Source organism: Nostoc sp. DedQUE07 (assembly GCF_034530975.2).
Classification (GTDB): Bacteria; Cyanobacteriota; Cyanobacteriia; order Cyanobacteriales; family Nostocaceae; genus Nostoc.
The window spans coordinates 1-57,671 of the sequence record NZ_JAVRCC020000041.1 but is presented as its reverse complement, the minus strand read 5'-3'; the positions used below and the strand labels follow the sequence as shown (position 1 = coordinate 57,671).

General features: G+C 41.7%; 49 protein-coding genes, 1 tRNA gene and 1 pseudogene (1 of these 51 running past the window's edge). 31 read left to right on the top strand and 20 right to left on the bottom strand.

Features of this window, described 5'->3' with window-relative positions:
• The 10 genes from RMZ95_RS25365 to RMZ95_RS25320 form a co-directional block, all read left to right on the top strand.
• Positions 1-2,548, top strand: partial view of a DUF1574 family protein gene (locus RMZ95_RS25365; protein WP_322682204.1) — the 3' portion only. Its footprint begins 467 nt before the window's first position; the window shows 2,548 of its 3,015 coding nt (coding positions 468-3,015); its start codon lies off the left edge, out of view; the stop codon is at positions 2,546-2,548.
• Between the two features lie 90 nt (positions 2,549-2,638).
• Complete coding sequence (locus tag RMZ95_RS25360) at positions 2,639-4,138, top strand: MBOAT family protein (RefSeq protein ID WP_322682205.1); 1,500 nt, start codon at positions 2,639-2,641, stop codon at positions 4,136-4,138.
• A gap of 352 nt (positions 4,139-4,490) precedes the next feature.
• Entirely contained in the window at positions 4,491-5,573 is a 1,083-nt protein-coding gene (gene psbA / locus RMZ95_RS25355; RefSeq protein ID WP_409883758.1) for a photosystem II q(b) protein, read from the top strand.
• 336 nt (positions 5,574-5,909) lie between these two features.
• Positions 5,910-7,013: a photosystem II q(b) protein gene (gene psbA, locus RMZ95_RS25350; protein WP_322682207.1), complete on the top strand. Its 1,104-nt coding sequence runs from the start codon at positions 5,910-5,912 to the stop codon at positions 7,011-7,013.
• A 326-nt stretch (positions 7,014-7,339) separates the two neighbouring features.
• The gene (locus tag RMZ95_RS25345; protein ID WP_322673243.1) at positions 7,340-8,731 is read left to right on the top strand and encodes a malic enzyme-like NAD(P)-binding protein; all 1,392 of its coding nucleotides are present in this window, start codon (positions 7,340-7,342) and stop codon (positions 8,729-8,731) included.
• Positions 8,732-9,047: 316 nt separating this feature from the next.
• On the top strand, positions 9,048-11,333 hold the full coding sequence (locus tag RMZ95_RS25340; protein ID WP_322682208.1) for a PhoD-like phosphatase: 2,286 nt from the start codon (positions 9,048-9,050) through the stop codon (positions 11,331-11,333).
• An 81-nt stretch (positions 11,334-11,414) separates the two neighbouring features.
• Positions 11,415-11,888, top strand: coding sequence for a hypothetical protein (locus RMZ95_RS25335; RefSeq protein ID WP_322682209.1), 474 nt, complete (start codon positions 11,415-11,417; stop codon positions 11,886-11,888).
• Positions 11,889-12,169: 281 nt separating this feature from the next.
• A complete protein-coding gene (locus tag RMZ95_RS25330) occupies positions 12,170-12,556 on the top strand; it encodes an endonuclease domain-containing protein (RefSeq protein WP_322682210.1) in 387 nt (128 codons plus the stop codon).
• 166 nt (positions 12,557-12,722) lie between these two features.
• Positions 12,723-13,373, top strand: coding sequence for a Uma2 family endonuclease (locus RMZ95_RS25325; RefSeq protein WP_322682211.1), 651 nt, complete (start codon positions 12,723-12,725; stop codon positions 13,371-13,373).
• A 205-nt stretch (positions 13,374-13,578) separates the two neighbouring features.
• Positions 13,579-15,117, top strand: coding sequence for a glycosyltransferase family 39 protein (locus RMZ95_RS25320; RefSeq protein ID WP_322682221.1), 1,539 nt, complete (start codon positions 13,579-13,581; stop codon positions 15,115-15,117).
• 75 nt (positions 15,118-15,192) lie between these two features.
• On the opposite strand, the gene RMZ95_RS25315 is transcribed toward RMZ95_RS25320, so the two are convergent.
• Together RMZ95_RS25315 and RMZ95_RS25310 are read right to left on the bottom strand one after the other, a co-directional pair.
• Positions 15,193-17,178: a DMT family transporter gene (locus tag RMZ95_RS25315; protein WP_322682212.1), complete on the bottom strand. Its 1,986-nt coding sequence runs from the start codon at positions 17,176-17,178 to the stop codon at positions 15,193-15,195.
• 45 nt (positions 17,179-17,223) lie between these two features.
• Positions 17,224-18,531 (bottom strand): mannosyltransferase family protein, encoded by a 1,308-nt coding sequence (locus tag RMZ95_RS25310; RefSeq protein WP_322682213.1) that lies wholly within the window; start codon positions 18,529-18,531, stop codon positions 17,224-17,226.
• 275 nt (positions 18,532-18,806) lie between these two features.
• Here RMZ95_RS25310 and RMZ95_RS25305 point away from each other — a divergent pair, with 275 nt between their 5' ends.
• The 3 genes from RMZ95_RS25305 (at position 18,807) to RMZ95_RS25295 (ending at position 20,848) form a co-directional block, all read left to right on the top strand.
• Positions 18,807-18,947 (top strand): hypothetical protein, encoded by a 141-nt coding sequence (locus tag RMZ95_RS25305; protein WP_322682214.1) that lies wholly within the window; start codon positions 18,807-18,809, stop codon positions 18,945-18,947.
• A gap of 51 nt (positions 18,948-18,998) precedes the next feature.
• Entirely contained in the window at positions 18,999-20,195 is a 1,197-nt protein-coding gene (locus RMZ95_RS25300) for a 1-deoxy-D-xylulose-5-phosphate reductoisomerase (RefSeq protein WP_322682215.1), read from the top strand.
• A 455-nt stretch (positions 20,196-20,650) separates the two neighbouring features.
• Positions 20,651-20,848 carry a hypothetical protein gene (locus RMZ95_RS25295; RefSeq protein ID WP_118162507.1) on the top strand — a complete coding sequence of 66 codons (198 nt, stop codon included), beginning with the start codon at positions 20,651-20,653 and terminating at the stop codon, positions 20,846-20,848.
• A 66-nt stretch (positions 20,849-20,914) separates the two neighbouring features.
• Here RMZ95_RS25295 and RMZ95_RS25290 read toward each other — a convergent pair whose 3' ends face one another.
• Complete coding sequence (locus RMZ95_RS25290; protein WP_322673232.1) at positions 20,915-21,415, bottom strand: thioesterase family protein; 501 nt, start codon at positions 21,413-21,415, stop codon at positions 20,915-20,917.
• Positions 21,416-21,531: 116 nt separating this feature from the next.
• On the opposite strand from RMZ95_RS25290, the gene RMZ95_RS25285 reads away from it, so the two are divergent.
• Complete coding sequence (locus RMZ95_RS25285) at positions 21,532-23,601, top strand: CHAT domain-containing protein (RefSeq protein ID WP_322682216.1); 2,070 nt, start codon at positions 21,532-21,534, stop codon at positions 23,599-23,601.
• 292 nt (positions 23,602-23,893) lie between these two features.
• Here RMZ95_RS25285 and RMZ95_RS25280 read toward each other — a convergent pair whose 3' ends face one another.
• The 3 genes from RMZ95_RS25280 to RMZ95_RS25270 all read right to left on the bottom strand — a co-directional run bounded on the left by RMZ95_RS25280 (position 23,894) and on the right by RMZ95_RS25270 (position 27,492).
• The gene (locus RMZ95_RS25280; protein WP_094350113.1) at positions 23,894-24,238 is read right to left on the bottom strand and encodes a DUF1815 family protein; all 345 of its coding nucleotides are present in this window, start codon (positions 24,236-24,238) and stop codon (positions 23,894-23,896) included.
• 1,026 nt (positions 24,239-25,264) lie between these two features.
• Entirely contained in the window at positions 25,265-25,480 is a 216-nt protein-coding gene (locus tag RMZ95_RS25275; protein ID WP_322682217.1) for a DUF2839 domain-containing protein, read from the bottom strand.
• Between the two features lie 461 nt (positions 25,481-25,941).
• Positions 25,942-27,492, bottom strand: coding sequence for an ATP-dependent DNA helicase (locus RMZ95_RS25270; RefSeq protein WP_322673962.1), 1,551 nt, complete (start codon positions 27,490-27,492; stop codon positions 25,942-25,944).
• A gap of 160 nt (positions 27,493-27,652) precedes the next feature.
• Here RMZ95_RS25270 and RMZ95_RS25265 point away from each other — a divergent pair, with 160 nt between their 5' ends.
• Positions 27,653-28,615 (top strand): M48 family metallopeptidase, encoded by a 963-nt coding sequence (locus RMZ95_RS25265; protein WP_322682218.1) that lies wholly within the window; start codon positions 27,653-27,655, stop codon positions 28,613-28,615.
• Between the two features lie 129 nt (positions 28,616-28,744).
• Here RMZ95_RS25265 and RMZ95_RS25260 read toward each other — a convergent pair whose 3' ends face one another.
• Together RMZ95_RS25260 and RMZ95_RS25255 are read right to left on the bottom strand one after the other, a co-directional pair.
• Positions 28,745-29,620 carry a type II CAAX endopeptidase family protein gene (locus RMZ95_RS25260; protein WP_322682219.1) on the bottom strand — a complete coding sequence of 292 codons (876 nt, stop codon included), beginning with the start codon at positions 29,618-29,620 and terminating at the stop codon, positions 28,745-28,747.
• Between the two features lie 148 nt (positions 29,621-29,768).
• Positions 29,769-30,206: an AbrB family transcriptional regulator gene (locus RMZ95_RS25255; protein ID WP_094350106.1), complete on the bottom strand. Its 438-nt coding sequence runs from the start codon at positions 30,204-30,206 to the stop codon at positions 29,769-29,771.
• 1,472 nt (positions 30,207-31,678) lie between these two features.
• Between RMZ95_RS25255 and RMZ95_RS25250 the strand changes: the two genes are divergently transcribed.
• The gene (locus RMZ95_RS25250; protein ID WP_322682222.1) at positions 31,679-32,686 is read left to right on the top strand and encodes a succinate dehydrogenase/fumarate reductase iron-sulfur subunit; all 1,008 of its coding nucleotides are present in this window, start codon (positions 31,679-31,681) and stop codon (positions 32,684-32,686) included.
• Positions 32,687-32,774: 88 nt separating this feature from the next.
• On the opposite strand, the gene RMZ95_RS25245 is transcribed toward RMZ95_RS25250, so the two are convergent.
• From RMZ95_RS25245 to psbX, 4 genes are all read right to left on the bottom strand, one after another.
• Positions 32,775-33,299 carry a Tol biopolymer transporter periplasmic protein gene (locus RMZ95_RS25245; protein ID WP_322673965.1) on the bottom strand — a complete coding sequence of 175 codons (525 nt, stop codon included), beginning with the start codon at positions 33,297-33,299 and terminating at the stop codon, positions 32,775-32,777.
• 110 nt (positions 33,300-33,409) lie between these two features.
• Positions 33,410-33,970: a hypothetical protein gene (locus RMZ95_RS25240; protein ID WP_322673966.1), complete on the bottom strand. Its 561-nt coding sequence runs from the start codon at positions 33,968-33,970 to the stop codon at positions 33,410-33,412.
• A gap of 47 nt (positions 33,971-34,017) precedes the next feature.
• Positions 34,018-34,935 (bottom strand): Ycf66 family protein, encoded by a 918-nt coding sequence (locus RMZ95_RS25235; RefSeq protein WP_322673967.1) that lies wholly within the window; start codon positions 34,933-34,935, stop codon positions 34,018-34,020.
• A 248-nt stretch (positions 34,936-35,183) separates the two neighbouring features.
• The gene (psbX, locus tag RMZ95_RS25230) at positions 35,184-35,303 is read right to left on the bottom strand and encodes a photosystem II reaction center X protein (RefSeq protein WP_174709687.1); all 120 of its coding nucleotides are present in this window, start codon (positions 35,301-35,303) and stop codon (positions 35,184-35,186) included.
• A gap of 288 nt (positions 35,304-35,591) precedes the next feature.
• Here psbX and RMZ95_RS25225 point away from each other — a divergent pair, with 288 nt between their 5' ends.
• Positions 35,592-35,885 carry a YggT family protein gene (locus RMZ95_RS25225; RefSeq protein ID WP_094350101.1) on the top strand — a complete coding sequence of 98 codons (294 nt, stop codon included), beginning with the start codon at positions 35,592-35,594 and terminating at the stop codon, positions 35,883-35,885.
• A gap of 64 nt (positions 35,886-35,949) precedes the next feature.
• Here RMZ95_RS25225 and accC read toward each other — a convergent pair whose 3' ends face one another.
• Positions 35,950-37,293 carry an acetyl-CoA carboxylase biotin carboxylase subunit gene (accC, locus tag RMZ95_RS25220; protein ID WP_322673968.1) on the bottom strand — a complete coding sequence of 448 codons (1,344 nt, stop codon included), beginning with the start codon at positions 37,291-37,293 and terminating at the stop codon, positions 35,950-35,952.
• A 457-nt stretch (positions 37,294-37,750) separates the two neighbouring features.
• Between accC and RMZ95_RS25215 the strand changes: the two genes are divergently transcribed.
• The 8 genes and pseudogenes from RMZ95_RS25215 to RMZ95_RS25180 all read left to right on the top strand — a co-directional run bounded on the left by RMZ95_RS25215 (position 37,751) and on the right by RMZ95_RS25180 (position 43,935).
• Positions 37,751-37,831, top strand: a tRNA-Leu gene (locus RMZ95_RS25215).
• A 181-nt stretch (positions 37,832-38,012) separates the two neighbouring features.
• Complete coding sequence (locus RMZ95_RS25210; protein WP_322682220.1) at positions 38,013-38,636, top strand: chorismate lyase; 624 nt, start codon at positions 38,013-38,015, stop codon at positions 38,634-38,636.
• Between the two features lie 204 nt (positions 38,637-38,840).
• Entirely contained in the window at positions 38,841-38,993 is a 153-nt protein-coding gene (locus tag RMZ95_RS25205; RefSeq protein WP_409883748.1) for a hypothetical protein, read from the top strand.
• Between the two features lie 42 nt (positions 38,994-39,035).
• A complete protein-coding gene (locus RMZ95_RS25200) occupies positions 39,036-39,599 on the top strand; it encodes a Uma2 family endonuclease (RefSeq protein WP_409883746.1) in 564 nt (187 codons plus the stop codon).
• Between the two features lie 59 nt (positions 39,600-39,658).
• A pseudogene (locus tag RMZ95_RS25195) lies at positions 39,659-39,766 on the top strand (IS5/IS1182 family transposase); the annotation flags it as partial.
• Positions 39,767-40,200: 434 nt separating this feature from the next.
• On the top strand, positions 40,201-41,970 hold the full coding sequence (locus RMZ95_RS25190; RefSeq protein ID WP_322682490.1) for a DUF3352 domain-containing protein: 1,770 nt from the start codon (positions 40,201-40,203) through the stop codon (positions 41,968-41,970).
• A 219-nt stretch (positions 41,971-42,189) separates the two neighbouring features.
• Positions 42,190-43,251, top strand: coding sequence for a c-type cytochrome biogenesis protein CcsB (gene ccsB, locus RMZ95_RS25185; RefSeq protein WP_322682489.1), 1,062 nt, complete (start codon positions 42,190-42,192; stop codon positions 43,249-43,251).
• 375 nt (positions 43,252-43,626) lie between these two features.
• The gene (locus RMZ95_RS25180) at positions 43,627-43,935 is read left to right on the top strand and encodes a KGK domain-containing protein (RefSeq protein ID WP_322673975.1); all 309 of its coding nucleotides are present in this window, start codon (positions 43,627-43,629) and stop codon (positions 43,933-43,935) included.
• Positions 43,936-44,020: 85 nt separating this feature from the next.
• On the opposite strand, the gene RMZ95_RS25175 is transcribed toward RMZ95_RS25180, so the two are convergent.
• The 4 genes from RMZ95_RS25175 to RMZ95_RS25160 all read right to left on the bottom strand — a co-directional run bounded on the left by RMZ95_RS25175 (position 44,021) and on the right by RMZ95_RS25160 (position 48,610).
• Complete coding sequence (locus RMZ95_RS25175; protein WP_322682488.1) at positions 44,021-45,364, bottom strand: TMEM143 family protein; 1,344 nt, start codon at positions 45,362-45,364, stop codon at positions 44,021-44,023.
• Positions 45,365-45,405: 41 nt separating this feature from the next.
• Positions 45,406-45,606: a hypothetical protein gene (locus tag RMZ95_RS25170; RefSeq protein ID WP_322682487.1), complete on the bottom strand. Its 201-nt coding sequence runs from the start codon at positions 45,604-45,606 to the stop codon at positions 45,406-45,408.
• Between the two features lie 492 nt (positions 45,607-46,098).
• Complete coding sequence (locus RMZ95_RS25165) at positions 46,099-47,301, bottom strand: tetratricopeptide repeat protein (RefSeq protein ID WP_322682486.1); 1,203 nt, start codon at positions 47,299-47,301, stop codon at positions 46,099-46,101.
• A 4-nt stretch (positions 47,302-47,305) separates the two neighbouring features.
• Positions 47,306-48,610: an AAA family ATPase gene (locus RMZ95_RS25160; protein WP_322682485.1), complete on the bottom strand. Its 1,305-nt coding sequence runs from the start codon at positions 48,608-48,610 to the stop codon at positions 47,306-47,308.
• 162 nt (positions 48,611-48,772) lie between these two features.
• Between RMZ95_RS25160 and RMZ95_RS25155 the strand changes: the two genes are divergently transcribed.
• Positions 48,773-49,357, top strand: a complete 585-nt coding sequence (locus tag RMZ95_RS25155; RefSeq protein ID WP_322682484.1) for an Npun_F5749 family FMN-dependent PPOX-type flavoprotein — start codon at positions 48,773-48,775, stop codon at positions 49,355-49,357.
• Positions 49,358-49,471: 114 nt separating this feature from the next.
• Here the strand turns inward: RMZ95_RS25155 and cysE are convergent, their stop codons facing one another.
• From cysE to RMZ95_RS25140, 3 genes are all read right to left on the bottom strand, one after another.
• The gene (gene cysE, locus RMZ95_RS25150) at positions 49,472-50,236 is read right to left on the bottom strand and encodes a serine O-acetyltransferase (protein WP_322682483.1); all 765 of its coding nucleotides are present in this window, start codon (positions 50,234-50,236) and stop codon (positions 49,472-49,474) included.
• Positions 50,237-50,395: 159 nt separating this feature from the next.
• The gene (locus RMZ95_RS25145) at positions 50,396-50,884 is read right to left on the bottom strand and encodes a hypothetical protein (RefSeq protein ID WP_322682482.1); all 489 of its coding nucleotides are present in this window, start codon (positions 50,882-50,884) and stop codon (positions 50,396-50,398) included.
• A 321-nt stretch (positions 50,885-51,205) separates the two neighbouring features.
• Positions 51,206-52,867 carry a DUF3352 domain-containing protein gene (locus RMZ95_RS25140; protein ID WP_322682481.1) on the bottom strand — a complete coding sequence of 554 codons (1,662 nt, stop codon included), beginning with the start codon at positions 52,865-52,867 and terminating at the stop codon, positions 51,206-51,208.
• Between the two features lie 158 nt (positions 52,868-53,025).
• Here RMZ95_RS25140 and RMZ95_RS25135 point away from each other — a divergent pair, with 158 nt between their 5' ends.
• The 5 genes from RMZ95_RS25135 to RMZ95_RS25115 form a co-directional block, all read left to right on the top strand.
• Positions 53,026-53,358 carry a rhodanese-like domain-containing protein gene (locus tag RMZ95_RS25135; RefSeq protein WP_322682480.1) on the top strand — a complete coding sequence of 111 codons (333 nt, stop codon included), beginning with the start codon at positions 53,026-53,028 and terminating at the stop codon, positions 53,356-53,358.
• 466 nt (positions 53,359-53,824) lie between these two features.
• Complete coding sequence (locus RMZ95_RS25130) at positions 53,825-54,976, top strand: heat-inducible transcriptional repressor HrcA (protein WP_322682479.1); 1,152 nt, start codon at positions 53,825-53,827, stop codon at positions 54,974-54,976.
• Positions 54,977-55,097: 121 nt separating this feature from the next.
• Positions 55,098-55,775 (top strand): DUF2834 domain-containing protein, encoded by a 678-nt coding sequence (locus tag RMZ95_RS25125; RefSeq protein WP_322682478.1) that lies wholly within the window; start codon positions 55,098-55,100, stop codon positions 55,773-55,775.
• 191 nt (positions 55,776-55,966) lie between these two features.
• A complete protein-coding gene (locus RMZ95_RS25120) occupies positions 55,967-56,638 on the top strand; it encodes a hypothetical protein (RefSeq protein ID WP_322682492.1) in 672 nt (223 codons plus the stop codon).
• Between the two features lie 255 nt (positions 56,639-56,893).
• A partial coding sequence (locus RMZ95_RS25115) for a photosystem II q(b) protein (protein WP_409883762.1) occupies positions 56,894-57,671 on the top strand: 778 nt, incomplete at its 3' end.

Here is a 57,671-nt window from a genome sequence, read left to right as displayed (position 1 = left end):
AGTACAGGTAAAGATTAAGCCATATAAGCCCAAGAATTCTCAGCCAGAAGAAAATCGCCTGTGGATATTTTGCCAGTCGAGCTATAGCCCTGATGCATCGTTGCTTGCCGAACCCATAGCACAAAAGTTACGTTATCTCAAGCTTTCCGGGTACCAAGATGCCGTAATTGTTTCTCAGGTGAGCGGCGAAACTGTCCCTGATTGGCTGCTGCGGGTGGATTTGACGCCACCAGAGGTGATGCTGAAAGAGTGGGCGCGTTGGGGAGATGTGCAAGCGATCGCTCGATTATTAGCTGAACTACTATCAGGGTTAAAAGTTGGTGTCCAAGTTTCTTTGAAAGAATCAACGCTACATATTTTTTGTATCCCAGCTTTCGATCCTTTAGGAACAGCCCCGATCCCAGACAAGGTAGCGTGCTTAGAGGCGATTTTACCGCAACTAGAAGCGATCGCTCCTCAAGCCATTCTCGCCGCCACCGTATACGGACAAAAAGCAGGCGACAAAGAACCCACTTGGATTGATTGGTTGAGTTTACCCGCAGCAAACTATCCCGCTTTTGCCATATCACCACTTGATTTGGCAAATACTGGTGATGAACCAGCGATGGTATTTTTACTAGAGCGCTTACTCAATCCTGATTTGGATTGGCGACTATTGACAGGTGGAATTCGCGTACTTCTACTGAACAAAAATGGTTTATTGCACATTATGTGTGATGCACCTGTTTGTCCACAGCGACAACAAGTAGCAAGTAAAATTACGCAGTTTATCCGCCAGTTAAAAATTTCCGGTATTATGGGAGTACGTATCTACGGTCGCCGTGCTGGGAATAAAGAACCTTTTTGGCATTATGGCGTCGATCTTGAACATCGCCAACGTTTAGTACCAGAAGCAACCCCAGAATTTGCTGCTACTTCTATATACATTGACGATTTAGTAACATCTGAGACTAGTGAACCAATTTTGCGCCCAGACTTAACGACAGAAGAAGTTCAAAATTTTGTAACCGAAGTAGCGCGAGATTGGATAGCAACGGCGAGTTCAACTGCGAGAAAATTCTTGTTGAAAAGCCAGTTATTTACCGAAAGCAGCGATTCAGCAGAACGTAACCATGATGTTCAAGGAATTAAAATTGCTCTAGTTTGGGGAACACTGGGATTATTGCTCACCCTGCAAACTGATTGGGTATTGGGTCGAATTATTGCACGTACTACGCCCACGCCAAAAGTAGCTAGTGCCACCCTCCCATCTCCATCTTCCGAGCAACAGGCATCTTTGACATCTGGAAAAAATCAGAGTGAGAAAACGACATTTTTTAGCAGCACTTCCAAGACAAAATCTCCTCCAAATCAGAGTTCTGTATTTAATGCTTCGGAATTTACCCAGACTGATGATACCCCAAAAAATAATTTGGCAGCCGCACCACTGAAGGAAAAAGCAACCGCAACAGCTATTCTTTTAGCAGCGCGATCGCAGATGCCAAGTTTTAATGTTAGGCAGTTAGACGAGCAACTAGCACTGTATAAACAGCGTTTAGCTAGAACTGGTACTCCACCAGATGTATTGATTATTGGCTCCTCCCGCGCTCTCAGGGGAGTAGATCCGGCAGCACTTTCTAAAGCTTTAGCAACTCAAGGCTATCCAAATCTTGACGTGTTTAACTTCGGGATCAACGGTGCTACGGCACAAGTTGTAGACTTTGTGATTCGTCACGTTCTAGAACCATCAGAGCTACCCAAAATAATTATCTGGGCAGATGGGGCGCGTGCTTTCAACGGTGGACGCGAGGATATTACCTTTAAATCGCTTGCGGCATCCGTTGGTTATAAGCAAGCATTCCAAAAAACAGCAACCACTGCAAATAGCAATGATTTACCAGAGAATACAGTAAATTCGGAAGAACAAAAAACAAACGAAGAAAAACAAGAGATTAGTACTTATGAAGCCGTCAATCAGTCATTAAATCAGGCTCTAGCCTCTGTTTCTGCTAGCTATCAAAACCGCGACCAAATTAAAAGTTTACTGCAAAAACAACTGCTCTTATTTGGTAAGAATCAAACAGTTGCATCACAAAAACAGTTGACAGACGGTACTTCAGATGAAAGTATTTCCCAACAAGCTGTTGACTTTGATGGCTTTCTACCTTTGTCGATTCGCTTTAATCCCGCGAGATACTATCAAAAACATTCCAGAGTTCCCGGAAATTATGACAACGACTATAAATCTTTCCAAGTAGAAGGACAGCAAGATACTGCTTTTCAAGAAGTGCTTCAGTTTACCCAGTCTCAGAAAATCTCTTTAGTGTTTGTCAATATGCCTCTGACGGCAGATTATTTAGATCCAGTGCGTAAACAATATGAGCAACAATTTCAGCAATATATGTTGCGTTTGGCTACTAATCCTAACTTTATTTATCGTGATTTGAGTCAACAGTGGCCAAAAGTAAATGATTTCTTTTCCGATCCTAGCCACCTCAATCGGTTTGGTGCATACGAAGTCTCGAAAAAGCTAGCTAACGATCCGATGATTCCTTGGCCAGTGAAGTAGGGAGTAGGGGAGCAGGGGAGCAGCGAGACAAGGGGACGAGGTGAGAAGGGGGATTACTAAAGCCAATGACAAATGACAAATGACTAAAAAATGAACTTTATCTCAATTTTCTATGGGCTGTTCTTATTGAGTGTGTTAGGGATTTACTGGTCTTTAGCACAACATAAATTGCGATTGTGGACGCTGCTAATTGCCAGTCTGGTTTTTTATTCCTCTTTGCACATCCAATACATACCATTACTATTAGCATTGACGTTTATCAATTTCCGTATCGGGCTGGCAATTGGTAATAACACATCACCAGGGAAACATTCTCTTGACTGGCAAATTTCTAATGAAGAGTGGCAATTTGCTCAAGTTGATTGGAATCGTCGCCGTCTAAAGGTTTTGTGGGTGGGGATAATTTTAAATGTTTTACTATTGTTAGCTTTTAAATATCTAACCCCTTTATTTAAGTTTGTTTTTCATATACAAACAAACTCACCAGATAACTCTTTTAAATTAATTGCACCCTTAGGAATTTCATTTTTCACCTTTGAATGTATTGCTTATTTAATAGATGTCTATCGCGGTGCGCCTGCTACCGATCAGTTTCTCAAATTTGCTACGTACAAATTATTCTTTGCAAAACTGATTTCAGGGCCGATTACGCGCTACCACAACTTAGCAAATCAATTTAATACACTAGAATTACCCAATACTAATAGAGTAGCCCAAGCGCTGTGGTTGATTGCTAGGGGCGCAGTCAAAAAAGGTATTTTTGCAGATCACTTGGGAATTTTTGTAGATTTATGTTTCGGTAATTTGCAACGGGCCGGTAGTACGGATCTCTGGTTAGCTACATTTGCTTATGGGTTGCAGTTATATCTAGATTTCAACGGTTACGTAGACATTGCCCGTGGTAGTGCTATGCTTTTCGGTTTAGTTCTACCTGAAAATTTCGACTTTCCTTATTTCAGCACCAATATTTCTGAATTTTGGCGGCGCTGGCACATGACTCTGGGTGATTGGTTACGTAACTATGTCTACTTTCCGTTGGGTGGTTCCCGTCGCGGTTTAGTCCGTACCTGCTGGAATTTATTTATTGTGATGCTAATTGCTGGTATCTGGCACGGTGCTGCTTTGGGTTATGTCGTTTGGGGTATACTCCACGGATTAGCTTTGGTGGTTCATCGACTTACAGATTCTATAAGCGATCGCTTTGAAACTTTAGAACAATTCTGGCAAAATCCTCTGGGTATCTTTGTCGCTTGGTTCTTAACTCAAATGATGGTTTTTACCTCTTGGATTTGGTTCCGTCTACCTAATCTCCAAGACTCTTCTTTGGTAATTCGGCATCTTTGGGGTTATCCGGCTGACGCCCAGTTTGCTGAAAAGGTCTATGTGGAAGCCTTAAATATGAACCAATCCCAACTCGCTTGGGTACTTCTAGGTTTAGCTGCGCTTATGGCTGTGGTCTATGCATTTAATCGAATGCTGAAGTTAGAGTTTAACTGGCCCCTTAAGCTTGTCTTCGTCCCCCTATGTTTTTACGCTGTTTGGTTATTAGCTCCTGAAGGCAGTTTGCCCTACATCTACTTCGATTTTTAACTGAACCATCAGACAATATAGAACTTAATATCTTGTTACAAATTGACAAGACTTAAAATGTTTTTCATGACCTAGTTGTAAAGAAGTGTAAAGGTAGATAACTAGGCGATCGCTTCATTGAAAGTGGTAGCTAGTTGATTGTTGAAATGGCTGAAAAAGCCTGAATCTATTACTTTTATTTTGATTATTTCATAGAAGGAAAACTTTACAGATCGATGAGCTTGTTAAAGAATTACGTTACAGAATATTAAGCCAAAGATCGCGTCAAAGTAAATTCATGTAGACTGTATTTCAACAGGCGAAAATAAATCCGCTTGTTCCATATTTAACAACCCATAGCACTTATAAAACCATGACCACAACCTTACAACGGCGCTCCGACGCTAATGTATGGGATCGCTTCTGCGAGTGGATCACCAGCACTGACAACCGTATATATATCGGTTGGTTTGGTGTACTCATGATCCCAACCCTGCTAGCTGCTACAACCTGCTTCGTAATTGCCTTCATCGCTGCTCCTCCTGTGGACATCGACGGCATCCGCGAACCAGTTGCAGGTTCTTTGATCTACGGAAACAACATCATCTCTGGTGCAGTTGTTCCTTCTTCAAACGCAATCGGCTTGCACTTCTACCCAATCTGGGAAGCAGCTTCTCTTGATGAGTGGTTGTACAACGGTGGTCCTTACCAGTTGGTAATTTTACACTTCTTGATCGGTTGCGCTGCCTACCTTGGTCGTCAGTGGGAACTTTCTTACCGCTTAGGTATGCGTCCTTGGATCTGCGTAGCTTACAGCGCACCTCTGGCTTCTGCTACCGCAGTATTCTTGATCTACCCAATTGGTCAAGGTTCATTCTCTGATGGTATGCCTTTAGGTATCTCTGGAACCTTCAACTTCATGATTGTGTTCCAAGCAGAACACAACATCTTGATGCACCCCTTCCACATGTTAGGTGTGGCTGGTGTATTCGGCGGTTCATTGTTCTCAGCAATGCACGGTTCTCTAGTAACTTCTTCCTTGGTTCGTGAAACCACCGAAACCGAGTCCCTTAACTACGGTTACAAATTCGGTCAAGAAGAAGAAACCTACAACATCGTTGCAGCCCACGGCTACTTCGGTCGTTTAATCTTCCAATACGCTTCTTTCAACAACAGCCGTTCACTGCACTTCTTCCTCGCAGCATGGCCTGTAATCGGAATCTGGTTCACCGCCTTGGGTGTAAGCACAATGGCGTTCAACTTGAACGGTTTCAACTTCAACCAATCAATCATTGACTCTGAAGGTCGTGTGATTTCAACTTGGGCGGATGTAATCAACCGCGCTAACCTGGGTATGGAAGTAATGCACGAGCGTAACGCTCACAACTTCCCCCTAGACTTAGCTGCTGGTGAAGTTACACCTGTCGCTCTGACTGCTCCTGCTATCAACGGTTAATTCTGAAGATTTAGCTAAATAAAAAGCGCCTCCATAAATGGGGGCGCTTTTTAGTTGTAATTATTTTAAAGATTAAAGCTTAATAAAATTTAAAAATAATGTCTTGAAAAATAAAAATTACTAATGTAAAACGTGATATTAGGAGCCGGGAAATTTTTCCCTTTTTTCAGACAGTCTCCCTTGGGAAATTAGTTAACAGCATTTTTGGTGTGAGGTAATTCCAGAGAGTCCCGGCTATTAGGGAGAAGGTATTTGGCGAAGTCTTTGAAAACAGCTTAATTCTCAATTCTTAAAATTGGGAAAGTTTGTTGTCACCGATTTATCAATAACACAGTTATGACCACAACTTTAGGAAGAAGCGAAAGCGGCAACCTGTGGGATCGTTTCTGTCAATGGATTACTAGCACCGACAATCGGCTTTATATTGGCTGGTTCGGCGTTTTAATGATTCCTACCCTATTAACCGCTACCATCTGTTTCATTATTGCCTTTATTGCTGCACCACCCGTTGATATTGACGGCATTCGGGAGCCAGTTTCTGGTTCTTTATTATACGGCAATAACATCATCACTGGTGCTGTTGTACCTACATCTAATGCAATTGGTTTGCACTTCTACCCAATTTGGGAAGCTGCTTCAATGGATGAATGGCTCTACAACGGCGGCCCTTATCAACTCATTGTCTTGCACTTCTTGATTGGTATCTTTTGCTGGCTCGGTCGGCAATGGGAGTTAAGCTATCGTTTGGGGATGCGTCCCTGGATTTGCGTTGCTTACTCTGCGCCTGTAGCTGCTGCGACTTCGGTTTTCTTAATTTATCCAATTGGTCAAGGTAGCTTTTCTGACGGGATGCCTCTGGGCATTAGCGGCACGTTTAACTTCATGTTCGTATTCCAAGCCGAGCATAACATCCTCATGCACCCATTTCATCAACTGGGTGTAGCGGCGGTGTTCGGTGGTTCCCTGTTTTGCGCGATGCACGGTTCTTTGGTGTCTTCCTCTTTAGTTAGAGAAACGACTGAAAGTGAATCTCAAAACTACGGATACAAGTTTGGACAAGAACAAGAAACTTATAGCATCGTAGCGGCTCACGGCTACTTTGGGCGCTTAATCTGGCAATATGCCAGCTTTAACAACTCGCGTTCCTTGCACTTTTTCTTGGCTGCTTGGCCTGTAGTTGGGATCTGGTTAACGGCATTGGGCATCAGTACGATGGCGTTCAACCTCAACGGGTTTAACTTTAACCAGTCAGTTCTTGACTCCAAAGGTCATGTAGTTAATACATGGGCAGATGTGCTAAACCGCGCCAATTTGGGTATAGAAGTGATGCACGAGCGCAATGCTCACAACTTCCCCCTGGATTTAGCGGCTGGTGAGGCAGTACCTCTGGCAACGATGTCTACGACGGGCGTAGATGCAGCACCTATAATTCACGGTTAATTGTAAGTTAAAATTCACTGCGCTCTCTGTATGGAGGGCGCTTTTTTCGTGCATGAAGCTATAGTTATACAAATATTTACACAGATAAAATATAAAAAAAATATCTGGTGTATTTGGGTACAATTACTAAATTGTTACTCATTTATATTAGTAAATGCATTGGTATAAATAAAAATAATTATCAAAACTGTAAGCAGTGGATAAACTAACTACTGATGATTATCCCAAAAGTTTACATACATTGTGTTTTCACAAACTACAAATCTTAAATTTTAGTTTTTGTCTCAATTCAATATAAAATCTAAAACTTAAAATCCAAAATCAACATGGCAGACCTAACTCCTAATTCTAGTTTTAGTTTGACACTGCGCTTGCAGATTCCCAATCGTGTAGGGATGTTGGCGTCAGTAACACATGCGATCGCAACCTGTGGCGGTAATCTCGGTCAAATCGATTTAATCGAGCAAACCCGCAAAGAGTCCACCCGCGATCTGACTGTGGATGCTGCTAGTACTGAACACGCTGAAACCATTGTGCAAGCAATCAAGGTGTTGCCAGATATCAAATTACTCAGTGTTTACGATCGCACCTTTAATTTGCATCGCGGTGGCAAAATCAGCATTAGCAGTAGAATTCCCCTGAAGAGTGTTTCCGATTTGGCAATGGCTTACACCCCTGGAGTCGGTCGAATTTGTACAGCGATCGCTCAAGATCCAGAGGAAGTTTATAAGTTAACCATCAAACAGAACACCGTTGCTATTGTTACCGATGGTAGTGCCGTTTTGGGTTTGGGAAATCTCGGCCCAGCTGCCGCCCTACCAGTTATGGAAGGCAAAGCAATGCTATTCAAGGAATTTGCGGGGCTGGATGCTTTTCCTATTTGTCTCGCCACCCAAGATACAGAAGAAATTATCCAGGCAGTTAAGAATATTGCGCCGGTGTTTGGGGGCGTGAATTTAGAGGATATTGCTGCACCTCGCTGCTTTGAAATTGAAAAGAGATTACGCCAAGAATTAGATATCCCCGTTTTTCACGACGATCAGCACGGTACAGCAATTGTCACTTTGGCTGCGTTGTTTAATTCTTTGAAACTGGTACATAAATCCTTAGCAGAAATCAAGATCGTGATTAACGGTGCTGGGGCGGCGGGAGTGGCGATCGCTCGGTTACTGCGTAAAGCTGGGGCAGAAAAAATCTGGATGTGCGACTCTAAAGGGATTCTCTCTACCAGTCGCAGCGATTTGACAGAAGAAAAACTCGAATTTGCTGTGAAAGGTCAAGGTACATTAGCGGGTGCAATGCAAGGAGCAGATGTGTTTATTGGAGTCAGCGCACCAGGAGTTTTGACACCAGAAATGGTGCAATCGATGGCGAAAGATCCAATTATCTTTGCAATGGCAAATCCGATTCCAGAGATTCAGCCAGAATTAATCAGTAAAGATGTGGCTGTCATTGCGACCGGTCGTAGCGATTACCCAAATCAAATCAATAACGTCCTTGCTTTTCCTGGGGTATTCCGTGGTGCTTTAGATTGTCGGGCACAGACAATTACCATCAAAATGTACCTAGAAGCCGCAAGTGCGATCGCCTCTTTAGTTAAGCCTTCAGACTTAAATCGGGAACACATTATTCCTTCAGTCTTTGATGAGCGTGTTGTCACTGCTGTTGCTGCTGCTGTGCAACGTGCCGCGCGGGAAGAAGGCATCGCGCGAAATTAATTAACTAAGGGACTTCCAAATAAAAAAATATTCAATTATTGATTGTAGGGTGGCAACATGAGCGCCATATAAACTGGGCGCTCATGTTGCCCACCCCACAAGATTGGATAGTTTATTTCTTGGATTTCCCTAAAATAATCACTTTCATGGGATGGGCGTATCGCCTGTCCCTGAACTTTTAGGCTGCAATCTATTTGCGCTATCAACTGATGTTAAACAGATAAGAATTGATGCATGATTGGTGATTAGATGAGTTGGGCTACCAATTTAGGAGCAAAGTAACACATCTAAAACACCATCATGTCAACTGTTTGCAATGAAGTACCAAGTTGGGGACGAGTTTTTACAAGAACTACCACTGATTTTAGCGGGGCCAATCCTCAAACATACTGAGCCAGAGTCTGTGACAGTATGGGTCGCACTAAAACAGTCTTGTCAGGTAAAACTTAAGGTTTATGACACAACAAATGATGGTGAAGTAATCGGAAATTGCTTATTGGAGGGAGAACGCTCTACCTTTGCTCTGGGTAAGTATCTTCATGTAGTTGCGATCGCGGCTCGATCTACAATTGGACATTGCCTAACTGGAGGTCACATCTATGCATACGACCTCCAGTTTACTGTTGCTGACCAAACCCTGCAAATGCAACAAGCATTATGTTCAAACTCCTCTCCTCCAGTCAGCATCAGCTACTTCGATCATCAAAAACCAACCTTTGCTTTACCGCCAAACCGTTTTCAAGATTTGCAAATTGTCCATGCTTCCTGCCGTAAACCTCACGGGCATGGGTTTGATGCACTGCCAATTCTCGATAGTATGATTCAGGCATCAGCCAATCAACCCCAGCACCGACCTCACCAACTGTTTCTCACGGGAGATCAAATTTATGGAGATGATGTAGCAGAACCATCTCTGTGGGTTGCAACTACTCTTGGTGATGCCCTCTTGGGTTGGGAAGAACGACTTCCGGTGAATGGAGTGTACTGCACTCCCCAGCAACTACCCCCTGGAGAACGGGCTGATGCTGCGACAAATCAAGCTGGTTTGACGGCAGGACTACATAACAAAGCAGAGAAAGTCAACAGTCATCTTTTCAGTCTGGGTGAATATTACGCTACTTATTTACTCGCTTGGTCGCCAGTGTGCTGGCCGACAACATTTCCCAAAGGGCAGCAAGTAATGCGCGATCGCCATGCTATCAAGAAGTGGAACCGAGAAGTCCAGCATTTGCGCCAATTCATCTATACCCTTTGGAAAGTGCGCCGCGCCCTTGCCAATATCCCCATGTACACCATCTTTGATGACCATGATGTTACTGATGACTGGAATTTAAACCAAGCTTGGTGTTTGCGCGTGCTGGGGCAACCATTAGGGCGAAGAATAGTCCAAAATGCATTGTTAGCCTATACAGTATTTCAAGGTTGGGGCAATACACCAGAGCAATTTACAGAAGGAAAATCAGGTGAAAAGCTGTTGGCGGCTTCACAAGCTTGGTCAGCTTCTCAAGGAAGAGATGCAAAGGCTAATCAGGCGATCGCTCGTTATGTAGGAATGCCAGCCAACGATCCCCACACAGGTTTACCTATTTTAGTCCGAGACGGTTCAGTATTTATTCTGGATCGAGATCCTGAAGCGCTGACTTGGCATTACATAGTCCGCAGCGATTGCCATGAAGTAATTGTGCTGGATACCCGTACATGGCGAGGTTATCCAGCCGATCAAAAACCAATTGCCCCACCGATGCTGTTGTGTCCCAAAGCCTTTGAGCAACAACTACTTTTACCTTTACAACAAGTAACTGAACAAACTCAGATTAAAACTACATTTGTGATTGCGCCTACAAATGTTTTTGGATTACAAGTGATTGATTGGATTCATCATTGGCAGTTAAACCAGGAGAAAGTTTTTTCAACAGATGTTGGAGATGCTTGGAACATTAATGTTGAAGCACTGGCGAAATTCCTAACTACTTTGTTTGAGGAACGTCAACAAGTCGTGATTTTATCTGGGGATATTCACTACAGTTCTGTTGCTCACCTATCTTATGCACGCACCCATTCCAAATTACAATCTGTCTTGATACAGCTAACCGCTAGTGCATTGAAGAATGAAGAGATGTTGACGCGGCTGATTCATACACGATTGAAAGATTGGCTGCTACCAGAACAGGTACGACATTGGATCGGCTGGATAAAGCCACCCAATATGGTAGAAATTTCCGAGAAACAATTACACCATAATCCTCAGCTACTGAATGACCCTGACTGGCATTGTGTACTGGAGTGGATACCTCGAAACACTGCTCAGACTTCTACTTACACAGCAGATATATTATCATTGATAGCTCCTTGGAAACGAGCCGAAAATGCCAAATGGAAATGGTTACAACCTCTGATTTTTTGGAAATCTCGTTGGTTTCAAGAGGGACGAGAAGTAGTTGGATTGAATAATTTAGCTCTGGTTCACTTTGAGTTAGCAGATGAGAGTAATTATTGTAAAGTTATGCAAGATTTATACTGGTTTTCTTGTTGGTATCCAACCCAAATTGTTTACAGCCGTTTTGAGAGCCAGTTAACGCCCAATCAGTCATTGTTAAGATGAGCGGTTTTGCTATGTGAATGGAAAGTTTAGGTGTATATGTGGGCACTCTAGACTGAAGAAACATACTGGAGAGTGATTTCTATGTCTACGAACCCAATTAGTGCAACATTGGCACAAACAGACAGAGATGCTGTGTTGCAAGCGATCGCCACCATTAAAGAAAAGCTACCATTTTTGGTTGATTTGAGTGCCGACGATCGCAAGACTTTACCCAAGATGGGAGATAAGAGTCGGGCGTTTGTAAGCAAAGCATTAGAGATGGCGGCGCAGAATCCAGAGTTTTTACCGCGATCGTTTGACTTGGAAGAGATGCGAAAGGATGTGCAATTATTTGAAGCATTGTATCCGGTGTTATTGTCGTTGAAGCAGTTACAAGAGTTGGTAGATGATACATCTCTTGCAGTCGGTAGTGAAGCTTATGCAGCCGCGTTACAGGTGTATAACTACGCCAAAGCCAGTGGAAAAGGGACGGGTTTAGATGCAGTGGTTGTGGAAATGGGACAACGATTTGCTCGTAAACCTGGAAAATCCAAGTCTCAAAAAGCAGCTTTGTAGAAAAGAGTTCACTATTTGCACTTAAAATGTGCAACGTTGAAGCTCAGAATTTGGATGTTGGAGTTAAAAGCACAACATTTCGAGTTCTGAAACTCTATTTTTTAGTTCAAAGGCTCAATGTTCCAGCAAAAAGGTGCAACGTTCGAGTTCAAAGGTGCAACGTTCCAGCAAAAAGGTGCAACGTTCGAGTTCAGAGGCTCAACGTTCGAGTAAAAAGGTGCATATAACCTATATATTACCCCCCTTTTTAAGGGGGGCAGGGGGGATCAAAACTATAAACTATGACCAAAAACCTCAATAATAGCGATTTTCATCTACCCTACAATCCAAAGCTTGTGGAAAGAGCAAAAGAACTTCGCAAAAATATGACTCCAGCAGAAAAGAAGCTTTGGTATGGATATCTAAGAACCTTTCAATTTCGCGTTTTCAAACAACGGACGATTAATCATTTCATCGTTGATTTCTACTGTCCCATTTTAAAAGTAGTGATAGAAATTGATGGGGATAGTCATTTTACAGATCGAGGTCAAGATTATGACATGGAGAGAACTCATATTCTGGAAGGCTATGGTTTAAAGGTTCTCAAGTTTACAAATAGCCAAGTTTTAAATCAGTTTGATAGTGTGTGTGAGCAGATACAGGGTTTGATCCCCCCTAACCCCCCTTAAAAAGGGGGGAAATCGTAGTTTAGTTTTTTTACAGCAGCGATCGCCTTTCAACCCTCATCATCTAACCTCAGAACTTGAAGGTTGCACTTCAGAGGTTAAAGAGTCGAGCTAGGAGTTTAGAATTTAAGTTACAAGAGATATAGATTACTGGCACAAGGGTTAGACAATGAGTGAAACTCAGACCCAGTTACCGACAGATATATGGATTTGTGCTTCTTGGCAAGAGTATGAGCAGATAGTCGCTAACTTGCTCAACGAGAAGGGAAAAAGCTATTACTACAAAGGACATATGAGGCTGGAGATGCCACCAGTTAGTTTTGCTCATGGTAAAGACCATGTAATAATTATTTTTGCTGTAACTCTATTTGCGACTATTAAAGGGATTTTAGCCACAGGCTTAGACACCACGACTTTTCGTAAAACTGGTATTCAGGACTGTCAACCCGATGTAGCGTATTACTTTAGAGAACGTGCCCAAACTATCCCAGCAGGTACAGGAATCGTCAACCTCGATGGCTATCCTGCACCGGATTTAGTGATTGAGATTGCGAAAACATCTCTGCTGGATGACTTGGGTACAAAGCGATCGCTCTATGAAGAGTTGGGTATTGCTGAATACTGGGTAGTAGATGTTCAAAATGCCGAAATTATAGCTTATGCGATCGCAGATCGAGGCAGTAAACGTATTCAAGAATCACAGGTATTGCCTGGATTGATAATTGCAATTTTAGAAGAAGCCTTACGCCGTAGCCGTGAGATGAATCAATCTGAAGTTGGAGCTTGTTTATTGAGCCAGTTTCAGCAAAAGGAGGGTTGAACTTTGGCAGTTTGGAGCATTGTTAATTACTCACAGCTTCTATCAGATTTACGATTGGATTCCGAGTATTATCAGCCTAAGTATCTATTTTAGGAGAAGAAAATCTCAAATCTTTATCCAAGATACTTACAAAATTTAGCAATGATTTCTGATGGAAATCATCTAACGATTAGTGAGGTTTGAGATGATTATCCCGATTTTAGATATGCGTCTATTCCGAGAAAAACAATGGTTATTTAGCTTACTTATAATATCTCTATTTCTATGGCTGATATTTTTGGGAAACTCCGCTTTAAGAGATTGGGATGAAGGTACTGTGGCACAGGTTGCCCGTGAAATTTGGCGTGCCCCGCTTGGTTCAATGCATTGGCTTTATCCTACATTGGGAGGACAACCTTATCATAATAAGCCACCCCTAATGCACTTATTAATTGCTTGGACTTACTCGATCGCAGGCGTGAATGAGTGGACAACGCGTCTACCGGGTGCAGTATTAACAGCCTTGGGCGTGCCTTTGCTTTACTTGGTGGGATGTTTGCTTTTTAACCAAATACCAGCTCTGTTTAGCGCTTTAGTTTACCTGACGATGTTGCCTGTAGTGCGTCACGGAAGGCTAGCAATGCTAGATGGTACAACTATTACCTTTTTCTTGCTGCTGTTGTTTTGTTTGCTAAAAGCACGTCAGAATCGTCGATATGCTCTCGGTGTGGGATTTTGTCTGGGGTTAATCGCTCTCACGAAAGGGATGATAGTTTTACCGCTAGGAGCGATCGCTTTTTTATTCATGATTGCAGATCGGCAGTTTGCTTTGTTAACAAGTCCCTATTTATTAGTGGGAATATTTTTAGGAAATGCACCTGCGATCGCTTGGTTTGTCGCTCAATGGCAACATTATGGCGAAACTTTCTTCCAAGTGAACTTTCAAACACAAACTTTTGATCGTCTGACACAATCTGTTGAAGGTCATAGCGGGCCACCTTGGTATTATTTAATTGAGTTAATTAAATATAGTTTTCCTTGGCTACTATTTTTACCAGGAGGTTTTTATCTAGCTTGGAAAAAACGTCATACTACCTGGGGTCGCTTAATTCTTATTGGCACAATTATTTACTTAGGGACTATCTCTTTAATGAAAACTAAGCTTCCTTGGTATGTTATGCCTGTATATCCATTTTTAGCTTTGGCAATTGGTGCGAAACTTAGCGAAATTTGGCAGTACGGTCATTTTAAGGTGCGAAGTTTGAGAATATTTATGACTATTATTGCTATTGCTGGTTTAGGAGGTTTTGTTTACTTTATTCTTGCAAAGAAAGAACCTAGTTTAATAGTCATGAGCATTGTTTTGGCAATCAGTATGAGTATTGCAGCATGGCTAATTAAACAACGCGATCGCAACTTTATTCCAGTGCTATTTTCTGGGATGTACTTAGTTTTAGCACTGTTAATGAGTTCGCAATCATGGATCTGGGAATTAAAGGAAGCTTTTCCGGTTAAACCAGTAGCAGAATTAATTCGGGCAAATGTTTCAACAGGAACACAAATTTATACTTCTTTTGCTTATGGGCGTCCTAGTTTAGACTTTTACTGCGATTGTAAGGTAACTCCTGCAACTGTTCCAACTTTACAACAAATGTTATCTAATAAATCTTATTTGCTGTTAGACAATGGGGCTTTGCAGCAAATCAATTTAACTGGTAGTAAAATTATCGGTTCGGCTCAAGGATTTACACTAATTTCACCATAATTTATGAATTAATTTGAATGAATTTATCCTTTAGAGACATATTCTCTAAAATTGAACTTTGGATAAATAGCGCTGCTACGATCCTTCGTTTGTTACTTGAACAATGGATTGACTAGATTGGGCTAGATAGATACCCATTAAAACTACGGCAAAAGTCGCCCAGTCAAACAAAGCTACTTGTTCTGCAAAAATAAACCAAGCAAAAATGGAAGCTAGAACTGGTTCTAAAAGAAGCGTGACGGCGACAACGCCTGAAGAGATTCTGCTAAGACTATAAGCTAAAAGTCCCTGACCCAACACTTGGCAGAAGAGAGCTTGAAAAATTATGAAAAACCAACCCATCCAGGAATAGGGCAATAGTCTATCTTCGAGGAATGGGAGGACTGGTAATAGAAACATTGTTGTTACTCCACATCGCCACAGCATGATAGTTGCAGTGCTAAATCTGGTTCGGAGTCTTTCTATCAGCAGCATACACGTAGCCATGAAAACCGCAGTTAGCAATGCTAATGCATCACCTAATATTTGATCGGTTGCAAATTGTACCTTATTGAGTTCAAAGGCGATCGCTCCTCCCAAAGCGACAACCAGACCAATCACGAATCTATTGTCGAAACGCCGACCAAATAATAAATACCCAGCCAAAGCAACAAATAAAGAGTTCAAATTAGACAGTAAAGCCACGTTGGCAACACTAGTTTGACTCAGCGACCAAGCCCATAATAGAAGATAGGTTCCAGCAGAGGTTCCCATTGCCAACAATAGCCACACTTCTTGACTTGTAAAAGGCTTCTGTTCTATAGATTGGTTATCAAGCAAGGCAGGAGTAATATTGCCTTCTGCCCCCTGCCCCCTGCCTCCTTCAATAGACTGTTGGTAGCGGAAAGCCTCAAGTCCATTCCACAAACCAAAGACAACTGTTGCAATCCAACTGCGATGAAATACTACAGCATTTGCACCAATTTCTTGTTGACACAATTTAGTCAAAGATGGTGCTAAAGATATGGGAATTAAGGCAAACAATAATGATACAGTTCCTAATAAAGCTGGTGTTTCTGAAAATTGTTGCTTTAGTAATGACAGTTTAATCGTCATACTTTTAACGAAAGTGTTAACTATATTGTTGACTGATGCCTGGAACGGATAATTAATAGCAGCTTGGCTAGATATGGCTAAGTATAAACCCATTAAAACTACAGCGAAACCTATCCAATTCGAGAAAGTTAATTTTTCTGAAAAAATTACCAGAGCGAAAATGCCGCTAAATACTGGCTCTAACAGATGCACCAAGGAGACAACCACAGAGGAAAACTTAGCAAGGCTATAGGTCAAAAGCCCATGACCTAAAACTTGGCAAACCAGCGCCAAGCAAATTACCCACACCCACCCACTGACTGTAGAGGGGAAAAGCCGATCTTGAGTAAACAAAAGTATGGGGAAGATAGCTAGAGCGGCGATCGCACAGATCCACAATTGAATTGTAGCTGGAGAAAATTTAGTTCGTAATTTTTCTACGATCAGCAGGTATGCACTCAATAAAACCGCCGAAACGATCGCAGCCAAGCTTCCTTGAACCTCGTCTGTAGCAATTTGCAACTCCTCAAATTCAATAGCGATCGCTCCCCCAAGGGCGATGACCATGCCAATCAGGAATTGCTTCTCAAAACCCTTACCAAATAGCAGCCACACCCCTAAACTAGTAAATATGGGAGCGAGATTATGCAACACACTAGAAATCGCAACACTAGTTTGAGTCAGCGACCAAGCCAACAAAACTAAAGTGGCAGCCCAAAGAATACCAGCACCTAGTAATAGCAGCATATCCTGACTGGTGTAAGACTGCTGTTCTACAGGTTTGTCTGCGGAAAATTGCTGCCGTATTGCTTTGTATCCATGCCAAATCAAGAAGGCCACGCTAGCAAGCCAAAAGCGATTAAATACAGTTGCACTGGGGCTAAGTTCAATTTCGCTCAATTTCATAAAAATAGAGCCAAAAGAAATGGCACCTACACCTAGAAATAATGAAGCGATCGCTATCTTCGTTTGATTGAATACATTCATTAGGAAATTTAAATTCAATTTCTTCGCAATAATGGATCGAACCTTCTAACCAACCCAATGCTCTTGGGCAAATCCTACAGCTATTTTGGCTAGTAATGTCACAAAAGCGCCTAATATTAAATATCCTTGACGAGGATGGCGAGATAGCAGCACACCAATGGCTATATTCAGAGGCACAATACCGTAGGCGAGACGGCTCAAGGAAATAGTGCCTCCAGAGGCTAGCAGTAAACCAATACCACAAAAGCCATAAATAACTGTAACTGGGGTCAGTTGCGTGTGGAAGCGCCACAACACATAGCCACCACCCAAGACCATGAACAAGTTGAGGAAGTTATCGATCCACTGTTCGCTTGCCAGAATCAACAAAAGTAAGACTAAACCATAAAAGCTATAAAATAATTTTACAGAACTAAAACGTTGACGGAAATGCAATAAAAGATAGCCACTGACAACAATCGCACCAAATAACAACAGATACCAGGGATCTTGAATCCCGCCAGAGGAGTTTTGAACCCAACCAAATTGCCAATTTTTACTGCCAACGGCAATTTGCATGAACATATTTAACCAACCTTGCCAATCAAATCCTAGAGTTGGTCGCCATCCTCGCTGTGCTTCGATAAAAGCTAAGGGGTTGCCAAAATAAATCGCACAATACAAACTGAATAAAAGTATGCCAATAGCAGTAGTCAAAGCGGCTATATAGGCAATAGGTGGTCGGCGTTCTTTCCAGGCTGCGATCGCCAATGCTGGAATTAGTGCCATACCTGTAGGACGTGTTGCTGTCGCCATCGCGCCCCAAAGAGCAGTCCAGCCATATTGCTTTTGATCGAACGCCTGCAAAGTCGCCGTACTCAAAAACAAATACAGCCCCTCTGTGTAAATCACTCCCGTAAACATCGAAGCCGGATACAAAGAAAGCACAGCAGTTACCCAGTGTGCTGCATTGATGCCATAACAATCCTTGACCCAAAAATACAAACAGTAAAGTGCTCCAAAAAATGCCAAGTTGTTGACTAACGTGCCTGCCAATTCAAACGGTAAGCCCAACTCCATCAAAAACCAGATGCTTAAGGGAAACAGGGGAAAGAAGGCCAAATTATGTTGCTTGCCGTCATTCACAAATTCATAACCAGAAGTTGCGATCGCACGGTAATGGATACTATCCCAAGCATCAAAAACTCCCCAGCCAAAACGGGGCAAAAATTCCTCTGCTGGTAATGATAGTTTTGGCGCAACCAGCAACATAGCTGTCCAGATAAATATTCGACTGGCAAGCCATATTGCTGCTGGAAACAGGAAATCATTTTTCCATAAAATTTTTTTTATAACTATCTGAGCTTTGACCATAGGGTTGAGTGCTTTAACAAACTCCTTTATGTATCTTTCTACCTATGGCTGCAATCCAGCAATTTATGAGTAAGATTTTGCATATTAAATCCTCCACCAACATAATTAAGAAACTGGACAGATGAGTAATTAATTGAAATTATTTCCTATTTGGTTACTTTTGCCAATTCTCTCAGAATTTATCTTTTAAAATATAGTATTTATAAATACAAATTTTGTCTAGTTATATGAAAATTAAACCTTGTCTGGTTTGAGATCGTAGCAGGATTTTTGCCGTGCTAGCAGTCTATCGAGTCGAAATTAACGGATTGGGACTGGCACAGACAGGTACGCGAACAAGAAGACACGGGGATATGTTCTTTCTTTGCGTCTCTCCTCCTCGTCAGTGTATCGATTATGGCGATCGCTGTGATTAAAGAGTCCCCAGCAATTTATAGTGAGAGTTGTCTGTAAATCCTTAAGCAATTGTGAAAGCGATTACTCTTGTTGGTTCTACTGGTTCTATTGGTACTCAGACTTTAGATATTGTCACTCAGTACCCAGATCGGTTTCGGATTGTGGGATTGGCAGCTGGGAACAATGTAGAGATGTTGGCTGCTCAAATTCGGCAGTTTCAGCCGGAAATAGCAGCCATTTGCTCAGAAGATAAATTACCAGCGCTCAAAGAAGCAATCATTGACCTCGACCCTCAACCGATTCTACTGGCTGGTGAGGCCGGAGTGATAGAAGTTGCCCGTTACGGCGATTCCCAAACCGTTGTCACTGGGATCGTTGGTTGTGCTGGTTTGCTACCCACGATCGCCGCGATTGAAGCTGGTAAAGATATTGCCTTAGCAAACAAAGAAACTCTGATTGCTGGCGGGCCTGTGGTTCTACCCCTAGTGGAAAAACATGGTGTAAAATTACTCCCTGCCGATTCGGAACATTCCGCAATCTTTCAATGCCTCCAAGGTGTTCCCAAAGATGGCTTACGGAAAATTTTGCTGACTGCATCTGGTGGGGCTTTCCGCGACTGGGATGTAGAAAAGTTAGCAGATGTAACCGTTGCTGATGCCTTGAAGCATCCTAATTGGTCGATGGGACGGAAAATCACGGTAGACTCTGCTACTTTGATGAATAAAGGACTGGAAGTAATTGAGGCTCACTTCCTGTTTGGCTTGGATTATGACAATATCGAAATTGTCATTCATCCCCAGAGCATTATTCACTCACTGATTGAACTACAAGATACTTCAGTTTTAGCCCAACTCGGCTGGCCGGATATGCGCTTACCCTTGCTGTATGCTTTATCTTGGCCCGATCGCATTTACACCGACTGGGAACGCTTAGATTTGGTGAAAGCTGGAAATTTAACCTTCCGCGAACCAGATCACCAGAAATATCCTTGTATGCAGTTGGCTTATGCTGTGGGTAAAGCTGGCGGTTCGATGCCAGCGGTGTTAAATGCTGCCAATGAACAAGCTGTAGCTTTATTTTTAGAAGAAAAAATTCGGTTTTTAGATATTCCTCGTTGTATCGAATGGGTGTGCGATCGCCATCAAAATGATAACCGTGCTAATCCCTCTTTAGATGACATTTTGGCAGCAGATAAATGGGCAAGACAAGAAGTTTTAATTGCGACTGAAAAGTTAGAAACTCACTCGCGGATAATCTCTCTGCGATAAAAACCTTCAGTTCAGTTTGGACTGAGGATTAGAAATTGATGCCTAGTCCCCAATCTCTAATCCCCAGCCTCTAATTTAATTAATATGAAAATTATTTCACTCGATCGCAAAGATGTACTCACCGAACTATAAAAAAGTTAACAAATAAAACTTTATTGAAGATAACTTTTGACTTCCGGATCGGTCGTCAGTTTTATGTATATCTATAATTTATCTCCAAAAAAATATAAAGCTTTACAAAAACTTTGCAAAGAAACCCAGTATATTACATCAATAATTATCTGATTCTTAGGTAAAATATCTCCAGGCTAATTATCACAAAAACCTCCATTTTAGTAAATATTAACAACTGGGTTTAGCATTTTTTATACCAGTGATTAGTACCAAAATAAAAGCTTATCCTTTCTGAGTCAACTCACTTTCAGACAAGGGCAATTATTAAGGAATGAATATATATGATTATTACGTTAATTATAGCTTGGATAGTCTTCATAATATTATGGAAATTGCTGAAAGCAACCGTGAGCACTGCATTAACTCTTGCGGCAATCCTTGTTTTATTAAATATTAGTTTTGGCATTACTCCCCAAGATATTTGGCATTACGTAACGCAGTTTGCTCAAAATTTGTCGCAGATCCAAACTGGAAAATAACGATCTATACTTCACTTTTGCCAATAAAAGGTGAAGTAGAAAAGGTGAAATGATAACCTTGCCCGATCAATTGTTATTTAATGCTGAAATCTTGGCTAATGCATCCTTAAAACTCGGCGGTAACTGACGCATAATCTTGCCTCTTTCGCGATCTAAAGCGACTAAAGTCACCTTGGCAGTAACGTACAATTGTTGTCCATCAGTTGAGATAATGGCGTAATCCCAATTGATGCGGACACCAGTCACCTCAGCCATACGGGTTTTTACCAGCACTGCCATACCCAATTGAATTGAACGGTGATAGCGCACCGACAATTCTACAACTGGTAAATCGCAGCCTATAGCGACTAAATCAGCAAATTCAATCCCTATAGATCGCAAGCATTCAATCCGCGCTTCTTCCATCCAAGCTATATAAGAACCGTGCCAGACAAGACCGGCATAGTCAGTGTGGTGGGGTTGGACTCTGACAGGATATTCAAACCAATTCCCAAACTCGTGACTGGATGGATTGTCAAGAGCGCTGGTTGGTGGTAGTTTTGGTTGGCTGGGTTTTTCTTCTGACATCTTCAAATTTCTCAACGCCTATAAATTTTCCAAATTATTGAATAGCATAAAAATTAATTGCGTTGCCGGACTTCTTGATTTAATATTTACCTTCCGAGCATAGGGAGTGTTTTGTTATGCAGCCTAATCTCCGGCATGTGAGTGTTGTTACTTTATCTCTACTTAGCTTACTAGGTTTTGGGATGGTATATCCAGACAATAACCAGGTAAATACAAATGCAAGGTTGAGGTACGAATCTGGAGAAAAAGCTCAAGCTTTACCCAAGAATAATCAACTCTCAGAAATTGCAAGGCTCAATCAAGAAGCTATCAAAGAATCTCGTCAAGGTCAATCAAAAGAAGCGTTGCAGAAATTACAGAAAGCATTAACCATCACTAGAGACCTTGGAGAGCGCTCTTGGGAAGCGGTAACATTTAACAATATTGGCAGAATTTACCAAAGTCAAAAAAAGTATCCTGAAGCACTTCAATTCTATCAGCAAGCCTTATTGATTAACAAAGAACTTGGGGATCTGGTTCGACTTGGCAAAACCTACAGTAACATAGGTTACTTATTCGATATCCAAAACCAACCAGAGTTAGCAATTTTTTTCTACAAGCATTGTTTGATTAATCGTGAGAAAGCTCGCTTGAATCCATCAGCATTGAGTGCGCCACAACCAGATGCTTACAACATAACTGTTAGCCAGACATATCGCATTTTGGGTGAACGATTGCTCAAACAAGAACGTGTTGCTGAAGCACAAAGGACAATGGATTTACTCAAAGTTGAAGAACTAGAGGAATATCTCCAGAATGTGCCAGGTAATCAACGTACTGTCAAAGGTCTTAATATAGTGGCAACAGAAAAACCAATTAAACAAAAGCTGGATCAAAGTGTGGATAATGCTGTTGTACTGGGTAAAGAATTAACAACACTACGGAAAATTTCCCCCGAACAGCGATCGCTCGAACAGAAACAACGCATCGAACAATTAGTCTTAAATCAACAGCAACTTCTAGATGGATTTAACCAATTTATCAATAGTCCTTCAGTGAAAGCACAGGTAGAGCAAATTAGCCGTACAGCTAGGCGGCAAAATTTGGATTTGGAAAGTCTCAACGAACTTCGAGATAATTTGGCGCGATTACCGCAAAAATCGGCATTACTCTACCCACTGATTTTAAAAGATAGTTTGGAATTGGTATTGGTAACTCCTGAATCCCCACCAATCCATCGCACCGTTGCTGTAAAGCGCGAAAAACTTTATCAAACAATTGATGCTTTCCGTCAAGCTTTAATCAATCCCAGTCGAAATATCAAAGCACCTGCACGCCAATTGTATGACTGGCTAATTAAACCGATAGAGAAAGACTTAAAGCTATCGGGTACGCAAACTCTGATTTACGCTCCAGACGATCGATTACGCTACATTCCTTTAACTGCTGTGTATGATCGCAAACAATGGCTCGTACAGCGTTTCAACGTGAATCACATTACATCTGCTAGTCTGACTAATTTAAACACCCCAAAACAATCCACTTTGCGGGTTTTAGCGGCTGCTTTTACTAAAGGTAATTATCAAATCAAAGTTGGTAATCGACAGGTTGCTTTCGCTGGCTTACCCTTTGCAGTGCGGGAAGTGGAAAGTCTAGCAGCAGCGGTTCCTGAAACTACGAAGCTTTTAGACGATGCCTTTACTCCTAAAGTCGCTGTACCCCAAATGGATGATTATACAATTGTCCATTTAGCGACTCATGCAGCCTTTGTGGTAGGTAAACCAGAAGATTCGTTTATTTTATTTGGAAATGGCGATCGCGTTAATTTTAGAAATGTCGCCACTTGGTCACTCCCGAATGTAGATTTGGTAGTGTTGAGCGCCTGTGAAACCGGCTTGGGAGGCAAGTTAGGTAACGGTGAAGAAATTTTGGGCTTTGGCTATCAGATGCAACAAACCGGCGCTAGAGCCGCGATCGCCTCTTTGTGGTCTGTAGATGATGGTGGTACACAAGCACTCATGAGTGCTTTTTATGGTATTCTTTCTACTGAGAAGCTGACTAAAACTGAAGCTTTACGCCAAGCTCAACTCTCATTAATTACTGGAAACTGGAAGAAAATAAGTCATAATGCACCCGTAGCAGCAGTCAATGACTTTAGTCATCCGTACTATTGGGCACCCTTTATTTTAATTGGCAATGGACTTTAGATATTCGCGCAGTGTCTCGTAGAGAAGTGATCGCGTTTTGATGAAATTATGGCAAAAGAGGAGCGCTCAACTAACTAACCTCTGACTTTGCTGTGTTTTAACACCTTCTAGCTAGAGGCTGAAAATCAAGATCGTCAGATTTTCGCTGATACAAAAAATATGCGATGGGCCAGCCATAGCCAATCACTTTATGATAATGGAGAAATAGGTAAGCGATCGCTTAACTAAGCCACTGTTACCGATTAACAGTTACCGATAATCAATTTCTAATTTGCTCTCGACCTCTGAAATTTTAATACTTCTTGGCAAGAGTTTTAGAGCCTGTATCACTTTGCATAGATTGCTTGACAAGATCGGCCAATTCATCTAATTGGCTTATTGCCTCTGCACCCTCTAACTTCATTAATTCGCGGTCATCCCGCATTTCTGTCCAAGTAATGCCGTAATCGGACACTAAAAATCGAATCAGATGGTTATCACCCAAGCTAACCATAAATGATGCACTATTCATTTGGTCGCCACAGGTATAGCAAGATGCAGGATACCCACGCCGCTCTAATACAATCGCCAAGGCTTGCAGGTTCATTACTAAGTCTTGGACGAATTGTCGATGTTGATGTGCTAGTCTCAGAAACACTTTTGTCCTCCAGACACCACAGTAATTTGAGTTTCTTTTATATTTTCTTTAGATTTTCTCACCCATTGGTATTGTAAACTATTCATTACAATTACCAGACAGATGATATTGAGTCGTGAATTGACTACTTTGTTTAGGGTAGTGGATCGGGATTTTGAAGGCCGTATCAAACTATTCAGTTTGTAAATTCAAAATCTCGGACAGAATTGCTAAATTTAACTATATCTTTATACATTTCTGTCAGGGTAGATTCTTAGAGCAAGAGATCCGCTTTAAGAGTAACTTAAATTTAGCACTAGTCAACTACAGAAAAGCTACATATTTAGTTTTTATTGGCTATGTGCAGTCAAATAGACTGTTATTAAACGCCAAAATGTAGTTTTCCATCGTTATAGTGTCTCTTGCTTAGATGTTTAATCTGTTCTGTTTTTAACGTAGATTTTGGTATAGACAAATGATTAGTTATACCAAATTCCTTCCTCCTATATATATAAAATTAAGCAGATGACAGTGCGAATTATAGGTTAAGTAGTTGCAAAAGCAGGGAAATAACAATTTATACCAAGTTAGTGATGTTAGTAGATTAAGTGTGAGTGTAGAATCCACAAGGGGAAAACTTAACACTGACAATACCTAAACTCAGCAGAACAATGTTGCCATTTAGGCAATATTTTCAGGTATTTTTAGATTATTTTCAAAAACTTGTACAAACCAAAGCACGATGAATTTAGAAGGATTCTTATCTTAATTTGGTTTTGCCAAATTTAATGCATATATAATATATTTCGATTATCTATCCAAAATGAGTAATTAATTTTTATTAATAACTCAGTTAACTAATTCGTAATTCGTCATCATGCTTTTTACAAGAGGCTACGCCTAGCTTGCTTTTCCATAGGGTACGCAAACTGCCCACCGTTGCGCTAATGTAATTTGTAATTATTGGCAAGACACTTGCGAGTTATTGTCTTTTTTTGCAGTCTTGAATTAGTTGGAGTCTAGATATCCAACTAATTCAATTATGAATTAAGAGACTACTTGCCACCAACCGAAAGCTGGGCCGATAAAACGGATTGTTACCCATCCAACAACCATTAGACCAATGCCTATCCAAGCACCGCGAGTAGTCCAAGTGACAAATTGTTCGCCTTGAGTTTTTGTGATCGGAATCCAAGACAAGATCCGAGTCTCTTTACCGTATGTTTCCCCTAGTGTGGTTTTACGACGTTTTGCTTCACCCATAATCAGCAACTCAAATTCTACTTAGGTTCTAAATTTATTTTGCCAGGAATTATGCTTACTCGAAAGGCGATGAATTGCATCACCTTCTATAAGCTGATAATAATGCTTGCTTTTAGGCGATCGCGCTTTGCTTCGTCAAAATTTAAATTGGGCATTGGGGAACCACTGCGGTAGGCAGCCCCCGTCTTCTCCCAAGGGGAGACGCGAAGCGCGATGGCGGTTTCCGTCGTTAGCGCTAGCGGTAGCGAAAGCGTTGCGGTAGCGAGGAACGAGCGTCGGAACGAGCGTCTGGGGGACTGCCGAACCCGAAGGGTCTTGGGGTCTCCCCAAGTGGAGGAGGCAGTGCGGTCTTGGGGTCTCCCCCTTCGGGTTCGCGAGTTCCTCTTTGTTGAAACAACAAGACCGGACTCGCTCACCAAGTGGAGCAACTGCCGTCAAGTGGCGTCACTGGTAACTGAATTTTAAGCAGAATTTTCCTCATCGGTATTGGAAAACAGGCTGGGATCGAGATAGTTAATGCGTGCCAGAGGACTTAAAGCTGTGAGAATTTGAGCGCCGTAGCTGCGGTTAACTACACGACTATCAAGCAAAGCCACAATCCCTTGACTTTCTCGTACTGGAGCGATCGCCCGTTGTAATTCATTTAAAGCTGCTGGCAACAAGTATAAACGGAACCAATCTTGATGCGATCGCTTATAAAGAGCTACCCTACCAGCTACCAAGGGATTTTCCAAAGATGGTAGGGGCAACGTAGCAATGATTAACAGATGGGGTGCTGGCAAAACTCGTTGATGTTCTCGCCAAAATTCCCAACCGCTAATCAAAATACCATTTTCATCTAAACAAGTTTTTTCTACTTGCACCCGCGAACCAAACTCTGAAGCCAGAATTGCCGCTACTTGAGCCTTTAGTGGTACATCCCCCACCAAGACAACAGTTAATCCTGGCGCTGTCGCACTTAGACAAACCAGTGTGCGGACTTTGTGAATAAATGCCGCTTGAAATTCTGGCGTGTTGGGTAAGGGCAACTTATAGGGTACATACAGTTGAATTGCTTCTGCTTGACTCTCCGAAGAGAACTTCAAGCAAGTTAAATCTTCCAAACCCAGGCGCTGGCGAAAAAGGGGAGCCTCAGTTTCCGGTTCGATAGCGCTGCCAATTAAAACTACTGGTTGTCGCTGCCAAATCGGCGAGAGTATTTCCCCTAATTCCATTGGGGCGTAGTGCAAAGAAAATAAACCTTGCCGATGGGCAATAGTCGCCCAGAAGAGAGCAGGGGAGGAAAGATTTTCGTTGAGGGTTTGAAATTGTTGCCAGAATTGTTTCCAAGGTTCTGGCAGTGCTTGTACTGACTCTAAAGCAGAATAGAGACGGCTTAAAATTTCTATTTCTGGCTGGGAAATTAGATAGCACTGATATGGATTAGCAGGATGCTGAAAAAGTTCGTGTGTTAGTTGTATCCGTGCTTCACGAATTGCCTCAGCTTGGTTGGGACAAGCTAGCATGAGTTGATCCCAATCATCGGGTTGAATATCTTGGGTAAGTTGATGACGCACCCAATCTTCAAGATCGTCTACCCCATCAATAATTGTGGGAATGCCTTGGGGAAAGCGTGAGCCACCAGTTAACTGTCCTTTTAACCAAGCTTCTGGGGAGGTCAGCAGTAGCCCTTGGAACTGGGCATCAGGCCAAGCATCACCTGTCCTAATCGATTTATTGGTTGGTAGCCACTGCTGTAGACGGGGAATTTCAACCCGTAGCAGAAGTTGCTGCACTGTTTCTTGAGCAACAATAATTACAGGGCCATGCCACATCAGGGCTGATGCTACAAAACTAGTACGATACCGCCCTTGATAGCCACAAACCGCCCCTACTTGAATTAGGGCGCTACGTCCCAGGCGCAAGGCGCGTGCTACCAACCGTGCCATCGTCAAATGATGGGGCCAGGAAGGGAACCCCGCTTGCGATCGCAAAAAGTTATGTAGTGACAAATGAACTTCTGCCTCAATCACACGCTTTCAATTCCATACAAAGTGATTTTTACTTCCAATTGCCCCATTTCTATTATCTTGTCATTTGTCATTTGTCATTTGTCCTTTGTCCTTTGCTAATGACCAATGACCAATGACCAATGACTAATGACCAATGACCAATCATCCAATACCCTAAATTATGCCAACTTACACAGGAATTTCCAGCGAAGCCTTCAGGCATCCACTAGATCGCCAAGCGGAGCAAGCTTTACGAAATTTGCCAGGATTTGATTTAATCGCTCGTAAATTTGTGGAATTTATCTACGAACGCCCTCAATTAGTCTATCTAATGGGTAACAGCATCCAAGTTGGGCCGCGTCAATATTCCACTATTTACCAGATGTTTCGGGAATGCGTCCGAGATTTGGACATTTACCCAGAACCAACACTGTTTGTCTCGCAAAATCCCCAAGTAAATAGCTATGCCTTGGGGCAAGAAAATCCTTACATAGTCATAAATACAGGGATACTAGACTTACTAGACGAAGCCGAGATTCGGACGGTGCTAGCCCATGAACTGGGGCATATTAAATGTGGTCATACTATTTTAATTCAAATGGCGATGTGGGCGATGAGTGCTGCTTCGGCATTGGGAGAATTGACCTTCGGCATCGGTAATATTGTTACCCAAGGCTTGATTTACGCCTTTTTTGAATGGCGGCGCAAAGCCGAGTTATCGTCAGATCGCGCTGCACTACTAGTAATGGATGACTTGAATCCTGTGATGTCAACGATGATGAAACTTTCTGGCGGTAGTAACAAATATGCCAATGAATGTAGTTTACAAGAGTTTATCAAGCAGTCAGAAAATTATCAGGCATTGGACGAGGATGGACTGAATCAGATATATAAGTTTTTAATCTACAATGGCGCTCAGGGTATGATGTTGAGTCATCCTTTCCCGGTTGAACGCTTGCATTACTTACGGTCGTGGGCTGTATCCGAAGAATATCAGCAAATTCGCCGAGGAAATTATCAGCGATCGCCTGCTTCCGGATCGGTAAATGTTTCAGCAGAATCTTCCGAAAATCAAACAGAAATTTTACGCCGCCAAATTGAAGAATTACAACGAGAAATTGACAGAATCCGAAGGTCTAAGTAGTTTTGAGCACTAAATAAAGATTAGTAGGGTGGAATAGTGCCTACTAAATCGTTGGATTTAGATCCCCGATTTTTTGGAGAAGTCGGGGATCTGCGTTAACGTACATCTCTCTATGGGAAATTACAATACTTAAGAGTTTAACCAGATAATTACTCCAGTTCCCAATACACAAATAATTCCCGCCAAGCCAGCTAAGGGTTTTTTATTTTTACCTGTGAACCAGTCAGAGGCTCTACCAGTGTAAGTAATTAATTCTGCTGTATCTATGGTAGCGATCGCCCATACCCATCCTGCGTGCAATCCCCAAGCTAAACCCAAATTACCTCTAGAGGCAAAGCGTGCTAACACCAGCACCATTCCCATCAGCCATAATCCAGGAAGTTGGGGTGCAGTTTCGCGTTGCTCCCAAACCAAGTGTAACAAGGCAAAAATCAAGCTAGAAATTGCTGCTGCTAACCAAACTGGGTAATCCTGTGCTAATTCTGTGAACAGGAAACCGCGAAAAACTAATTCTTCTATCCCACCGACTAATAACGCTATCAAGAAAATCGGTAGCAATATGGGTAGTAGTAATTTGAAATTAGACTTTTCAAAAGAACACCAACCTAACCCGAATTGCCCACTAAATACAATAGCTAGACTCAGCACTCCCAAACCAAAACCTAGCGCTAAAAAACCAAGAGTTGAAAAATTGGCAACAAAGCCGTAATCTGAAAAAGATTTATTACTCAACCAAACAACTCCCCACAGTATCGGGGGAGCTAATAGGTAAAGTGACACCAATAACGGCATTTTTTGCTCTGGCTGTAAAGGTTTAGAAGGTTGCCAATTAAGCAATATTGCTGATACTGTTGCTACTGGCAACCAGCAAACTATCCAGCAAACAAAAAATGCCGTCACTATAACTAGTGGCGGTGCATTTTCTCTAAACGCCAGTAAGGCGTTGACCGAAGACTCAAAGAAATTTATCAAAATAAACAAAAAAACACGATAGACTTCTTGCATTATAGATTTCTTGCTGATTAATCAAGACTCTACTAAATTTGGTGAATTCTGCAAGGGGTCTAATCGTATTTTTTACCTGGCTATCAATTTACTGTCGGGGTAAGGACAAGTTATCATCACCTGAAACTTATCCTTACCATCAGCAAATTTACTCTTCGTCTTCTAAATCTTCGTCTGATTCGTCAGAATCTATATCTTGTGAGGTTAGTTTTTTATCGCTTTCACCTAGTTGAATCAGGTGAATATGTTTGTATCCCAGCCTAATTTCAAACTCATCTCCAGCCTTCAAGCCCATTGCTTTGGTATATGTAGCACCAATTACAATCTGACCATTTTGATGGACACTAACCCGATATGTCGGTTCGCGACCACGACCATCTTTAGGTGCTTCTGGACTTAGAGGAATTCCCCTAGCAGATAGCAAAGCGTCATAAAAATCGGTGAGATTAACACGAACTTGGTTATTCTTAGTAACAGTGTAATAGCCGCACTGTTTAGCTCTTTCTCGGCGTGGTAATGTGGAAAGTTCTTTTACTTTAGCAAGTAGTGCTTTTCCAGTTAATGGCGCGGTTGCAGTTTCAGTCATTATGCTCAAATTTTCCTTACTCTCTCCAAACTGATAAACTATGTAGTCTCATGCCAGCATTTAATTTTTTAGCATTTGCATAGAGCTACTGAAGACCCTAGTGTAACGGGTGAATTCCTGCCGATAGGAGCCAAAAGCACTTCTATATATGGTTGTCTACAACCAACTAGAGGCCATAGTTGCCACAGACATTAATTTTGGTGATGTTACGGCACTTTTAACCATTATTCGCCATCAGAAAGAAAACTATTTTCTTCTTTAGCGCTACTGTAGCGGTGTAACTTTCAGCCACCATTACAAATGGGGTTAGGTTCTACTGCAAATAAGTCGTAGACCCAAAAAATTGCAGGTTTTTCACTTTCAGTGCTTGCCTTTCTTGCCAATGAGCAAGTAGAGTTTTCTCCACTTGTCCTCTCAAGGTTAGGACAGCATAGTATTTCAATAGAGTCCTACGGGTATACACCCTTTTGTCCTACCAATAGAGACGCGAATTTTCTTGTCTCTACATTACGAATCAACAAAGCAGTAGTAACCGCGCTGATACGGCTATTGATTCTGGTTTTGCTACTTCGTAATTTTATATTAAATACTAGCATGGACTAATAATAGCAAAATAGTTGTTTAATTTTGAATTAAAGTTGCTGGTAAATTTTTATTTAAATTCCTGGACTTGAAAGTTGAAAAAAGCAGTGACGATTTTCTTAACCCTTTATTATTGCAAGCGCGAGCATTGCTATCTGGCTTTTATAAAAATTTATATATTGAGACGAGCAATTTTGACCAATGAGTTCAATCGCATATTTTGTTGATTGAGAGCAAGCCAAAAAGTGAAAAGTCACGCACCTCCGGGTTTCGCGCTACTCTAACTTTTATTTGAAAGTGGTGAGGATTTTTCCTCGGTTTATTATCTTCAGGTCAAAAGCGGCCAGAGGATTTTGCACGTCTGTCTATGGGATGAACAAATCTCTTAACATCTGCTTAGTGCTTGATTGCCACTACTATATATTAAACATGGGCTTTCAGACTTCTATATAATCAAAAAATTCTGTCAAGTGGTGGCGAAGGTGGAATTTTACTGTCAGGACTGCTTGACTAAAGTTGACATCAAGACATGTTGCTAACTTCAGATGCATTTCATTTGGATAGGATCGCTAGATCAAAGATCAACTGAAGTTACTTTTGAAGCAAACTCTCTTTCCTTTACATTGCCAAACAGATAAATTCAATGCAAAGCTGCAATGACATTTTTGGCGTTTTAACTCAGAATTTGACAAAAATCTTGCCTACAACGCTACTACAAGTAAAATTTTAATGGTTATCCTTAAACTAGAATCAGTCGCCCTTTAATCGTCAGCCTATTAACACCAGGGTTTGAATTAAGGGCAAAAAGTATAACTCACTTTTCGCAACTACCTGCTTTGACCATGATTGTTGAGGCTGGTGAAGTAATTTTAAAATTTTGGTTAGTAGTGATGAAAGTTATTTTTAAGGTCATTCGACAGCAACAAAATTCCTCCCCTGTTGTGCAAACCTACATTGTAGAGGCCGAACCAGGTAATACAATCTTGGATTGCCTCAATCAGATTAAGTGGGAGCAAGATGGAACTTTGGCATTTCGCAAAAATTGCCGCAATACTATTTGTGGTAGCTGTGCTATGCGAATTAATGGGCGTTCGGCTTTAGCTTGTAAAGAAAATGTTGGGAGCGAACTTGCCAGATTACAACAAATACCATCATCTCAAAGTAAAGTAAATGCTATTGGTGAAATCACGATCGCGCCTCTCGGCAATATGCCCGTGATTAAAGATTTGGTTGTAGATATGAGCAGCTTTTGGAATAATCTAGAGGCAGTTGCCCCTTATGTGAGTACGGCAGCACGACAAGTACCAGAAAGAGAGTTTTTGCAAACACCACAAGAGCGATCGCGCCTCGATCAAACTGGTAACTGTATTATGTGCGGAGCTTGTTACTCTGAATGCAACGCTCGTGAAGTTAATCCAGATTTTGTAGGGCCCCATGCTCTTGCCAAAGCTTACCGAATGGTAGCAGACTCCCGCGATAGCGATACCGAAAATCGTTTAGCAAGCTATAACGAAGGTACTAAAGGCGTATGGGGTTGCACCCGTTGTTTGTACTGTGATTCTGTTTGTCCAATGGAAGTTGCACCATTAGAACAAATCACCAAAGTTAAACAAGAAATTCTCACTCAGAAACAAGTCAGCGATAGTCGCTCAATTCGTCACCGGAAAGTATTAATAGATTTGGTTAAAGAAGGTGGTTGGATTGATGAACGCCAATTTGGTTTACAAGTAGTTGGTAACTACTTTCACGATTTAAAAGGGTTACTTAGTCTTGCACCCCTCGGTTTGCGGATGATCCTTCGAGGTAAATTTCCTTTATCATTTGAATCTTCTGAGGGTACGGAACAAGTGCGATCGCTGATTGAATCTGTTCAACAAATTGAAGGGAATAAGGAATAGGGAATAGGGCATTGGGCATCGAGAAGATACAAGGGAGAGACTTCTCTAATAATTCCCCCTTGTCCCCTTGTCCCCTTATCCCCTTATCTCAACGCGGTTCTTGAGGTATATTCAACGGTTGTCCGTAACGGTCATATACTAAAACATCCCACTGACCATTGTTACTAGACTCAAAAGCAATCCTGCTACCATCAGCGCTAATTGTAGGGTTGCGGACTTCGGCTTGCAGGTTGTTGGTCAAATTCCGTGATTGGCGTGTTTCTCTGTCGTAGAGAAAAATAGCCGATCGCCCCTGACGGCTAGCCGCAAATACAATATAACGACCATCTTGTGAAACGCTAGGATGATTTGCGATCGCGTCAAAGGAATTTAAACCTGGCAAATCAACCAAATCACGAGTTACTGTATCAAACATATAAACATCTTGGCTACCGCGTCGGTCAGTAATAAAAACAATGTATCTCCCAGAAATTTGGGGGTTTAATTCCGACGCTAAACTATTGAGACTCCGACCCCCTGGATCAAACGGATAACTCAAAATCCGAGGGTAGCCAAAACACCCAGTCAATAAACTTAAACAGAAAAATATAGGTATAAAAAAAACACGTTTCATATAATTTAGTCATTAGTCATTAGTCAATAGTCTCACAACTCCTAACTCCTAACTCCTAACTCCCAACTGCCAACTGCCAACTGCCAACTGCCAACTCCTAACTTTCTCTCCTACGGAGGTGAACCTACGGTTGCACCATTGGGAATATCTAACTCAATATTTGGCCCCCGGTCTAGGACTTCAATATCCCACTGACCACGAGTAGCAGTTTCAAAGACAACATAACGCCCATCTGGACTAATATTTGGTTTTCTAACCCAGCCGCGATAAATCGGTGTGACAATTTGCGACTGTTGCGTAGCGCGATCGTAAAGCGCTACCACCGGTCTTCCCTGGTCACTAGTAAGATAAGAAATATAACGCCCGGTGTAGCTCAAACTAGGACTTTCGGCAATTGTCTCCTGTCGGTTTATTCCCGGTGTACTAATAAACAGTTGCCTCTCCAAATCGTACATTAGTAGCTGCTGATTACCATTCCGATTAGATACAAACGCTAAAAAGCGTCCATTTCCACTCAAAGCAGGTTGCTCCTCGGTGTAGCGACTGTTAAGAGAAGTAGGCCCTATGGGAATATCGTTAGAACCACAAGATACAAGCAAACTTGTTAAACCAAAAACCAGGCTCCAATGAATTGGTCTTTGGAGCCAAAATGCAGGCGTAAATTTTTCCACCTCAACTGTTTTCCGTCGCCTTTAAACCTACTTGCACGCCAACTGTTTTAAACATCGTCATCAAAGTCACTTAGATTATCTGGCCCCTCATTTGGTTTTTCAATTGGGTTGTATGGCACATAATCGGTTGGGATCGCATCATCATCTTCGCGCGGTCTTCGAGAAGTTGAGTCAGTGGGCGGACGACGCCTTCTCGGTCTAGGAGAAACATCATCTTCACGACTTTCGGGACGCTGCGATCCGTTATTACTACGGCGAGAAGGTTTTCTAACTTCCCCACCCGAATTTTCCCAATCATCAACTTGCCTAGATGAAGAACCCCAGTTCTCTTCTTCAAAGCTTTCAGAAGGGCGATTTACAGGACGCCCAGAAGTCCGCCGGCGCGTTCTATCAGATGGAGCCTGTCTTTCACTAGTGCTGCTGTTGCGGCGTTCTGTACGACGGGGAGGTTGTTCCTGATAGTAGTCATCACGAGTTGAAATCTCATCCCTGCTACCGCGAATCCGGGGACGCACTGGGCGTTCTTCCTCGTCTTCATAAGGCAATGGATCTAAGTCTGCCTCCATTTCAGCTTGATAGTTTCTGCGATTATTGTACGAATAGCGATCGCTAACCGGTCGGTCTTCGTCCACAATCGGAGTGTTGCGCTTTGCTTGCTGAGTAGCTATACTTCGCAGACGAATACTTTCAACTGCAAAAAACACAGTTGTGCCAACTAAAAGCAGTTGACCAAATTGTAGAATCGGGTCTAGTCGCCATCCTTGAAAGACGAGAATGAAGCCGCAAAGTAAGCCGACTGCCGCAAAAAAGATATCTTGATCCCGTGACAATTCCGGACGCACAGTGCGGAGAAAATACAGTGCTGCCCCAGCCACAGCCAGGAAAATTCCTAGAATACTGGCTGAGTTTGCCCCAAAATTTACCTGAGCCAGAAAACTGGCTGAGTTCAGCCCAAAATTTATCATTGCTGTTTTCCCAATATCAAATCTATGTTAGCGAGTCACAATTAAAATCACTACTGTAATTAGGCACGATATATTGAAGCTTCAAAGCCTCTGGCAAAGAAGCTCTGAAGCTATTCACCGAAAAGTAAAAACGTCTATGTCTGTCAGCTACAACTGCCACCAGTCGCAGTTTATGCTGCTTTTAGTGCAATTTAAGTAAATAGCTGACAGACAATCGATTACGAGAGCTAATTTAACTCTCATAAGCATTATGAACGCTGTATTTTATCTTTTTGGCTAATGAAAATTAGACCAACAGTAGCGGGTATTACAACAATTGCTGTACCCCATAGCAGGCTCCAAAGAAAATTTGCTAAAGAAGGCGTCATACTTCTCAACCTTTTTTTACACACTTCATCCTAATTTTAATAGTGTATTACTTTCTTGAGAAGCCTCTAACTCTGAACTGCCAAACTTGGTAACTTCTTTCACCAGTTATTGAGTTGACCACATGGGCGAGTTCGCTTTTCTATTTCAGAAAGAAGTGACAGCATTTAGTTAAAATAACGATCGGAGTGCTTTACAAAGCTTAAAATTTTGTAGCTATGTCTATGCAAAGCGCAACTTGCCTGTGCCTAAGTTTTTCTTTTTTTACAGATAGATAGTACCTAAAACCGATGACTGGTGTTAACCTGACTGCTTGGATTCTTGGCCCTGTGTTAGGGGTTATGACATTCTTATTTATATTTCGTATCATTCTCACTTGGTATCCGCAAGTGGATTTGAATCGTTTGCCCTTTAATTTAATAGCTTGGCCAACTGAGCCATTTTTAATACCTTTGCGAAAGCTGGTGCAACCTATAGGTGGGGTAGATATTACACCTATTATTTGGGTTGGTATCTTCAGCCTGCTGCGAGAAATCCTGTTAGGTCAACAAGGATTGTTGACTATGCTATCTCGTGTTAATTAGGGTACAGGTTACAGGTTATAACCTTGTCCCCTGTAACCTATAACCTTTTTCCTTCCCTACTTTCCTACCCGTTCATTTCCTGCACAAAATTTGTATAGACATTACCCTGTAAAAACTGCGGAGTTTCCATAATTTTTTGATGAAACCCAATGGTGGTAGGTAATCCAGTAATGGCACATTCCCGCAGCGCGCGTTTCATCCGGTTAATAGCAGTGGGTCGGTCTGGCGCCCAAACGATTAACTTGCCGATTAAAGAATCGTAGTAAGGTGGGATTTGGTAATCTGTGTAAACGTGGGAATCAATTCGCACACCAGGGCCTCCGGGGGGCAGATAGCTACTAATCCTTCCAGGAGAAGGGCGAAAGTCACGATCGGGATCTTCGGCGTTGATTCGGCATTCGATCGCATGACCTCGTAATACTACTTGGTCTTGGGTAAGCTTGAGTCTTTCACCTTGAGCAACGCGGATTTGTTCGGCAACTAAGTCTATCCCAGTAATCATTTCTGTTACAGGATGTTCTACCTGAATCCGGGTGTTCATTTCCATAAAGTAGAATTTACCGGATCTATCCAAGAGAAACTCAATAGTACCCGCCCCACTGTAGTTAATGAATTGGGCAGCTTTGATCGCAGCTTGTCCCATTTTTTCACGTAGGTCTTGGTCGAGAGCCGGACTAGGAGCTTCTTCTAACAGCTTTTGATTCCGGCGCTGAATTGAGCAATCCCGTTCGCCTAAGTGGATGACATTACCATAGTTATCCGCCAAAATTTGAAATTCGATGTGGCGGGGACGTTCAATAAATTTTTCTATGTAAACGCCAGAATTCCCAAAAGCTGCTCCTGCTTCGCCTTGGGCGGCGAGAAAAAGTTTGACAAATTCGTCTTCAGAACGAACTAAGCGCATACCGCGTCCACCGCCACCTGCTGTAGCTTTGATCATCACTGGATAGCCGATATCCTTGGCGAATCCTAATCCTTCTTGCTCGGATTCTACCAATCCCTCACTACCTGGTACCGTCGGTACTCCAGCTTTTTGCATGGTTTCTTTGGCAGTGGATTTATCGCCCATCCGTCTCATAGCATCTGGAGTTGGGCCGATAAAAGCAATATGATGGTCGGCACAGATTTCCGCAAACCGAGCATTTTCTGCCAAAAAACCATAACCTGGATGAATAGCAGTAGCATTGCGCGTCAGTGCAGCAGCAATAATATTGGGAATATTCAAATAACTTTTACCACTAGCAGGTTCGCCAATGCAAACTGCTTCATCAGCAAGTTGGACGTGGAGAGCATTACGGTCAACGGTGGAGTGAACCGCAACTGTGGCAATTCCCATTTCTTCACAGGCGCGGAGAATGCGAAGGGCGATTTCTCCCCGATTGGCAATTAATATTTTGTCAAACTTCATTTTTTAGTTTCGATATCATTACCAGTAGATTGACATTTTCTCCGATCCAACTTGAAACAATGCTTCCACATTATTTCAAATTATTGCAGGAGATTCGCCACCCTGATTCTAAGTAAGCTTGCACATTGCAGGCTTGCTGCCTCTACAGGTCTTACTACACTAACAACATTGCTGCTGTAAGTCTTGGCTAGACTACCAAGCTGGGCTTTTGCGAAGCCGATAGCGATCGCGTAGCGTCATAGCCCGTCGTAGACATCGACTACAGCAGACGGATACGCGATCGCACCCTGCCGAACACAGTAGCTCTACCCTTTTCAATCAATATCACTTGTACAGCTGCTAAATTTCTGTCAGTCTGATACCGCCTTGAGAAAATTTATTTTTTGAGCAACTGAATTTAGATATCACCTTACTATAATTATTTTCTTATGCTATAGTCTATTTTTAGAGAAACCATGCGGATGTGGCGGAATTGGTATACGCGCACGCTTGAGGTGCGTGTGGCTTTGCCTTGGGAGTTCGAGTCTCCCCATCCGCATTTTTGCTTGTTTAAGCATAGGGTCAATAGTCACAGGTCAAAAAACCTTAGACTGTTGACCCTTAAATATTAAGTTTGCTTCCGAAGCACTCAGTGCTTACTAGATATTAAGTAAAGTTGCCTTGTCAAAGTACTAGTCCTTTATGCTTTTATAGAAATAGGTGAAGTTTTGTAAAAAGCATTGACTATTTCTTTTCCGCCAACAAACAACTTAACACTGCCACCAGCTTGGCATCGCCTCACTCCGATTTGGCAAGGAGGGGAGGAAATAATTCAACAAAGTTTACCTCACACTCAGCTAGCACCTGCATGGCAGCTAATGCTTTTGGGTGACGGCTCTCCAACACGTCACTTAGAATTGCTCACAGGTGAGCCTGTAGAAGTAGATGTTATTGATATGTCATTGATTGGCATGGACTTGGATGCTGCTCCTGAGTTAATCCAAGCTGTCCCAGAACCGCGATTACGACGACAAGTATGGCTGCGTACTGCTTCTGGTCAAAGATTAGCCTATGCTACTTCGTGGTGGGAAGCCAGTCATGTCGATGAGTATTTACAAAACCGTTCATTACCAATTTGGGCAAGTTTAGCTCGTCTTCGCACAGAATTGTATCGAGATGTTCGAGGAATTTACTACGGAAACTCATTGGCACTAGAGTCCGGTTTTGGTGTAACTGGGCCTTTTTGGGGTCGCCACTACTTGTTTTGGCATCATGGGCAGCCACTGACATTAATTTATGAAGTTTTTTCGCCTTATTTAACCAAATATTTGGGGCCTATGCAATTAAATTCCAAAAATCAGTAAGAAGCCATGATGTAGGCCGCTCGCTATCGAGTAAAACTAAGTAGCTGAAATCATCCAATGAAATTATCAAAGGAACGTTGAATTATTGTTGCAGCGATCGCTCTTAGATAGTAGTGCCGATAAACTAATGAGTTTTCGGTGATAGTTTGCCGTTGTTTAGCGATCGCATCCTCTTTAAAATAGAGTCATTCCTCAAGATCGACTATGATTCAACTCAAAACCCAACTCACCCTCAAAGAATTTATCGCACTTCCCGAAGGTGATATCACCAAACCAAACGCGGTACTGATAGTTGAGAAGATTCATTATTTGAAGGGCTGCAAATTACACCTCAACAAATCTTCCAACAAGCAATAATTTCCTACTGATGTTAGCAATAAAGACGCGAGGAAAGGTTTAATGAATACTGTTGTGCTAAATCTAGAACCGATTGCTCATTTAACCGATGAGCAATTTTATCAATTGTGTATTGCCAATCGTGATGTCAGCCTGGAAATGAACGCATCTGGAGAATTAATAATTGTGCCACCAATCGGAGGAGAAAGCGGAAATCAGGAAGCAGATTTAATTACAGACTTAAATAATTGGAATCGTCAAGCTAAATTAGGGAAAGTTTTTAGTTCTTCAACTATCTTTATACTTCCTAACGGTGCAAAACGTTCTCCTGATGCTGCTTGGGTAAAATTGGAGCGGTGGGAAGCTTTAACACCAGAACAACGAAAAAAATTTCCGCCACTTGTACCCGACTTTGTGATTGAACTGCGTTCGGAGACAGATCGCCTTGCACCGATTCAAGAGAAAATGCAGGAATACATTAAAAATGGTCTGCGCTTGGGTTGGCTGATTAATCCTCAAGATCGCCAGGTTGAAATTTACAGACTTTTAAAAGCTGTAGAAGTTGTACAAATGCCAGCGATTGTTTCTGGAGAAGATATACTACCTGAATTTGAGTTGCAAGTGTAGGTAGGCGATCGCTACCATGCCAAAACGTTGAGTAGTAGAGAGAACATGATTGCTGGTAAAACCTGTACCGTCGTCTCAGTAAGGATTATGAACGTCTCCCTGAAATGAGTGAAGCTGCCATCTATGCTGTTATGACTCGTCTCATGCTGCGTCGTCTTGTCGTCTAAAGATTTACTTTATAAATGGTCTCTAAAAATAGAGTTCTTAGGGCGGGGTAATACTTTAAGGAGAATTGAGAGAAATCCCTAAAACCATTACAATACCTAGAGTTTTCTGATTATATATAATTTCTGTAACTCCGAAAAAAATGTTATATTCTCGCTTATTGCTTGGAATAACAGTTTACTTGTGGAAACTTTCCGACAGAGGAATTAATCTCAGGGAAACGTCCTACGAAATTCAACAAAGCATGTTAAAAATGGTAACTGAGCCAAAAACATAGCTTTTAAAAGACTACGGAAAGTTGATTATCGAAGTACCATCAACCATCTAGGGTAGAAAAATTTAATATAATTAACTGCCCTAAAGGATGGGTAATACTGTTGGTGTACTTGACTAATCAAGCAAGTAATAAGTTTGCAAGTATAAGGTACAGGTTTCAATGGCACCGCCTCTTGTGTCTGTTCAGATGAAGAAAAATAAGAAACCGTCTCTGGTGCTGACGCTCTCGGCTGCTGGGTTATTGATTGGTGCGGGGAGTGTGGGCTACTGGTTGTTAGCCCAGAGACAAATATCTTCTAGCGATTTGCTAGTAGGTGCAAATATTATTCCTGGTGATGCCCTGTTTGCGGTTTCCTTAACAACAGATCCCCAGCAGTGGCAGAAATTGCGGCAGTTTGGGACAAAAGAAACCCAAACAGAACTGGACAAAAATTTAGTCCAGTTACGCGATCGCTTTCTGACTAATAATGGTTACGACTTCCAAAAAGATATCGCTCCTTGGGTAGGCGATGAAGTGGCGATCGCAATTCTTGCCCCAACTACAGGAAATAAACCTGCACCCAAACCAGTTACCACCAATGAAAATGCCGCTAGCGATCAGCAGTCGATGGTAATGGTATTGCCAGTAAAAAATTCAGAAATCGCCAAAACTATTTTGGCACAACCCAAAATTCTTAAACAAGGCAAATGGAGCGATCGCACTTATCAAGGGATCGCCATTAAACAAAGTCAGGGACAAGCAGGGCAAAACTTCTCGGCTGCATTATTAGATGGGCGTTTTTTAGTCATAACTGATAGTCCTAAAGCCACAGAACGAGCGATCGATGCTTACAAAAATAAAACATCCCTAGCTACAACAGGAGGATTTGCTGAGAATTTCCCGAAAATTGCCAATTACCAACCCTTTGGACAGTTTTATATCAATGTGCCAACAGCAGCGAAAATAGCCGCGGCTTCTCCAAATCGCCCTTTACCTGCTCAAGTTTTGGCTCAACTGCAAAATAACCAAGGTTTAGCAGGGACAATAACCTTAGAGTCAGAAGGAATCCGCTTCAAGGGCGTTTCTTGGTTAAACCCTAATAGTCAACGCGTGCTGACAGTGGAAAACAAAGCTGGGAAAATGCAAAGCCGCATACCAGCCGAAACCTTAATGATGCTTACTGGTGGTAATTTACAGAGGTTGTGGAGAGACTATGTTTTAACATCTCAGGGAAATCCTTTATCACCGATCGCACCAGAACAGATTAGAGGTGGGATAAAATCTCTTACCGATCTCGATTTGGAGAAGGATTTGCTTAGTTGGATGAAAGGGGAGTTTTCCTTATCAGTAATTCCTGCTACTCCAAAAGAAGGTTCACCAAATGATTTTCGTGCGGGTTTGCTGTTCATGGTACAGACAAGCGATGACTACGGCGGGCAAAGCCTACGCAAATCAGCAGAAGCATCCATCAGTAAGTTGGATGAAGTGATGAAAAATCAATACCAGTTTCAAGTGCAACCGGGGAAAGTCGCAGGTCAACCCGTTGTTAACTGGGTATCACCTTATGGTACGTTAACTGCTACCCACGGTTGGTTAGATGGAGATGTCGCTTTCTTGGTAGTGGGCGCTCCCATCACCGATAAAATTGTTCCCAAACCTAACTACACACTAGCTGGCACTCTTCCCTTCCAACAAACAGTTCCTACAGAACCCAATCCGACAAACGGTCAATTTTTTCTGGATGTGGAACGAACTGTGAAAAATTTCCCTTTACCAACTCTAATTCCCAATCAAGAAACTTTGCTAGATGCAACGCGCACAATTGGGATGACATCTGCTGTCAGCGACAATCGCAGTAACCGTTACGATATTTTTATCGAACTGAAAAAAGTTACTAACACTACTACATTGCCTAGTCCAGAAAATAGTAAGAGTAACTCTGTTAGATAGAGGAGAGAGGAAAGCAGGGGAGCAGAGGAGCGGGGAAATGAGGGAGTGAGGGGACAAGGAGATAAACAAAACTCCTAACTCCTAACTCCTAACTCCTAACTCCCAATCCCCAATCCCCAATCCCCAATCCCCAATCCCCCATTCCCGATTCCTCTCTTAACATATAGGATCAAAACAGTCAGAATCGATATTTTAAATTATTCACGGAGAGAAGACTTTATGAATTTGGTTGTACTCCAGAACTGGCTGGACAATGCGTCCTTTGCCATATTATTCCTGACAATGCTGGTGTATTGGGGAGGAGCGGCTTTTCCAAATCTGCCTTATCTAGCCGCTTTGGGGACAGCTGGGATGGCGATCGCAAATTTGTGTATAGCTACTCTACTAGGGGCACGATGGATCGAAGCTGGTTACTTTCCCTTAAGTAATCTCTATGAATCTCTGTTTTTCTTAACTTGGGGAATTACCGCCGTCCATCTGATTGCCGAAAATAGTAGCCGTAGCCGCTTAGTAGGAGTTGCGACATCTCCAGTGGCAATGGCTATTACTGCTTTTGCTACTATGACACTACCATCGCAAATGCAAGCGTCAGAACCCCTAGTACCTGCCTTGAAGTCAAATTGGCTGATGATGCATGTCAGCGTCATGATGCTGAGTTATTCTGCTTTAATGGTAGGTTCGTTATTAGCGATCGCTTTTTTAATTGTCACTCGCGGTCAAAATATTCAACTACAAGGTAGTTCTGTTGGTACTGGTGGCTATCGCAGCAACGGCTACCGCTTGCACAAAGCATCTGAACTAATTTCTCAAACACCAACCCCTGCTGTCGAAAATAACGGCTTTGCTCGTTTTGAAACTAGTAGCAATGGCAACGGTAACAGTAATACGGCTGTTTTGAATTTAGTAACTACTCCTGAATCTCCAGCCGTTGCATCTGCTGAACCTCTTTCACCCCAGCGCCTTAGCCTTGCCGAAACCCTAGACAACATTAGTTATCGCATCATCGGACTAGGATTTCCCCTGCTGACAATTGGCATCATTGCCGGTGGCGTTTGGGCTAACGAAGCCTGGGGTTCCTACTGGAGTTGGGACCCGAAAGAAACTTGGGCATTAATCACCTGGTTAGTGTTTGCTGCCTACCTTCACGCCAGAATTACTCGCGGTTGGCAAGGGCGCCGTCCGGCAATTTTAGCCTCCGCCGGCTTGCTTGTAGTTTGGGTTTGCTATCTCGGTGTGAATCTTTTGGGTAAAGGTTTGCATTCTTACGGTTGGTTTTTCTAAGAACCGTTTAAATAAAACTACCTCACTCGCGCTACCGCGCACCCTCCCCTTGGTAAAGCTACGGTGTATACACAACAAGTCCTTTTCACCCCTTCTAACTCCCCCGATGCATTGGGGGAGAACCGGATATTTCCCCCCTTTGCAAGGGGGGATTAAGGGGGGTAAACCCAGGGTTTGCGCTTCATTAGCAAGATGTGTGTACACCGTAGCCGATGTTTTGGGGAGGGGTAAGGTGAGAATTATAGGCTAATTTACCAGACATCAAATTATTACTAAATTTTTATTTGACCAGCACTAAATCTATAAAATCATCATTTTATTTCGGATGAACTGTTATATCTCTGGAAAATATAAATTGATTAACAGGAGATTTTTATGGAAGATGGATTCGAGATCCTAAATCATGATGAAGTTGTGTCTATACAACCGGACACTTTTAATAAGTTAAATATTGCTAAAACTTTTAAAGTCCGCGATTTGATTACAGCAATCAAGGAATATGTTGGAGCAGAAGAAACGGATGAAGTAAATTTGTATACTCAAGGATTAAATTGTGAAGTTTTACAATTTAGTACTTTGGGATGGAAAAAAGGAAAAGTGAGACTTGCTTTAGAATTTTGTCCTGATGAATCTGAGTCACCACTTGATGAAATTTTTCAAAAACTCAAACAAGTGGAAAATTAATACTCAATAAGCAAAATATCCCCAACTTCTTCAAGAATTCGGGGATATGAGCCTCTTGATGTTTACAAATAACCGAGAGACTAAACTACAAAATTATCCCGTTATATCGAAAAGCATTATCCCAAACGTAATCAATCACTGCTTTCGCTTCATCTAAGGGTAAAACGTGACATGCTCCTTGGCGATCGTAGGCTAGTAAAGGGATTTCTGGTACTTTGTCTGTTGTTTTGCTATTTTGAATTACTTGACCGCGAATATCTTCTAGATTGCTTAGAGGCCCTTGAATATCAAAGTTAATCTTTGTGCCTAATTTATTGTCCATCCAAGTTTCAATGCGAGAATCTAATTGTTGAGGAGTTAATGGTGTGGGGCTAGTCAGTAAGTGATAATATGCCAGAATAATTTCTTTACATTCTTCTTCTTCTGCTAATTCCAGAAACATTTGAAAAACGCTATTATTGCTAGCTAAATTCTTGAAAAATAGCGTATCAGTAACAATTTTTTGAAATTTAATTTTTTTATTTTTGTAATTAGTGTATTGCGTAAAGGCAAATCCACCCAAAGCGATCGCTAATGATAAAGCTGCCACTAAGACGGGCATAAAATTTCTGACTTTATCCAACTCTACATTTAATGATTCAACCCAAAAAGTAACGTTTAGTACTAGTAAAATTGCAGCAACTATTAATAATAAATTCGGCAATGTTCTTAATATTAAAGGAATTGCCGCGCCAATCGCCGGAATTCCAAATAGTAACCGATCTTTCCAGGTCATACTTGTTTTTACATTGGGAAAGATTAAATCAACATCTAGTTTTGGAATATTTTTGTAGAAGTAAACATACATCTTACCGGGAATGAATTTTAATTCTTGGATCTTGTCTTTCTTCGCACGAAAGTAAGCTGCTTCTTTGAACTTGACTAATAAAACAATCCGTTCAAAAATATCAATCATCTTTTCTTCTTGCCAAAAGAAGAATTTTTTTACCGAAATTTTCTTAGAACTATCACCCCGGTAATAACAGATCAAGCGGTCAAAATCCTCAAAATTTACTTGAGTTTTCAATTCAATGAGAGATTTGGTTGCCAGCGCTCGTTTGAGAATCGATTCAGGCAAAAGAATATAATTAGCTCTTTCAACAATATGCCCAAAGGCTTCAACTACTTTTAACTCCATGTCATCATATTGCTCAAATGTTGGTGGAGTTATTGGTTGAATCTCTGCATTAGGGTTAAAGGGTACGTAGTTATCTTTGATAACTTCTAAGGTTTGGTGGAAGCGAAAGTGATAGTATGCAATGAGGATTTGGCAGAAATCTTGAAATTTTTTGACATCAGCTTTATCTAGCTGACCGTCTTGTAGGCAAAGTTTGATAATATCACTGCGAGTGTAGGGAATAAATGCTTCTCTATTTTCGGAAACAGCCATATTCAAAGATGAATCAGAATCTAACTAGGGTTTGCCACATCTCACGGAAACGGCGGCGATGAGACATTATGTTTTAATTGGTAATTAAATTCTAGTATCTTAGGTGGTAAATCTCGCAGTTTTTTCCTGAGCCAAGGGAAAAAGTGAGTAGAGATATTTGCTTTGCCTTGCACATCTCCAATGCGTTCTGTTATTTTCAAAGACTGATTGAAAAGTGCGTAGGCGTCGCCCGTCGTAGACATCGCTCGGCATAGATTCTGATTCTCTCATTTAAATTGCTATCAAAATTCATTAACGAAATAAACCAGAACGATTGCGATCGCTCGGCGTAGATCCAGATTCTCTCACTTGAAAAAGGGAGTAGGGAAGAAATATTTTTCATGGTTCGTTGTGGATTTTTGCAGTACTGTATTGAATTGGTGTAAAAACTCATTAAAGGGGTTCAAAGCCTCATTAAAGGAGTTCAAAGACTCATTAATGAGTATCAAAGCCTCATTAAAGGAGTTCAAAGCCTCATTAATGAGTATCAAAGCCTCATTAAAGGAGTTCAAAGACTCATTAATGAGTATCCAAGCCTCATTAAAGGGGTTCAAAGACTCATTAATGGAGTTCAAAGCCTCATTAAAGGGGTTCAAAGACTCATTACAGCAATTTTCATTCACTTAAATCACACTCTCGCCTTCTTCTGTGCGCTTCTACGTGAGACAAAAAACCTTGGCTCCTGTAATTACGAATTACGAATTACGCATTAGCCTATCCAGACTTGCACTCACACTTTCAGCATCCGGTGACTGCAATCGCTGCAAAATCTCTAAAGCTGGTTGCAAATAGGATATTGCTTTAGTGTATTCACCCTGCTGTTCTGCCAAATGTCCTAACCACCAGAGAGCCATTGCTTTGCCTTGGACATAACCAATACGTTCAAATATTTCCAAAGACTGATTGTAAAGTGCGATCGCTTCATCCACATCCCCTTTATCGGTGTAGATATATCCCAGATTGTGCAACGTCTCCGCTTTGCCTTGGACATTACCAATGCGTTCATCAATTTCCAAAGACTGATTATAAAGTGCGATCGCTTTGTCCCATTCTCCTAAATCATCATATATCCAACCCAGTTCGTGGAGAACACTAGCTTTAATTCCTGCTAAATTTTCATCTTCTTCAGTCAACTTCAAAGCTTTTAGCAAAAAATCTTCTGCTTTTTGTACCTCACCAATACTCCTATAAGCTATCCCTAACTCCTTCAAAATACTAATCCGGGTACGAACATCTGTTGATTGTTCCATTAGCAAGCGTTCAAGTAAATCAATCCGCTCTTGCCTTTCTGGTAAATCTAAACTTCCTAATATTTTCTCAGACTCAATTGTTTTTTCAATAGCTAACTCTTGAGTAGACTGGACTGTTTGAAAATAAAATACTCCTTTTCTCCATGCCCAAAAATCTGGGGCATATTTTGCCAAACGTGTTAGGGCATGATCTGGCAGAAATATCAGTATAGGGTGAGGAACACTATTAGTAAAAGCGTCTCGGACAAAGTTCAAGTCTTGTAGTACAGGCGGATATTCTCCAGATAAACCAATGAATTTTTCTAATCCGATAACAATTAAAACTAATTTTTTATTTGATTCTAAATGAATGTCTTTTAAATCACGAATAATCTCATCCCTTAAAAAACGCAAATTAGGATCGGCAAAATTGAGAAGTTCAAACTGAATATCATGACATTGAGGATGGTTATTGAGAATTTCAATTAAAGTATTTCTATCGTCTGTAAAGTTAACAGCAACAAACCCAATCGTTAACTGAGTGTCAGCAAAGTCAATAAAGGTTAACAGTTCCGCTAATGATTGCTGATTTATTTGCACAAAAGTTTCTTTTGCTAAATTTAACTCAGGGGTTACTTGTGGTTGATTTGACTGCTTCTTGGAAAGCATATATTTACCTCACAACTGGATTAACATAATTCCAGCGATTTTTGCCGTTGTACTCAAAAACCCAAAGATTGAACAGCATTAACCTGCCGATTTCATCTTTAGAAACATCCTTATTAATATATACCGCAGCTAACGCAGAATAGTATTCTGTTGATATACTCCGCTCAAAATTAAACTGCTCTTGCTTAATCGCATAAGTGATATCATCAACAGTAACTTTCTCATGCTCACGAGTTGCTGCTGTAATAAATGCTTTTGATGCTATTTGCATCAATTGGCGGATGTGACCGCCGCTTGCTTTGGCTAAATCTACCAATAGTTGACGCGATTCAAACACTGCGTCTACTTCAACTCTTTGTTCAATTAAACTCGTAATTGCTGTTATTCCCTCATCATTATAATCTAACTCTTTTTTATCTTGTTCAAACTCATATATGTTAACCATCGACACAATATTAGGTGTATCAAAAGTGTTACCCAAATTATTTTCAGAATAGACTATAGAAATTGGCGCTGTATAGATAATCGTACAATGTAGGCTTTGTAATTGAAATGCATAATCACAAAATAAGTGTTTAGCTACATTTGGAGGAACCCTGTCTAAGTTATCAAATATAATTAAAAATCCTTTTTCATATTCCGGGTATTTGGATTTAAGCTTGAAAAAAGCATCACCCAGTAAAAGATTTATATCTGCTTGTAAACGACCAATATCTTTTTGTAAATTCTGACGAACTGTCTTTCTTTGTTTGTCAGCACCTTTGATTTGAGCTTGGATTTTACTCAAGAGCTTTGAAATAAAGGGAATCTTTATACCTGCTTCTGCCTCAGCACTGATACTTACCGATCTTTCAACTGTTTGTTCAGTTTCTTGAGTAATTTCTTTAAACCAAGACTCAAAATTATTTAGAAGTTTCGCATCAAAATTTAATTCCGATGCGTATAGGACATCAGCAACTTTTTTAATAATTACCAAATATAAATCTGTATATTCTGCGTCTAATATATCTAGTTCTGCGTCGGCTTCTATATAAATAACTTTATATTGAGATTCCCATTCTTGCTGAATCTTCCTTAATTCTGTACTTTTACCGCATCCCCGATGTCCAGTAAATAAAAGGCTGCAAAATTCGGCGGGTTCCAGAAAACTTAAGCGAGTTTTAATAGTATTAATCGCCTCTGTCTTGCGAACTTTTGATAAATTAACATAATAACGTTCAATGTCTTTATTACTCACTAGAGGAGCTACATCACAAACACGAAAAGCAGCTTTGAGCGTATTAGCACGATTAGCGGGTAAGGAATTCATTAGGTATTATTTATATTAAGAATTTATATATATTACAGCAGCAAAATCTTAAAGCTTCTTGGCGTTAGAGAACTTTTAGAAATCACTAGCGCTCAACCAGAAGTATTGAAGTGGTAGTATGTTCAGGAATACCTGACGTTAGATTACCAACAGAATTGTATAATGTCTCTTGCTCCTTGGCGAGGTGCGATCGCTCATGCACTCCATCGCAACCGCAGCCTTGTTTATGCCCGTTACCTGCAACTAGCAACAGTACAGGCAAACGGTCGCCCCGCTAATCGTACCCTAGTCTTTCGCGGCTTTCTAGAAGATACAAACCAGCTAAAATTTATCACCGATAACCGTAGCGCCAAAGCCGACCAAATACAGCAACAACCTTGGGCAGAAATTTGCTGGTACTTCCCCAATACACGAGAACAATTCCGCATAACTGGTTGTTTGACCCTAGTAAGCGGTGATGATTTTGACCGCAATCTACAGCCAGCCCGGATCGCAATGTGGCAAGAATTGAGTGATGCGGCGCGTTTACAGTTTGCTTGGCCGCATCCTGGAAAACTCAGAGTTGAAAACCCAGAAGCTTTTGCACCACCAGCACCCGAACCCGTACAGCCAGTGCCTAATTTTTGTCTACTGCTACTCGATCCAGTGCAAGTAGACCATTTAGAATTACGTGGCGAACCACAAAATCGATGTCTTTATCACCGTGATGAGCAGCAAGAGTGGTCTAGCCAAGCGATTAATCCTTAAATATTGGAATAGAGACGCGATTAATTGCGTCTCTACAGAAATTAGGAGTTGGAAACTGCAAACCTGCATTTATGATTTTTATTCCTCACTCCTCACTCTTAACTTCTCACTCTTTTAAATGCCAGCACCATCTAGAAATTCCTGAATAGCCTTATCCTTGAGGTTGCACCAGCGAGTATCGTGGGTTAGTTCATCCTCTTTCGTTGCTAAACCACCCACCAAAACAGGAGTTTTTTCTGAAGAATTGGTGCGCTGAAGAGTTTGTATTTGTTCTTCCAACGCCTCAATCCGGTCTACTAAAGCACGAATTACTTGAGCTTCTGAATCTGGTAAGTTATTGTGTTCAAGAGGTGAAACCCGAACTCCAGAACGATACATAATGCGCCCAGGCACACCTACCACTGTACAGTCTGAAGGTACATCTCTTAAAACAACAGAACCAGCACCAATACGGACATTATTGCCAATTTGGATATTGCCCAGTACCTTCGCTCCCGCCCCAACTACGACGTTTTCACCCACAGTAGGATGGCGTTTACCACATTCTTTACCAGTACCCCCAAGGGTGACACCTTGATAAATTAGAGCATAGTCTCCCACGATCGCAGTTTCACCAATTACTACACCCATCCCGTGGTCAATAAACACACTTTGCCCAATTGTTGCACCAGGGTGGATTTCAATTCCAGTCAAAAACCGAGCCAAGTGAGAAATCAGGCGCGGAATAAAGGGAAGACCAACACTATACAGCCAGTGAGCCAGCCTATGGAATAACAGGGCTTGCAAACCAGGGTAACAAAATAAAACTTCCAACCAGTTACGGGCAGCTGGGTCACGTTCAAATATGATACGAAAGTCAGCACGCAGTATAGATAGCACGAGATAGCACCCTCGGAAAGCACAACAAGCTACTCTCCCATATTATCCTCTCAGGTGTTACACCTAAAAATTGGAAATGGGGATTGGGTATAAGAGGCAGAGGGGCAGGGGGAAGGGTGCAGAGGAGAGGAATTTTCCCCCTGCTCCCCACTCTCTAATTCACTGCTGCTCCACGTTGAGAGTATAATCCCGCTTGACTCCAGGATTAAACGTACCTACCCAAATCCGATAAGTGCCCCTTTTCCAGTCGCGATCGCTAACACTAGCATCTTTACTTTTGCCAGTATCATCGCCGCAACGAATTGTTGTTTTATCTGGGCCTTGGATGATTAAAGTGGTGTCGTTGTTGTTGCTATCAACTTGTATTGTTAGCTGGGAAAAGTCTTTTTCCAAAACCATAATGTGATCTGGTTGGGGATCGGCAAAGCCAATACAGGCTTTTTGATCGCGATCGCGGTTACTTATGGCAGACAATGAGTAAGAACCACCTGTAAATCCCTGCACTGTTCCTTGTGCTGGATTAAAGTTTGTTGATAAATTGAAAGTGCCAAAGTTTGCGGTCTGTGCGATTGCAGGGGTAGCAGTGATGGCGGTAAGTATAGCTAACAGCCAACCGCCGAACTGAAGTCGGGGGCAACAGTATTTCATAGTAGCCCTCCAACAGGCTTTTAAATTAGTGATGATATATACATATTCTAGTGAAAAAATTCCAGTGAAATTTCAGTTGGTTGTGCCACATTAAAATGTGCCACAGTTGATGTTTTAGAAAGTAGACAGCTAATTGCTAGGTTCTTTCTATATCTCGACAGCAGCATAAAATCGCATCCAAGTGGGGAATTTTGGCAATCAAACTATTAGCTAGCAAATATTACATAAAGCCTACGTAAATAGGACGAAATAAGAAAGCACAAAAGTAAAGGTAAAAGAATTTTTACCTTTACTTTTTGCATCTGAGCTTCTATGAAAATCTCACGAATTATGGAGCTTGAAGAAAACGCCACCTTTGAGCGATCGCGTGTCAGTTCCATAATTACTAACTGTGAGCGATCGCAGGTTGTTAAAAAATGGTTTACCTAAGACTTCCACTAGTTTGAGAATCGGTACTTGACGCTCTAACAAATTCTGGCTCTTTGTCCAGTCAAGATATACATAACCTTGGTTTGGTAAGGGAATTGCCGCGATACTATCTTTGAAATTAGGATTGTCAATTATGGAATTATCCTTGATTGTAAGAATTTCATCCATAGTCTCTAAGTCAGAGGTGAAAATTTCGTAATTTCCTAAAGTTGTATGCAATCCCTGTACTTTTGTTTCAATGCTGAAAGATGATCCTTCTTTGATATCACTTTTTTTTGTAGCCGTAGTTAACTCTGTCCAAGCGGAGATTTTTTGCTTGTCTATAGTTAAGGGATTAATACTGAGTCCATTGGATGAGGCAATCGCATCTAAACGAGCAACACCTTTTTCCACACCCTCGGATTTTTCTACCACAAAAATCCAATGGGGGATTGTTTGCTCTTTCGCAGGTAACAATGCTATGGCATATTCTCCTTGTACCCAGCTAAAAATATCCTCTGGTAAGTTTATACCCCAACGTTTTTGAACATCTGCCAAAGGTTTTGCTAACCGAGAAACCACATCTTCTCCAGAACCATATATGGTAGCGGTGGCTTGTTTCCAGAGTTTGGCTAAGTCACTGTCACCCAAATTACTCAAATTTGAGCCGGAAATTGCTAAACCTGCGGATGCTGGAACATATTGCAATGCTCCCACAGGTTTAGATAGTGGTGCAGATGGAGAGACAATTTCCGATGAAGTCAAAAAGGTGGTTTCTGCCAGTAATCCTTTAGGATTTAACACCAAGGATATAATTTGGCTGTTATAAAGTTGTTCTGGTAACTCTAAGCCTTGCCATTTTGCCACGATGGGAAGATTCAAGAAAGCTACAGCTAATCCCCCTTTGAGCCGTTCTTTAGTAGCTTTTTGGTATTCGGGTGAGCTAGTTAAATTCAAATCGGGCGCTTGGACGTTATTGATAGCATCTCGTAGTACTTTCGGATCGTTGGCAAATAAGACGAAGCCTTCACCGACAACAGCACCAGCAAGCAAGTCTTGTTCTGGTTGAGAATTGTCAGAAATCAGTTTTACACCTTTATATTGTTCAACAACTAAGGTTGCTCCGGCTAACGCTCGTTTAGAAAACAACAATTCGACAAACTCGCGGCTTTTCTCCGGTTGCTTGGTTGCTAATGCCAACAAATACCCTGGCTGTTGTCCGTTTTCTGGATCGCGATCGATATCTAAGGTAGCGATCGCTAATGTAATTTCGTCCCCTAACCAGGGTTGAATGTCTTGTTTGTAATCTATGCCACTCTTGGCGAATAAACTGGTTTTGAGTTTAGATAGTTCCTCTTCGCGCTCCAACGCCTGCAAACGGTCAGGATTGGTCAATAATGAAACCATTGCAGGAGAAAGTTTCGACACGAATATGGCTGCACCAGGCCCAGAGCTAGAACCAATGAGGTTAGCCGGACTTTTAGCGAAAAACCAGTAAAAGCCTGCGATCGCCATTACTAGCAGGGCGATCGCCCCAGCTACGATAAAACCGATAAATGAACGTTGCCTATTCACATTAAACCTATTAAAAAAGACGGTTTACAGCCATTTAAGCAGAAAGCCTAGCAGAATTAATCAACCCCCTTGAGAATGGATACTCATGCAAAGGCAGAGATTTTCTGTCACCATAAATAGGATTAGGACTGTTTATAGGGAATTCTTTTAGTCAACCCATGAACCAAATTAGTGTAGAAGAACTGGCGCAACGTCTTTCTTCTAGTGATGCAAGTATTCAGCTAGTAGATGTGCGTGAACCAGGAGAATTGGAAATTGCTAGCATTGAGGGCTTTGTCAACCTACCTTTAAGTCAATTTGCCGAATGGGGAGATCAAGTACCTACCCTCTTCAATCCCGAAGCCGAAACCTTGGTGTTATGCCACCACGGCATCCGCTCTGCCCAAATGTGCCAGTGGTTGATTGCTCAAGGTTTTACAAATGTGCAAAATATTTCGGGTGGTATTGATGCCTATTCCCAATTAGTAGACCCTTCAATTCCCCAGTATTAGCTTCTGCTCGGATAGATCATTCAGATGGAACTTACTCTTCCATCTGACTTTTGCTATGCTAAAGATAGAAGTACATCAATTTAGAGGCTTGCCGGAAAGTTTGAAATTTGGGCATCAGGTACATCTGCACAAAAATGTTGGATTGCTCTAAATTACAGTTCCGCAGTAGCCCCTGAAGAGAATACGTATCTAATAATACTGTTGCAAGCAGAAATTTATGCAAAAGTACGGTTAGAAAAAAGCATCGTAAGGGTACATTATAACTAGCAGCTTTTGCAAAAAAATTGAGCTACTAATTTAACCCTAATCTTAAAAAATGCTTTGTACATAAACTTTAAAAATACTTATCATAATATAGTTATATAATTTGATACTTTAATAAATTATTAATATTTTCTGTTTTCGATTAAATCCACAAATTTCTTGAGAGTTTGATTAAAATTTGCCTTCAGCAAAACATACCATAATGGAAGTTCAGTTAACAAATCGACAACAGCATATACTTTGGGCAACGGTACGTCACTACATTGCTACGGCAGAGCCAGTTGGTTCAAAGGCTTTGGTTGAGGAGTACGATCTGGGTGTAAGCTCGGCGACAATTCGCAATGTCATGGGTGTTTTAGAAAAGTCTGGATTGCTCTACCAACCACACGCTTCTGCTGGACGTGTACCTTCAGATTCAGGGTATCGCATTTATGTTGACCAGCTAATTACACCTTCTCTGCGGTCGCGCAGCGTGTCGCAGACAGACGCTACGCGGAGCTTGCTTCCACAAAGTGCTACGGAAATTTTAGGGCGAGAAGTAGAGGTGGCATTGCAAAAGCAGCTACAGTGGCAAGATCGGAGTTTAGAAACCCTACTGCAAGGAGCCGCGCAGATTTTAGCAACCTTGAGTGGTTGTATTAGCTTGATTACTATACCGCAAACGACCACAGCGCTATTGCGACATCTGCAATTAATGCAAATTGAAGCCGGACGGATCATGCTGATCGTGGTGACAGATGGTTATGAGACACATTCTAAATTGATGGATTTGTCGCTAACACCAGAAGAAAGCCAACGGGATTCAGAGGTAATAGATCGCGAGTTGCAGATTGTTTCTAACTTTTTGAATAGTCACCTGCGGGGGCGAAGTCTGTTGGAATTAGGCCACCTCAACTGGAGCGAACTAGATCAAGAATTCCAACGCTACGGGGAATTTTTGAAAAACTCAGTTGCCGAATTGACTCGTCGCACTCTTGCACCGACTGCAACCCAAATTATGGTTCGGGGTGTGTCAGAAGTTTTGCGCCAGCCAGAATTTTCCCAGTTACAGCAAGTACAAACAATTATCCACCTGCTGGAAGAAGAACAAGACCAACTGTGGCGATTAATATTTGAAGAACCAGAACTAGAGGATGGTGGAAAACCAAAAGTAACGGTTCGCATTGGCGCAGAAAATCCATTAGAACCGATACGCACCTGCACCTTGATTTCTTCTAACTATCGCCGAGGTTCGATACCCGTAGGAAGTGTAGGAGTTTTGGGGCCAACGCGTCTAGATTATGAAAGTGCGATCGCAGTAGTAGCATCTGCTGCTGATTATCTCTCAGAAGCTTTCAGTTATTTCAATCCTTAATTAGCGGTTAATCTTTAGGAACAAGCCGCTACGCCTCTAGGGGAGGAAACAATACCACATAGCAAGCACATAGCCGTATTTGTAACGGCAAAATCAATAATTAATACTACTTAAATCTTTCATGCTTAGAAAAATTGCCTTTAGTCTACTGTGGCTGGGATTTGTTGTCTATGGTTTTTTTCTCGCACCTCCTGAGCAACCTGGTACATTCGAGTTAATTAAAAACCTTTCTATTGGCCAGTGGCAAGGCGTTAACCCGTTAGTCATAGCATTATTCAACCTCATGGGCATCTGGCCTCTTATTTACAGCGCAGTAGTCTTTATTGATGGTAGAGGACAAAAAATACCTGCTTGGCTGTTTGCTACTGTCTCTTTCGGAGTTGGTGCTTTTGCATTGTTGCCGTACTTAGCCTTTAGAGAACCAAATAATAAATTTGTCGGTAAAAAGAATACCTTGCTCAAGCTGTTAGATTCTCGTGTGACTGGGGTTGTCTTGATGGTAGCCACCGTTATTCTAGCTATCTATGGTTTAAGAGGAGGAGATTGGAGTAATTTTGTGCAACAGTGGCAAACCAACCGCTTCATCAATGTGATGAGTTTAGATTTCTGTCTACTTTGCCTATTATTTCCAGCTGTCCTAGGGGATGATATGGCGCGTCGTGATTGGAAAAATCCACAGATATTCTGGCTAATAGCGTTGATACCGCTATTAGGCCCATTGATTTATTTGTGTGTACGTCCACCTCTACCAGACGTAGGTGTTGAGGCAATACGCAGTCAGCAAACAGCTGCAAATTAAAGCACTTTTTAATTCCTAATTAAAGACAGTTTCAGTTGGGGACTAAATCTCCAACTGAAACAAAAATCACGTATATATTTACTCCTATTTTTCAACAAGCTAAGGGCAGCGTTCTACAAAAAGGTGGATTTAGACGCAAAAAATACGAACTATAAATTAGTAATTATGTTAAATGCACCCATCTAAAAATGATGAATAGAAAAGTTGCATTGTGGTTACTATGGCTTGGATTTATCGCCTATATCTTACTGTTAGCACCGCCCTTGCATTTACAGGAAACCCTAATTCTGCTGAAAAATATATTTACTCTTCAGTGGCTTGACATAAATCCAATTATCCTTTCCTTGTTTTCTTTAGTCGGGATCTGGTTACTAATTTACAGTGGTTTGTTGTTCATTGATGGCAGAATGCAACGAATTCCTTTTTGGCCTTTTGCCTTGGCATCAGTAGGATCGGGAGTGCTTGGTTTATTACCATATTTGGCTTTTCGCGAACAAAATCAAGAATTTTCTGGACAAAAGGATACTTTTTTACAGCTGCTAGATTCTCGTTTTTTTGGGATTGTTTTGAGTTTAAGTACTGTTGGCTTGCTCACCTATGGGTTTGTCTTAGGTGACTGGGGAGATTTTGTGCAGCAGTTTCAAGGCGATCGCTTTATTAATGGCATGAGCTTGGCATTTTGCCTTTTTTGTCTTTTATTCCCCACAATCCTTGGCGAAGATATGGCTCGTCATCACTGGAATAATCCCCAGGTGTTTTGGGCAGTAGCGTTTGTCCCGCTACTCGGCCCACTTGTTTATCTTTGCTTGCGCCCGCCCTTCCCATCAACTATTCGTGAAGAATCGTTGATAGCTAATCGGTAGTAAATTTCTTCTATTGATCGCCAAGGTTCACTGCCAGAAAGAAGTGTGGGAGTTTTGGGGGCAACGCACCTAGATGATAAAAGTGCAGAGCCTCCCTTTTTTCAGTAAATTGGGGACTTTCTGTTGTGGGTGCGTAAATCCCAAGAGAAAATTTTTTCTGAAAGTACTTTACAAAACGCAATAAATTATTTAAGATGTGTAACAGGTAGTCAAACCTACCTAAATTCATCTGCAAATAATCGCATTTATAAAACAATGACAACAACCTTACAACAGCGCCAAAGCGCCAATGTATGGGATCGATTCTGCGAATGGATCACCAGCACCAATAACCGGATCTACATCGGTTGGTTCGGCGTAGTAATGATACCAACCTTGCTAGCCGCCACCGCTTGCTTCGTAATCGCCTTCATCGCTGCACCTCCAGTAGACATCGATGGCATCCGCGAACCAGTAGCAGGTTCCTTGATTTACGGAAACAACATCATCTCCGGTGCAGTAGTACCTTCCTCCAACGCTATCGGTTTGCACTTCTACCCAATTTGGGAAGCAGCATCACTTGACGAGTGGTTGTACAATGGTGGTCCTTACCAGTTGGTAATCTTCCACTTCCTGATTGGCGTATTCTGCTACATGGGTCGTGAATGGGAACTATCCTACCGCTTAGGAATGCGTCCTTGGATTGCAATTGCATATTCAGCACCAGTTGCAGCAGCAAGTGCAGTATTCTTGGTATACCCCATCGGACAAGGTTCATTCTCTGATGGTATGCCTTTGGGAATCAGCGGAACCTTCAACTTCATGATCGTGTTCCAAGCAGAACACAACATCTTGATGCACCCCTTCCACCAACTAGGTGTAGCAGGTGTATTCGGCGGAAGTTTGTTCTCTGCGATGCACGGTTCACTTGTAACTTCCTCCTTGGTTCGTGAAACCACCGAAACCGAATCTCAAAACTACGGTTACAAATTCGGTCAAGAAGAAGAAACCTACAACATCGTTACTGCACACTGCTACAACGTACGGAAAATCT

Coding starts and splice junctions, on each gene's coding strand:
- RMZ95_RS25360 (WP_322682205.1), top strand. CDS start 2,639: ATGAACTTTATCTCAATTTTCTATGGGCTGTTCTTATTGAGTGTGTTA.
- psbA (WP_409883758.1), top strand. CDS start 4,491: ATGACCACAACCTTACAACGGCGCTCCGACGCTAATGTATGGGATCGC.
- psbA (WP_322682207.1), top strand. CDS start 5,910: ATGACCACAACTTTAGGAAGAAGCGAAAGCGGCAACCTGTGGGATCGT.
- RMZ95_RS25345 (WP_322673243.1), top strand. CDS start 7,340: ATGGCAGACCTAACTCCTAATTCTAGTTTTAGTTTGACACTGCGCTTG.
- RMZ95_RS25340 (WP_322682208.1), top strand. CDS start 9,048: ATGAAGTACCAAGTTGGGGACGAGTTTTTACAAGAACTACCACTGATT.
- RMZ95_RS25335 (WP_322682209.1), top strand. CDS start 11,415: ATGTCTACGAACCCAATTAGTGCAACATTGGCACAAACAGACAGAGAT.
- RMZ95_RS25330 (WP_322682210.1), top strand. CDS start 12,170: ATGACCAAAAACCTCAATAATAGCGATTTTCATCTACCCTACAATCCA.
- RMZ95_RS25325 (WP_322682211.1), top strand. CDS start 12,723: ATGAGTGAAACTCAGACCCAGTTACCGACAGATATATGGATTTGTGCT.
- RMZ95_RS25320 (WP_322682221.1), top strand. CDS start 13,579: ATGCGTCTATTCCGAGAAAAACAATGGTTATTTAGCTTACTTATAATA.
- RMZ95_RS25315 (WP_322682212.1), bottom strand. CDS start 17,178: ATGAATGTATTCAATCAAACGAAGATAGCGATCGCTTCATTATTTCTA.
- RMZ95_RS25310 (WP_322682213.1), bottom strand. CDS start 18,531: ATGGTCAAAGCTCAGATAGTTATAAAAAAAATTTTATGGAAAAATGAT.
- RMZ95_RS25295 (WP_118162507.1), top strand. CDS start 20,651: ATGATTATTACGTTAATTATAGCTTGGATAGTCTTCATAATATTATGG.
- RMZ95_RS25290 (WP_322673232.1), bottom strand. CDS start 21,415: ATGTCAGAAGAAAAACCCAGCCAACCAAAACTACCACCAACCAGCGCT.
- RMZ95_RS25285 (WP_322682216.1), top strand. CDS start 21,532: ATGCAGCCTAATCTCCGGCATGTGAGTGTTGTTACTTTATCTCTACTT.
- RMZ95_RS25275 (WP_322682217.1), bottom strand. CDS start 25,480: ATGGGTGAAGCAAAACGTCGTAAAACCACACTAGGGGAAACATACGGT.
- RMZ95_RS25265 (WP_322682218.1), top strand. CDS start 27,653: ATGCCAACTTACACAGGAATTTCCAGCGAAGCCTTCAGGCATCCACTA.
- RMZ95_RS25260 (WP_322682219.1), bottom strand. CDS start 29,620: ATGCAAGAAGTCTATCGTGTTTTTTTGTTTATTTTGATAAATTTCTTT.
- RMZ95_RS25255 (WP_094350106.1), bottom strand. CDS start 30,206: ATGACTGAAACTGCAACCGCGCCATTAACTGGAAAAGCACTACTTGCT.
- RMZ95_RS25250 (WP_322682222.1), top strand. CDS start 31,679: ATGAAAGTTATTTTTAAGGTCATTCGACAGCAACAAAATTCCTCCCCT.
- RMZ95_RS25245 (WP_322673965.1), bottom strand. CDS start 33,299: ATGAAACGTGTTTTTTTTATACCTATATTTTTCTGTTTAAGTTTATTG.
- RMZ95_RS25235 (WP_322673967.1), bottom strand. CDS start 34,935: ATGATAAATTTTGGGCTGAACTCAGCCAGTTTTCTGGCTCAGGTAAAT.
- psbX (WP_174709687.1), bottom strand. CDS start 35,303: ATGACGCCTTCTTTAGCAAATTTTCTTTGGAGCCTGCTATGGGGTACA.
- RMZ95_RS25225 (WP_094350101.1), top strand. CDS start 35,592: ATGACTGGTGTTAACCTGACTGCTTGGATTCTTGGCCCTGTGTTAGGG.
- accC (WP_322673968.1), bottom strand. CDS start 37,293: ATGAAGTTTGACAAAATATTAATTGCCAATCGGGGAGAAATCGCCCTT.
- RMZ95_RS25205 (WP_409883748.1), top strand. CDS start 38,841: ATGATTCAACTCAAAACCCAACTCACCCTCAAAGAATTTATCGCACTT.
- RMZ95_RS25200 (WP_409883746.1), top strand. CDS start 39,036: ATGAATACTGTTGTGCTAAATCTAGAACCGATTGCTCATTTAACCGAT.
- RMZ95_RS25190 (WP_322682490.1), top strand. CDS start 40,201: ATGGCACCGCCTCTTGTGTCTGTTCAGATGAAGAAAAATAAGAAACCG.
- ccsB (WP_322682489.1), top strand. CDS start 42,190: ATGAATTTGGTTGTACTCCAGAACTGGCTGGACAATGCGTCCTTTGCC.
- RMZ95_RS25180 (WP_322673975.1), top strand. CDS start 43,627: ATGGAAGATGGATTCGAGATCCTAAATCATGATGAAGTTGTGTCTATA.
- RMZ95_RS25175 (WP_322682488.1), bottom strand. CDS start 45,364: ATGGCTGTTTCCGAAAATAGAGAAGCATTTATTCCCTACACTCGCAGT.
- RMZ95_RS25170 (WP_322682487.1), bottom strand. CDS start 45,606: ATGTCTACGACGGGCGACGCCTACGCACTTTTCAATCAGTCTTTGAAA.
- RMZ95_RS25165 (WP_322682486.1), bottom strand. CDS start 47,301: ATGCTTTCCAAGAAGCAGTCAAATCAACCACAAGTAACCCCTGAGTTA.
- RMZ95_RS25160 (WP_322682485.1), bottom strand. CDS start 48,610: ATGAATTCCTTACCCGCTAATCGTGCTAATACGCTCAAAGCTGCTTTT.
- RMZ95_RS25155 (WP_322682484.1), top strand. CDS start 48,773: ATGTCTCTTGCTCCTTGGCGAGGTGCGATCGCTCATGCACTCCATCGC.
- RMZ95_RS25145 (WP_322682482.1), bottom strand. CDS start 50,884: ATGAAATACTGTTGCCCCCGACTTCAGTTCGGCGGTTGGCTGTTAGCT.
- RMZ95_RS25135 (WP_322682480.1), top strand. CDS start 53,026: ATGAACCAAATTAGTGTAGAAGAACTGGCGCAACGTCTTTCTTCTAGT.
- RMZ95_RS25130 (WP_322682479.1), top strand. CDS start 53,825: ATGGAAGTTCAGTTAACAAATCGACAACAGCATATACTTTGGGCAACG.
- RMZ95_RS25125 (WP_322682478.1), top strand. CDS start 55,098: ATGCTTAGAAAAATTGCCTTTAGTCTACTGTGGCTGGGATTTGTTGTC.
- RMZ95_RS25120 (WP_322682492.1), top strand. CDS start 55,967: ATGAATAGAAAAGTTGCATTGTGGTTACTATGGCTTGGATTTATCGCC.